This is a genomic window from Paenibacillus sp. Dod16, assembly GCF_049893405.1.
Classification (GTDB): domain Bacteria; phylum Bacillota; class Bacilli; order Paenibacillales; family Paenibacillaceae; genus Paenibacillus_AQ.
The window spans coordinates 1-48,587 of sequence record NZ_JBNDYG010000049.1 but is presented as its reverse complement, the minus strand read 5'-3'; the positions used below and the strand labels follow the sequence as shown (position 1 = coordinate 48,587).

The 48,587-nt window shown below is 40.6% G+C and carries 35 protein-coding genes, 1 tRNA gene and 2 pseudogenes; 25 read left to right on the top strand and 13 right to left on the bottom strand.

Going from position 1 to position 48,587, the window contains the following annotated elements:
* Nucleotides 1-151 precede the first annotated feature (151 nt).
* Together ACPV3A_RS30145 and ACPV3A_RS30140 are read left to right on the top strand one after the other, a co-directional pair.
* A complete protein-coding gene (locus tag ACPV3A_RS30145; RefSeq protein ID WP_194541694.1) occupies nt 152-472 on the top strand; it encodes a DUF3139 domain-containing protein in 321 nt (106 codons plus the stop codon).
* Nucleotides 473-1,236: 764 nt separating this feature from the next.
* A complete protein-coding gene (locus tag ACPV3A_RS30140; RefSeq protein WP_071223022.1) occupies nt 1,237-1,425 on the top strand; it encodes a hypothetical protein in 189 nt (62 codons plus the stop codon).
* Nucleotides 1,426-1,519: 94 nt separating this feature from the next.
* Here the strand turns inward: ACPV3A_RS30140 and ACPV3A_RS30135 are convergent, their stop codons facing one another.
* The 3 genes from ACPV3A_RS30135 to ACPV3A_RS30125 all read right to left on the bottom strand — a co-directional run bounded on the left by ACPV3A_RS30135 (nt 1,520) and on the right by ACPV3A_RS30125 (nt 4,408).
* The gene (locus tag ACPV3A_RS30135) at nt 1,520-2,725 is read right to left on the bottom strand and encodes an MFS transporter (protein ID WP_194541695.1); all 1,206 of its coding nucleotides are present in this window, start codon (nt 2,723-2,725) and stop codon (nt 1,520-1,522) included.
* A gap of 121 nt (nt 2,726-2,846) precedes the next feature.
* On the bottom strand, nt 2,847-3,446 hold the full coding sequence (locus tag ACPV3A_RS30130) for a TetR/AcrR family transcriptional regulator (protein WP_194541696.1): 600 nt from the start codon (nt 3,444-3,446) through the stop codon (nt 2,847-2,849).
* A 197-nt stretch (nt 3,447-3,643) separates the two neighbouring features.
* Complete coding sequence (locus ACPV3A_RS30125; RefSeq protein WP_194541697.1) at nt 3,644-4,408, bottom strand: polysaccharide deacetylase family protein; 765 nt, start codon at nt 4,406-4,408, stop codon at nt 3,644-3,646.
* Between the two features lie 359 nt (nt 4,409-4,767).
* Here ACPV3A_RS30125 and ACPV3A_RS30120 point away from each other — a divergent pair.
* Nucleotides 4,768-4,853 (top strand) — tRNA-Leu (locus ACPV3A_RS30120).
* Nucleotides 4,854-5,022: 169 nt separating this feature from the next.
* Here ACPV3A_RS30120 and ACPV3A_RS30115 read toward each other — a convergent pair.
* The 5 genes from ACPV3A_RS30115 to ACPV3A_RS30095 all read right to left on the bottom strand — a co-directional run bounded on the left by ACPV3A_RS30115 (nt 5,023) and on the right by ACPV3A_RS30095 (nt 9,513).
* Nucleotides 5,023-6,234: a tyrosine-type recombinase/integrase gene (locus tag ACPV3A_RS30115; protein WP_426203325.1), complete on the bottom strand. Its 1,212-nt coding sequence runs from the start codon at nt 6,232-6,234 to the stop codon at nt 5,023-5,025.
* A gap of 77 nt (nt 6,235-6,311) precedes the next feature.
* Nucleotides 6,312-6,581 carry a helix-turn-helix domain-containing protein gene (locus ACPV3A_RS30110; protein WP_426203323.1) on the bottom strand — a complete coding sequence of 90 codons (270 nt, stop codon included), beginning with the start codon at nt 6,579-6,581 and terminating at the stop codon, nt 6,312-6,314.
* A gap of 525 nt (nt 6,582-7,106) precedes the next feature.
* The gene (locus ACPV3A_RS30105; protein WP_301877880.1) at nt 7,107-7,304 is read right to left on the bottom strand and encodes a helix-turn-helix domain-containing protein; all 198 of its coding nucleotides are present in this window, start codon (nt 7,302-7,304) and stop codon (nt 7,107-7,109) included.
* An 87-nt stretch (nt 7,305-7,391) separates the two neighbouring features.
* Nucleotides 7,392-7,784, bottom strand: a complete 393-nt coding sequence (locus ACPV3A_RS30100) for a sigma-70 family RNA polymerase sigma factor (protein ID WP_367620506.1) — start codon at nt 7,782-7,784, stop codon at nt 7,392-7,394.
* 895 nt (nt 7,785-8,679) lie between these two features.
* Nucleotides 8,680-9,513, bottom strand: a complete 834-nt coding sequence (locus ACPV3A_RS30095) for a PocR ligand-binding domain-containing protein (protein WP_375105453.1) — start codon at nt 9,511-9,513, stop codon at nt 8,680-8,682.
* Nucleotides 9,514-9,644: 131 nt separating this feature from the next.
* Between ACPV3A_RS30095 and ACPV3A_RS30090 the strand changes: the two genes are divergently transcribed.
* The 4 genes from ACPV3A_RS30090 (at nt 9,645) to ACPV3A_RS30075 (ending at nt 14,380) form a co-directional block, all read left to right on the top strand.
* Nucleotides 9,645-11,150 carry an FGGY-family carbohydrate kinase gene (locus ACPV3A_RS30090; RefSeq protein ID WP_375105452.1) on the top strand — a complete coding sequence of 502 codons (1,506 nt, stop codon included), beginning with the start codon at nt 9,645-9,647 and terminating at the stop codon, nt 11,148-11,150.
* A 4-nt stretch (nt 11,151-11,154) separates the two neighbouring features.
* A complete protein-coding gene (locus ACPV3A_RS30085) occupies nt 11,155-12,567 on the top strand; it encodes an L-fucose/L-arabinose isomerase family protein (protein WP_375103670.1) in 1,413 nt (470 codons plus the stop codon).
* A gap of 713 nt (nt 12,568-13,280) precedes the next feature.
* Nucleotides 13,281-13,508: a DUF4432 family protein gene (locus ACPV3A_RS30080; protein ID WP_375103669.1), complete on the top strand. Its 228-nt coding sequence runs from the start codon at nt 13,281-13,283 to the stop codon at nt 13,506-13,508.
* A gap of 26 nt (nt 13,509-13,534) precedes the next feature.
* Nucleotides 13,535-14,380, top strand: coding sequence for a class II fructose-bisphosphate aldolase (locus tag ACPV3A_RS30075; protein ID WP_375103668.1), 846 nt, complete (start codon nt 13,535-13,537; stop codon nt 14,378-14,380).
* 960 nt (nt 14,381-15,340) lie between these two features.
* Here ACPV3A_RS30075 and ACPV3A_RS30070 read toward each other — a convergent pair.
* From ACPV3A_RS30070 to ACPV3A_RS30055, 4 genes and pseudogenes are all read right to left on the bottom strand, one after another.
* Nucleotides 15,341-16,126 carry an IclR family transcriptional regulator gene (locus ACPV3A_RS30070; RefSeq protein WP_375103667.1) on the bottom strand — a complete coding sequence of 262 codons (786 nt, stop codon included), beginning with the start codon at nt 16,124-16,126 and terminating at the stop codon, nt 15,341-15,343.
* Nucleotides 16,127-16,491: 365 nt separating this feature from the next.
* The gene (locus ACPV3A_RS30065; RefSeq protein WP_375103666.1) at nt 16,492-16,695 is read right to left on the bottom strand and encodes a hypothetical protein; all 204 of its coding nucleotides are present in this window, start codon (nt 16,693-16,695) and stop codon (nt 16,492-16,494) included.
* Between the two features lie 42 nt (nt 16,696-16,737).
* Complete coding sequence (locus tag ACPV3A_RS30060; RefSeq protein ID WP_375103665.1) at nt 16,738-16,950, bottom strand: transposase; 213 nt, start codon at nt 16,948-16,950, stop codon at nt 16,738-16,740.
* 658 nt (nt 16,951-17,608) lie between these two features.
* Nucleotides 17,609-18,801, bottom strand: a pseudogene (locus ACPV3A_RS30055) (transposase).
* Between the two features lie 366 nt (nt 18,802-19,167).
* Between ACPV3A_RS30055 and ACPV3A_RS30050 the strand changes: the two are divergent.
* Nucleotides 19,168-21,528, top strand: a complete 2,361-nt coding sequence (locus ACPV3A_RS30050; RefSeq protein WP_375103662.1) for a beta-mannosidase — start codon at nt 19,168-19,170, stop codon at nt 21,526-21,528.
* Between the two features lie 115 nt (nt 21,529-21,643).
* Nucleotides 21,644-22,865, top strand: a pseudogene (locus tag ACPV3A_RS30045) (IS256 family transposase).
* Between the two features lie 243 nt (nt 22,866-23,108).
* Here ACPV3A_RS30045 and ACPV3A_RS30040 read toward each other — a convergent pair.
* The gene (locus tag ACPV3A_RS30040) at nt 23,109-23,804 is read right to left on the bottom strand and encodes a GntR family transcriptional regulator (RefSeq protein ID WP_375103661.1); all 696 of its coding nucleotides are present in this window, start codon (nt 23,802-23,804) and stop codon (nt 23,109-23,111) included.
* Between the two features lie 1,216 nt (nt 23,805-25,020).
* Here ACPV3A_RS30040 and ACPV3A_RS30035 point away from each other — a divergent pair.
* From ACPV3A_RS30035 to ACPV3A_RS29960, 16 genes are all read left to right on the top strand, one after another.
* Complete coding sequence (locus tag ACPV3A_RS30035; protein WP_375103660.1) at nt 25,021-25,116, top strand: IS3 family transposase; 96 nt, start codon at nt 25,021-25,023, stop codon at nt 25,114-25,116.
* 287 nt (nt 25,117-25,403) lie between these two features.
* Nucleotides 25,404-26,840: an aldehyde dehydrogenase gene (gene aldA / locus ACPV3A_RS30030; protein WP_426203318.1), complete on the top strand. Its 1,437-nt coding sequence runs from the start codon at nt 25,404-25,406 to the stop codon at nt 26,838-26,840.
* A gap of 142 nt (nt 26,841-26,982) precedes the next feature.
* Nucleotides 26,983-28,077 carry a mandelate racemase/muconate lactonizing enzyme family protein gene (locus tag ACPV3A_RS30025; protein WP_375103658.1) on the top strand — a complete coding sequence of 365 codons (1,095 nt, stop codon included), beginning with the start codon at nt 26,983-26,985 and terminating at the stop codon, nt 28,075-28,077.
* Nucleotides 28,078-28,232: 155 nt separating this feature from the next.
* On the top strand, nt 28,233-29,195 hold the full coding sequence (locus ACPV3A_RS30020; RefSeq protein ID WP_375103657.1) for a C-terminal binding protein: 963 nt from the start codon (nt 28,233-28,235) through the stop codon (nt 29,193-29,195).
* A gap of 25 nt (nt 29,196-29,220) precedes the next feature.
* Nucleotides 29,221-30,222 carry a zinc-dependent alcohol dehydrogenase gene (locus ACPV3A_RS30015; RefSeq protein ID WP_375103656.1) on the top strand — a complete coding sequence of 334 codons (1,002 nt, stop codon included), beginning with the start codon at nt 29,221-29,223 and terminating at the stop codon, nt 30,220-30,222.
* 41 nt (nt 30,223-30,263) lie between these two features.
* Nucleotides 30,264-31,019, top strand: a complete 756-nt coding sequence (kduD, locus tag ACPV3A_RS30010; RefSeq protein WP_375103655.1) for a 2-dehydro-3-deoxy-D-gluconate 5-dehydrogenase KduD — start codon at nt 30,264-30,266, stop codon at nt 31,017-31,019.
* A 124-nt stretch (nt 31,020-31,143) separates the two neighbouring features.
* The gene (locus ACPV3A_RS30005; RefSeq protein WP_375103654.1) at nt 31,144-31,332 is read left to right on the top strand and encodes a hypothetical protein; all 189 of its coding nucleotides are present in this window, start codon (nt 31,144-31,146) and stop codon (nt 31,330-31,332) included.
* 361 nt (nt 31,333-31,693) lie between these two features.
* Complete coding sequence (locus ACPV3A_RS30000) at nt 31,694-32,272, top strand: helix-turn-helix domain-containing protein (RefSeq protein WP_375103652.1); 579 nt, start codon at nt 31,694-31,696, stop codon at nt 32,270-32,272.
* Nucleotides 32,265-32,798: a transposase gene (locus tag ACPV3A_RS29995; RefSeq protein ID WP_426203311.1), complete on the top strand. Its 534-nt coding sequence runs from the start codon at nt 32,265-32,267 to the stop codon at nt 32,796-32,798. Before ACPV3A_RS30000 ends, ACPV3A_RS29995 begins: the two co-directional genes overlap by 8 nt.
* A 1,112-nt stretch (nt 32,799-33,910) precedes the next feature.
* Nucleotides 33,911-39,445 (top strand): S-layer homology domain-containing protein, encoded by a 5,535-nt coding sequence (locus ACPV3A_RS29990; RefSeq protein WP_426203309.1) that lies wholly within the window; start codon nt 33,911-33,913, stop codon nt 39,443-39,445.
* A 1,124-nt stretch (nt 39,446-40,569) separates the two neighbouring features.
* A complete protein-coding gene (locus tag ACPV3A_RS29985) occupies nt 40,570-41,379 on the top strand; it encodes a glycoside hydrolase family 117 protein (RefSeq protein WP_426203307.1) in 810 nt (269 codons plus the stop codon).
* Nucleotides 41,370-41,558 (top strand): hypothetical protein, encoded by a 189-nt coding sequence (locus ACPV3A_RS29980; RefSeq protein ID WP_426203305.1) that lies wholly within the window; start codon nt 41,370-41,372, stop codon nt 41,556-41,558. Before ACPV3A_RS29985 ends, ACPV3A_RS29980 begins: the two co-directional genes overlap by 10 nt.
* Nucleotides 41,559-41,576: 18 nt before the next feature.
* The gene (locus tag ACPV3A_RS29975; RefSeq protein WP_375103648.1) at nt 41,577-44,048 is read left to right on the top strand and encodes a glycoside hydrolase family 2 TIM barrel-domain containing protein; all 2,472 of its coding nucleotides are present in this window, start codon (nt 41,577-41,579) and stop codon (nt 44,046-44,048) included.
* A gap of 654 nt (nt 44,049-44,702) precedes the next feature.
* Nucleotides 44,703-45,632 (top strand): ABC transporter permease, encoded by a 930-nt coding sequence (locus tag ACPV3A_RS29970; protein WP_426203304.1) that lies wholly within the window; start codon nt 44,703-44,705, stop codon nt 45,630-45,632.
* Nucleotides 45,633-45,648: 16 nt separating this feature from the next.
* Nucleotides 45,649-46,521 (top strand): carbohydrate ABC transporter permease, encoded by an 873-nt coding sequence (locus ACPV3A_RS29965; protein ID WP_426203303.1) that lies wholly within the window; start codon nt 45,649-45,651, stop codon nt 46,519-46,521.
* Between the two features lie 148 nt (nt 46,522-46,669).
* Complete coding sequence (locus ACPV3A_RS29960) at nt 46,670-48,208, top strand: hypothetical protein (protein ID WP_375103645.1); 1,539 nt, start codon at nt 46,670-46,672, stop codon at nt 48,206-48,208.
* Nucleotides 48,209-48,587 lie beyond the last annotated feature (379 nt).

Below are 48,587 nucleotides of genomic sequence, written 5' to 3'. Positions count from 1 at the left end.
CTTTCTTGGAGAATATACAAGGTGACTTCCTCCATTCTTGAGGTTTTTGGTTTGGTCACCGAAAAACTTCGCCAAGTTGGGGTGAAGTCCCTTTTTTATGTGTGGAAATCCTTGTGTATCAAGGACTCAGATTAATGCAAAATGCTCATTTATGAAACAGAAAAAGATTTTGATTGTTTTTCTGTTACTTGTGCTGATTATTGTCGGTGTTTTTTATACTTACCTTCAAGTGAAGTACAATTCTCTCGAAAGAAGTTTGAGAAATCATCTGATTAATGTTGAGGGATACTCTGATTCAGATATTATCAGTATTAAAGCAAAACTTAGTAAAATGCCTACATATCCCGTTTATGTTAGGTTTGCAGATGATCCAAATACAGATTATATCTTTACAGATGGAAATGCTGATACACCCATATGGCGCCAACTTGATCCTAAAAAGCCAATAAGATTATCTGGTCAGCGTGACTAGATGAAAATCTTGCTGTTTTGAAAAATGTATAAATCACCATTTAGAGGCTATAGTCAAATTGAGTGATGCTTCTCCCTGTTGAACTTTACTTGTCTCCACTTACTTATGAGAGTTAACGTGGGAAAGAACCCTGCTGGCTTTAGGCAGAGGGGGTTCTTTTTGGCGTTCTGGTTTATAGTGGGGCCGTAAGACCAATATAATCAAAAATATCCTCAATGATTCCGCCCCTTCAATGTATTATTTTCCAGTCTATCAGATTTCTATAAATCTGGGCGCCCGATTGAATTCAAGACTTGCGCTAGGACTAAAGAACAAGCGCCAATTATCAGCAAGATAAGAACCATGATAATAACAAACTTCTTTCCGTTCATCATTTTCACCTCGGAAGGATTATACCAAATATTCAACACCCAATGGAACAAGATCCAGGACTACTACACCCTTATTTCTACCGACGAGTGCAAGATACAGCAAGCAGGAGATTATTCTCTCCACTGTATCGGACAACTGATTTTATTAGTAGCTGACATGCTGTTCCTCCTCTTATTCGTTTGTCTTGACTAATCAAATTACTTTACTATATGGTCGAGATAATTTTGATTTCAACGATTTGCCTCCGGGAGATTGATGATTCGGCCAAGCGAGATTTGTAATCGGGGGCGACTTACGGTACATTTTAATGGAGTCGTAGGGGAACAGACTTATTTATACGGCTGCTGCTGGTTGGATGCAGCTCATTTTAGCATATAGGATGGGGGATGAAGGTGTCAGAGTGGGTATTAAATCAGTCCTGGGGACTTCCGGTGTTGCTCGCCTTCTTGGTGATCGTATTTGTATTTGAATCAAGGAAGGCTTTCAAGGCATATAAAGAAAAAAGACGGTTTGAATTGGGATGGTCTCTATTGTTTGCCCTGGTGGCTTTATTGGCGATGATTGTCCTGGTGGCCTATTAAAAATACATAATCAAAAACAGGACCCCGCCAGAAGCTACCGGCGGGGTCTTGTTCAATGATTAGCTGTAAACGGTCAGGAAGTCGTTACCTTTCGTCACCGTTCATTCATGACGGCCTCTGTAGCGGTCCAGGCTCTGCCTGCACGCATGGCCAGGAAGAAGCAGAGGATGAGAACGATGGACGCGGAGATATAAGGAAAGTTGATGTCCAAATCAAACAGATATCCTGCAACCAGCGGCCCCGCAATATTTCCCAGACTGGTGTACGCCGAGTTCAGGCCGGCCACGTAGCCTTGCTGATCCTTCGCCAGCTTAGACATTTGCGTTCCGATAGCGGGACGCAAGATGTCGATCGACAGGAATACCAAGAAGGTTACAAGGAATATGAGCCAGTATTTATGCACGAACAGGGTTAACAGGATACAGATTCCCGCGGTAAGCAAACTGAGCGTAATGACTCGTTTCTCACCGAAGCGGTTCAGGATCCAACCGAATATCGTTGCTTGGACGACGGCACCCGCAATCGACCCAAACGTGATGATCATGGCAATATCTTTAGGGGTGAACCCGAATTTATGATCCACAAACAGGCCGAACACCGTTTCATAATTGGCAAGCCCGAACGAGAGCACAAATACAATGATCAAACTTAGGAAGTAAGGTTCCTTAAAAGAACGCACCAGCTGAACGGCCAAGCTCTCTTTCTTCCGACCCAGCACGGTAGGTGCTTCCTGCTTGGCGGATGATTCCGGTAGCAGCAGCAGCGTTACCAGCGCGGCAATACCTCCCGCAACAGCCGCGGCGTAGAAAGGAACGCGAATGCCAAACTCGGCGATAAATCCTCCGATACCCGGTCCGATGATGAAGCCTGTCGTAATCGCAGCATTAATGAACCCCATGCCTCTGGCGCGTTCCTCATTCGAGGTCACGTCAGCCGTGTAGGCCATAACAGCGGGCATAATGAGTGCAGCGCCGATACCGCCCAGCATTCTTGAGGCAAACAGGAGCGGCGGTGTGCTGGCAGCTCCGAACAACCATTCCGATACGGCGAACACCATCATGCCGGAGATTATGATTTTTTTACGACCCATGGTGTCTGACAATCTTCCCGCAAGTGGGGAGAATAACAGCTGTGTTAATGAAAAAGCGGCAACGAGCATACCTACCGTGCTGCCGCTGATATGCAGTTCCGTCATATAGGTTGGCATAATAGGTATGACAAGCCCGATCCCGGTGAAGACTAGAAATATATTGAACATGAGGAGCAGAATGGCTCCATTGTTTCGCATGAGTAATGACATGATGATTCCTCCAAAAATAAAAGACGATTTAATAAAGACATATGATGAAATGATTGTAATTCGGTTACTTATATACTGAACGTTCGGTTTGTGATAGTGCATGAAAAAAAGTATTTATTTTTCATGATTTCTTCTCAATGCCGTGCAGAAATACTTTGATGGCGGCATGATAAAGGGCAAGCGCATTTTCAACCTTCGTTATACGCGACATCTGGCTTAAGCCAACAATGAGGCTCTCAAAGATAACGGACAGCTGCTCCACATTATGATTCTCAAACTCCCCGCGATCCATCCCTTGCTGCAGCACTTTCTGATTGAATTCCAAATGGCTCCTAATAATCTGGACGACTCTTTGTTCTACTTCTTCGCTAACATCACCATTGCTGTTTATAAATTCATCAAGCGCCTTAGAGAAGGGGTGGTTCAGATCATCAAACACCAATTGATCGGCTATTCCATACAGCTTGTCAACGGTGGTGGTGTAATGCTGCTCTTTGCTGTTCCATTTCTGTTCCCACTCGAGGTCCCATTCCTCAACCAGATACAGAAACAGCCCTTCCTTGCTCTTGAAATGATAATAGATATTCCCTTTGCTGCTGCCTGTGGCTTCAACGATTTCCTCTATTGACGTTGATTTGTAACCCTTCTGCATAAAAAGAGCCTTGGCGGCTTCCGCTATTCGTCGCTTGGTATCTTCGGTTTGTTGTTGTTTTTTATTCACGCATGCACCCCCTTATAGCCTTGAAAGCTATTCGAAATTTATATACTGAACGTTCGTTCTGTATCTTATCAAATGGAATTGATATATTCAAGAGGAAATTAGACTCTGTGTTTTTCCGATCCAACCGACTTCGAAAAAATAACCGTTACCATCAGAAGGCAGCGGTTATTCTAGAACGTTGTAGGTCATCCATTCCCTTAATGGTTTACTTCAATGAACTTACGCGTTTTCTCGTGATAGGAGAGCAGCTCCGAAACGGTCACAAACTCGTAGCCTCTCTTTTGCAGCTCCGGTAAAATCACTTTGAGAGCCTCTACCGTCTGTGTACTGCTTGGCACAAAGTCGTGCATAAGTACGATGTCTCCATTATGGGCATTATCCAGCACTTTTTTAACGATCCGGTTAACGCCGGGCTTTCGCCAGTCGAGCGTATCTTGATGCCATGACCATAATACGGTCAGCATACCGAAATCCTTGCTCGTGCGGACAATTGCTTCATTATAGCTGCCTCCCGGTGGACGAAACAGGACGGTTCGAATGCCGGTTGCCTGAAAGATCGCATCTTGCGTCTGATTTAACTCGCTTGTTAACTTGCTGACATTAATATTGTGAAAAGGAGGATGGGAGTAAGAGTGATTGCCGATTTCATGGCCTTCCTGCAGCTCCCGCGCTACGATCTCGGGGTGCTTCTCCACCCGGCTGCCAACAACGAAGAAGGTGGCTTTTGCGTCATATTGCTTTAGCAGGTCCAGAATTTGAACGGTGTTCTGCGCGTCCGGACCATCGTCAAAGGTAAGAGCAATTACTTTATTGTGAGTGGGGACTTCCCATACTATCTCGCCTCGTTCCTCATAATAACCCCTGCCCTTGGAAGCGGATGGCGCATGGCTGGCGTTGACAACATGTTGATGGCAAAGGGAGATGGAGAGAGCGATCCATATGACGGTTGAGAGTTTTTTCATGGTGAGCGGTATCCTTTTCTCTGTTGTTCTAGTCTTCGCAAATGACAGTGCAAGCATATTTATCATTTGGTGATTACGGTAAAATTATTCTTTACGGAAGGCGGAAGGATTCGAACGGATGGGTTAGCGCGGAGGCTTGAAGCTATCGAGCATGAGGCTTTGGATAGGGTGATGCGAAAAATTATGAGTTTCATATATTGACATCATATGGTTGGACATGGTATTATCAATTTTGTCGCTAAGACGAAATGTGCACACCTAGATATCGGAATGAGATCGCAAAATATTGCGAATTCCACGCGTACCTTCGGTTATGTAAGTGAACGTGAACGACGCTAGGAACATGCGCGGATAAATATGCCGGGGTGGCGGAATTGGCAGACGCACAGGACTTAAAATCCTGCGGTACGTGAGTACCGTACGGGTTCGACCCCCGTCCTCGGCATCCTTGATTTAGAAGGGTTTTTTCCGGAAAACCTTTGTTTTTGAAACAGCTTGGGAGAGAACTTTTTATCGAGTTCTCTCCTGCAGTTCTCTCCTTTCTCCGAAGGAGAGAACGAGGAGAAGATCGCTTAACTCTCATAAATTATTGAGGGTAGTGCGATCTTTTTTTATTAAAAGACCAAAACACCACTCATTGTTGATGCCGAAGATACTTTGGAACTGTACTCAAGATGAGAATAAATGTTGGCCGTTGTAGAATAGTTGCTGTGTCCCAGCCATTCCTGAATTTCTTTCATACTGACTCCATTAGCGAGTAGGAGGCTTGCACAACTATGACGCAGGTCGTGATAGCGAATATGACGAAGACCTTTCTTTTTAAGAGTTCTAGTGAAGTTCTGTGTGATATAGCCAGGTTTAATTCGTTGTCCCAACTTATCCAGATAGATATACTCCTCGTAATCAGTGCAGTAGGATTTACCACATATGGATTTATTGAGAGCTTGAAGCTCACGAATACGCAGCAGTAATTCCTCAAAGGCAGGTACAAGAGGTAAGGTGCGGCGACTTGGTTTGTTTTTAGCCCGGTCCTTTTCAATGATGTGTTCCTGACCTTCAAAATAAACGGGAGTTACAGTATGCCTAATACTAATCGTTTTGTTTTCAAAATTTATAGCTGTCCATTTCAACCCAACTACTTCACTTCGCCGCAATCCATAAAAAGCGGCAAGAATGACTGCTAGCTCTATCAGTTCGCCTTTAACTTTTTCAAACAGAATATTAGTCTCTTGCTTGTTGTAAAAACTCCCTACAAAATCATTTTTCTTTGGTCTTTCAATCTTATCTGCCGGATTAGTGTTAATTAAATCATTTTTAAGCGCATACTTTAGCGCTTTGCGAATATTAGCGTGATAATGGAGAACCGTATTGGTTGTCATTCCATTTTCCTCTAACTCATACTGATAGTAATCTTGTATGTGACTTGGTAATAATTCTTTGAGAAGTAACCCTTTTTCTTCGAAGTAAGGAACGATATGATTAGTAATGACATTGTGGTACGAAGCATAGGTGATAAATTCAACCTGATGTTTCATCATTGCTAGCCACTGAAGCATGAAGACAGAAAATAGGGGGCCCTGATCGACTGGCTCTTCGGCTGGCATTTCTTTGATAATTTCTTCAACTATCAGTTCTTTCTCGTTAGCATTTAAAAGAAGAGTAAATTCCCTCCTTGTCTCTAATAGCAATGCTTCTGCTCGTTTTTTGTTTCCTTTCACCGTAAGTCCAGTAGGAATCCATTTTGGTTTTCTCTTACCTTCCTCATCTTTGCAATTCAAGACCATATAAAAAAGACCTTTTTTTTCTTGTAGGTGGCCTGCTACCATGAAAAAACCTCCTTCATAGCAGCCCGCATTGATCCTACCATTGACGTATTAATTATAACACGTTTGGAAAAGGTGATTCAATGTGGCAAAGTGGATAAGGGAGTTGTAGTAGTGGTACATGAAAAAAGATTAAGGTATAGAAGGATATTTATTTTTGGGATTTTATAAATTCGCCCAATTTTGAAATGTCTGATTTTATTATCTTGAAGTAACTTATAAGCAGTCTTGGTGCTTATGCCACCAAGCATTTCACACATTTCCGAAACATTTACTACATCTGGATATTTTCGAAATAAGGGATCATACGTCTCAATTTCATCTAAGGTCAAAAGAGTAGTTTGGTTCATAATATTCATCTCCATTCTGACCAACTTACTTTTTTAAGGGATCTAGGGGTAATTCATTAAGTGCATATAAATAAACTGGAAATGAGTTTGGGAATATATATCTCAAGTTGCCGATGGTTATGCGGCACATAGCTCTGATTTTCCGCAGAGACTCCCCCTCATCCGAGCAGGCTGCCCCCACTACAGTAACGTTGGCCGGGCAGAAGTATCATTATCCCTTTTGCAGATTATGGCGAATCAATTTCACCACGAAATAGATTTTAGCCAGAAGAAGTCAGTTCTATTTTGTATAATCAAGAAATCCTTGACTATACTCTTCTGCTATGTCGCTTCTGCTGTAACAGATGCAAAAGGAATGTACTTGAAATAAGTTATATAATTTTCAAGGAGCGATATTCACTTCATCGAAGACAGTTAATGTCTTCTGCAATATAAATAGTACATAAGAGTGGAAAAAGAAACTATCTTCGCTTTTTTTTTTGAGAATAATCCGAGTTATAGATAATTCTAAAACCCAGATTATTTTTATTTGTATCGGTTAAGATCGAATCGTCGAATAGCTAGAATAAACTCTATAATCAATTGTTGTTTACAATCCTCATTTATCTCGCCTTGATCACGGGAATATTTATTAATTAGTGGTTCATACCTTGCGATAAGATCCTCTATAGCTTGATGGTCTCCATTTTGAGCTAATTGAATTAATTCTAGCACTTCACGCATATACTCATCTCCTATTCTCCTTGTCTAAATTGATATTAATTTAAGTAAAGATTAGGAGGAGAGCGGTTTTTTATAGATTCAGGCCCTTTAGTCCATATATCTTCTAAGCCTGACCAATAAAAGTAATTTTGATTTAGTTATAGCTTGTCTAGTTACACCGAAAGTACTAGCGATCTCCTGGTCCGTCATATCTTTATAAAATTTCATATACAATACCTTTTTTTCTGTGGGACTCAATTTTTGTATAGCTTGAAATAGGGAAGCATATTCGACTGCATGTACAAAGGGGCTGTCAAAGATATTTAAAGTGATGTACAAATCAGATGAAGTTTCATCAAATGGTTTTAATGGTGCAGATTCATAATATAGTTTTTTGAAAAAATCACGGCTTGCATGACGAAGACAGGACTTTACATAACTACTGAAGCCCTTTTCAACTGCAATACGAGTTCTATTGTGAGCACTATTAATTTTAAACACCTCCTCTCAGGTATTAAATGGGAAGTATTTTACAAATAGGAAACCATTTCAATTAAAAAATAAAGCTGGATCGCTAAAGTGAATGTTTCTTAGAAAGGAGCCGCGGCTCCTTCACTAATGACAAAAAAGTCGTTGTTCTGTTGCTCGTGGCAACAAAACAACGACTTTTTCAGTGCTCTCCCATCTGGAGATGCCCCTTTGCTGTTCCTAAAATGATAATCCTAATAGCCGAAATAAATATTCTTATTAATGTTTTTATAATTTCGCGTGTTGAGTTCGGCGAACCGCGTTTTAATTAATTTGGCTTACATACGAAATACTATTCAGATTTTTGCATTTTAGAATCAATCGGTCTATTTCTCGTCTGAGACGGCAGATGACGTTCGTGTGCAAATGCAGTGGCTCTGTACGGAATTAAAGCGAGGCTATACCCGAATACAAGATGCCGAAATAGTCCAGAATTTTGATTGATATAGAGCTGGATTTTGGGAAGGTACAGTTGTTGAGGGGTGAGGATCAACTCTCCTTCAATCTTTTGGGGATTTAGCATCAGATTGTAAATAGGGGATGCCTCTTCTACTGCCTTATGGCCGGGCTATGAGCAAGTTCCAATATTTCCACACAATATCCAGTATATGTTGCACATCACATCCAGCAAGACACAGGAAACGATTTAAGTGCTCCCTCCAAGGGGGGCTGCTGTCCGCTTACTTCAAGTGCCGGTACTTTTCTTTTCTTGGAGATTGTGGATCCCGGAGACCACTGTTTTGCGAAGCTTAAGCTATGGTGTATGCCTTCGGCCCGGATCAAGTTGCGAGACCTTCTTTTTGAAAGAGCTCATTTAACGCTTTTATCGGCGATTATTTTCACATGGAGATGCTGTTCATGTAGTTGCTTAATGGAAGGAATATTCCCTTCGGTAGGCAGTTGGAATCATACCAGTCTCGCGTTTGAACACTTTGGTAAAGTAGTTGTAATCCGGGATGCCCACCAGGTCTGCAATTTGGTAAATGGACATATCCGTATCTCCCAGCAGCTTTTTGGAACGTTGAACTCTTACCCTCCGGATGTGCTCTGCGATTCCCATTCCGAAGCTTTGCTCTGATAGCTTGTACAGACGGGATTTGCTAATGCTGAATTTTCCACATAGAGCAGGTACCGACAGGTTACTCCGAATATGATTATTAATGTAATTATCGATTTCTTGTGCCAATGGATCCTTTTTCAAGACCAACTTCCTGGATAGATAGAGGTAGCTGGCGCTCATTTCCATGGTTCTGGCATAGGCCTCTATGACGTCTCTTGAGATGTTCTTCATGCACTGATAGGCAGTGTATATTGCGTCTTGATCCAAGTTATAGTTGCTTAAACCGGAACGGATAGTTTGCCAGAGTTCTTCCCGCGAATCACTATGAAGCACCTGTCCGAACATCATATACCCGATCACCAGATGATCCGCCTTGATGGGTACTAGGGTTTCTGCAAGCCCCGCGTGACAATGGTACGTGTACATACTCTGTTCTTTTTTACAACGTATAATGGCTTGTTGATCACACTGGATACAGGCTGCTTCCGCACGGGGATCGCTACGAATCAGGTGGCAGTACGTGGAATGTCGCGGCGGATAAACGACCAATTCATGAAACGAGTCATCAAAAATGCCTGTACGAATTTTCGTCAATGTATAGAAATCGCTCAGCAGATCTTTAAGATCTGCAAGGTTGAACATCAGACCCAAGGGATCATCTCCTAAAACAAAATTACTATTATTGGGGATAGAAATTACTATTATTGTACACGGAGCAAATGATAAGATCAATATTGAAAAGTCAACTTTTCTATTTTATGGAGGTGGGATAAATAGCGATTGCAGGGATCGATATTGGAACAACTGGATGTAAATGTACCGTGTATGACCAAAAAGGACAACTGCTTAGCGAGGTCTACAAGGAATACTGCAGTGCGCCGTCTAATAAACACTTGTTGGATGCATCATTGATATGGCAGTACACAAAGTCTGTCTTGCAGGAAGCAGCCAAACAAGCGAATGAACTGTTAGATGCAATAGGAGTCACATCATTTGGTGAAGCAGCAATATGGCTAGATCAACAGATGGTGCCCATGGCTCCTTCCATGTTGTATGCTGCTCCTTATGGAAAGGAACAATGCGACCGCTTGATCCGACATTTTGGCAGACAATATTTGAACCAAAGCACCGGATTAGCACCAACCCCGATGTATAGCCTACCGAAGTTAATGTACTTCGCTGAGCATAACCCTGAGTTAGTTAAGGAAGCCAGGGCCATCTGTTTATTCGCAGATTTCATCGTATATATGTTGAGCGGTGTCAGGCAAATTGATTACTCTTTGGCTAGCCGAACAATGGCTCTCGATATTAATTCCCTGGAATGGAACCATGAAATCCTTACATTTGCTGGAATTGAACCCAACTTATTTCCGGTTCCTGTTCCGATCGGAAGCATCGCGGGCAAGATTCTAAGCTCGTTGGCGGAGGAGTTGGGGATTCATCCCGAAGCAATGATTGTATCCGGCTGCCACGACCAGATCGCAGCAGCGATTGGCACGGGGGCCTACCAACCAGGCATGGCTGTTGACGGCACGGGAACCGTAGAGTGCATCACCCCCGTACTGGGACAGGAAATCGTGAAGGAATCTCTGTATAAAGGAGGCTATGCCATTGTTCCCTTCCTGAACAGTCGTTACGTGACCTATGCGTACTCGTTAACGGGAGGAGCCTTACTGAAATGGTACCGCGATAACCTGGCTTATTGCGAAGCAAATGAAGCCCGAAAGCAAGGTGATAACCCCTATGAAGTGTTCAATAGTGAAGTCGATGCTTCGAAGCCTTCAGGACTGCTAGTGTTACCTCACTTCTCGGGAGCAGGGACACCATATACGGATCCGGAATCAAGAGGCGCCATCTTTGGATTGACCACCGAAACAACAAGCCGGGAAATTTATCAAGCGTTGATGGAAGGTGTAACTTTCGAAATGGCCTTAAATTTGGAACGATTATCGGAGGCGGGGATAGAGATCCATACCCTTCTGGCAACAGGCGGGGGAGCCTTGTCGCACATCTGGCTCCAGATGAAGGCTGACATTCTGAACAGGCCGATTGTTTCTTTGGGTGCTGCGCAATCTGGTACTTTGGGTTGCATCATGTTGGCAGGGGTAGCATGTGGAATTTACAGCTCATTGGAAGATGCGGAATCCGTCTATGTCAAGGTAAGGCATACTTATACTCCGGATTCGGGGAAACATGAGCACTACAATAAATGGTACAACAAATACAAAAAATGTTATGAAGCCGTCAAGAGTGTCATGACTGTGGATCAGGAGGTTTAAGTTTATGATAACCAAAAAGAAGACTAAATTTGCACTATTTTTCGGAAACCGAGGCTTTATGCCGGAATCGCTGGCTTTGGAAGCAAGAACGGAAGTGTCCAAGGCAGTGACTGACGCCGGATACGAATTCATCATAATGGATGAGAAAGCAACCCGGTACGGATCCGTTGAAACGAGGGAAGAAGGAAGAATCTATGCCCAGTGGCTGAAAGAACACGAGGGGCAGTATGATGGTGTGATTCTCTCTATGCCTAACTTTAGCAATGAGAACGGGGCCGTTTTGGCCTTGGAGGAATGCGGGAAGCCGATCCTGATCCAAGCCTATCCGGACGAAATAGGCAAGATGGGGTTTGATCAACGGAGAGACGCCTATTGCGGCAAGTTCAGCATTTTGGATGTCTTCCGTCAATACCGGGTACCCTTTACTGCGTTGAAGCCGCATGTCGTCCATCCGTCCACGGAAGCCTTCGCGCAGAATGTTCGGGATTTTGCAGCGGTCTGCAGAGTCGTTAACGGAATGAGGAAGTTTACGATCGGCTGCTTTGGAGCTCGGACCACCGAGTTTAAGACTGTCCGATTTGACGAGATCACCTTACAGAAGTATGGGATTACGGTGGAAACCTTCGACCTGTCGGAGCTGATCCATCGTGTCCAGTGTATGAAGGATGAGCGGCCGGAGGTTGTGGCAAAGCGGTTGATTCTACTCAATTATTCGGACTGCAGCAACGTTCCCGATGACAAGCTCACGATAATCGCAAAAATTAGTGTTGTTTTGGACGACTACATTGCCGAATATCATCTACAAGCCCTTTCGATTCGTTGTTGGACCGAGTTGCAAAGCATCTTGGGTGTCACACCTTGTGTGATCCTAAGTGAACTGAATGAAAGAGGTATTGTGGCTTCTTGTGAAATCGATATTTGTACCGCCATTAACATGTATTCCTTGCAGCTTGCGGCGGAAGAGCCGGCTGCGTGCCTCGACTGGAACAATAACTACGGGGATGATTCGGATAAAGCGATCTTGTTCCACTGCGGCCCCGTAGCCCAGAGCTTAATGAAGGGAAAAGGCACGGTAACGGATCATAAAATGGTCGCGAAAACAGCTCCGGGCTGCGGTTGGGGGAGCAACGAGGGACGAATTAGATCCTTCCCAATGACGTATTCCAACTGTATTACGGAGGATGGAATGCTTACCTTCTATGTGGATGAAGGAGAGTTCACTAACGATATTATTGAAGACAGATTCTTTGGCTGTGCCGGGGTCGCGCAGATTCCAGATTTGCAGAATAAACTGCTGACTATGGGTCGTGGCGGCTTTAGGCATCATACAGCGGTTGGGGTAGGACATTATAAATCGGTCCTGTATGAAGCTTTCAAGTATTATTTGGGCTATGAAATTCTAGAATTGGAGCGATAAGGATGTGGCTGTAACCGTGCCTACATCGGATACCAATCCCAAATAAGCGGAGAAAAGGAATATCGGCTGTTGAGAGGCAAGGTGACGGAATGTGTCTGAAGTACGAAAGCTAGGCCTCCATTTTCCTATCGTTGACAAGAGGCTGATATTTCTTAGTTGTTTTTTAAGCGGATAACTATGCCTATTTCTCACCTAGCGGTTACGTGACGCCCTCTTATTATGACAATAAAAGAGCAGGTTTTGTTAAATCCTTCACAGCGGGATTCTGAAGATCTGTGGATTAACTGTCGGATCTCCTTGTGAAGATGAAGAAGCGGCATTGCCCTTGCATAGAGAACCTTAAGCAATAGGCCTGCGGAGCAGATCTACTGTGTGGCATAGGAAGGAGAGATCATCATCCATGAGACCGTGAATCAGAAGGGATTCATTGCGAAGAAGCTCAGGCTATGCAGGAAGATCGCGTGCTCGAAACTGGTGAACAGAGTCTTAATTGAGGACCGTACTGAAAAAAGCGGTGATTGGGTCTCTCTCTTAATAATTCTGTAATACATGAACATATGTTATTCTTGCTGAGCGAGGAAATGTATATATTTATTTAATCCATAGGCATTACCCCAAGGAACGATCACCCCAACAGGGCATATAGACCTAGAACCCGATTTAGGAGATCAAGGTCCATTACGAATAGCGATGTTGTTACCATAAATTTAATTTTGAATAAAAAACGCTCCCAGAAAGGCTTAGTCGGTATAAGGACATTAAATTATTTTGTTCAGTCGAAAATGTTTGGGGTGAAGGATTACGTTCTGGGATTCGAGCCCCGAAACTGTCATCCGGATGGCAGGGAAGCGATGCGAAGAGAGAATACCCTGAAGTTTATCAGCCCAGGAGAATCTGTCACATATCACATGAAGACTGGTATGATCGATGGCATTCAATAGTGGGATACCTTGAAGGAGGCAAGTACATGTTGGTCTCATTGAAAGATATATTAATATTGGCAGAGGAACAAGATTACGCCGTCGGAGCCGTTAACACCCCTAATCTAGAGTGTATCATGGCTGTTATTGAAATGGCGGAGAAGTTGAATGTGCCGGTGATCATCAGCCATGCCCAAGTACATGAAGCTTTTATGCCCATCGAGAAAATCGGACCGATCATGCTACATTTTGCCAAGATGGCGACGGTCCCCGTATGCGTTCACTTGGATCATGGGGAAGATCTGGACTATGTGGAAAAGGCATTGAAGCTGGGCTTTACATCCGTTATGTATGACGGTTCTCTTCTTTCTTATGAAGAAAACGTTCGAAATACCGTTGAAGCCGTTCGACTGGCAAAGGTATATCAAGCAAGCGTGGAAGCGGAAATCGGGATTATAGGCGGTCGTGAAGCGGGGGGGAGCGATATGGGTGCGTCAATGGAAGATTTGTACACCGATCCCAATTTGGCGGACTGCTTCGTCAAGGAAACTGGGATTGATGCTCTGGCCGCATCTTTCGGTACCGCACATGGGTTCTATAAGACGAAACCAAAGTTGGATTTTGAGCGTATCGAAAAAATTAGAGATTTGGTAAGAATTCCTTTGGTTATGCACGGCGGTTCGGGGGTAAGTCCGGAGGACTACACCAAGGCGATTGGCAAGGGAATCCGGAAGATTAATTATTACTCTTATATGGCCAGATCCGGTGTGCAAAGCGTAGAAGAGCTGTTGAAAAAACAAAAAGTTGATTTTTATCATGATATTACAATTTCTGCCATAAATGGGATGAAGGCTGATATCGGTAAAGCCATGAAGGTGTTCTGCAAGATCTAAAAAATGGGGTGGTGTTGTTCTTTTTTGATTTTTATTGTATATCACATGAGTAATTCTAATGGAGATACTCTCTCGAACTTATTATTGAAAATTGTACGAAAATAAAAAGGATACGCGTATCGACCTGCTCGGGAATTTACCGGACATCCGCTTGTTTTCCAAAAGCGAATTTGTGCGTTCAGTAGATGCTCTTGGACGAAGACACCTATCCCTGACCCTGGCAGGTTCTGAGCGAAGTTCAGGAACTTGCTCAGAGAGAGGTTTTAACTTAATAACAGTGAAATAAAGATTCAGACGACCGGAGTGACCCTGAAGTCCTCCCTGTTAAGTGGATAGTGTAAAAACAAAAATAGTTAGTTTGACACCTCAGCTCGCATTACCAGAGCTGAGGTGTTTTCGTTTTGATGCTCGTCAGTATTCATTAGGTGACTAATTCATTTCACGCTTCCAGCTCTTTAAGCCGTAGCTTAAGATGTTCATGCTCCTCAAGTTCTTATATAGGCTTTTTGCGATCATAATTGCCCTGATGAGGTTCCTCACTGCCAGCTTGATATTTCCGAACCCATGCGTAAATTGCTGATAAGACACCGTACTTTTCAATCGCTTTCTGATAATCAAATCCATTAGCTAAACTTATGTTGACAGACGGATCGGTGAAGAATACGAATCAATATGTTCATGACGGCATTAATTTCGAGATCTAGCCCTGGGCTGTCATCATGAATCCGTCGCTAGAGGCTGCTGAGCCATATCGGAAAGAGGATGCGGAACGCAGTCCGCAGGGGCTAGGTCATAATGTCCATGTAAAGGCGACCTTGTTTTTACATTCAATTAGGGATTTTTAATATTATTATGCAAAAAAAGGTTGGCCGGGATCTCTACAATAGATCCTCTTTTATGAGTGGAAGTAACAAGGACGCTGTCAATAATCTAGTGTGTCGATTCTGGAAATTAAGAGATTTAGATGGAATGCATGGAAGGAACAAAGCCTAGCCGTTTGGAAATTAGAGAGGAGTTCTCCTTGACGAGTGCTTTCAGTTCATCCTGCTTTTCGAGTATTCGAGCGGTTGGCCCCGCCACGCTGATGGCTGCAATCACTTTACCCGTATAATTAAACACAGGTCCAGCAATGGAGCTCAAACCATCGTCGTATTCCTCACGATTGACAGCAATGCCAGTCTGTCTGATTTCGTTGAGTTCCTGCAGGAACTGCTGATGATCCGTAATCGTAGTTGCAGTGTATTGCTGCAACCCCTTCTCGCTGACGATCTTATCGACAGTTTCATTTGAAAAGTAAGCCATTATGGCTTTCCCGAGACCTGTACAATGAACGGGGTTCCTTGAGCCAAGAATGGCTTTCATAATAACTGAGGCGCTTCCATCTACCTTATAGATATAGATGATCTCGCCTTCAGAATATACAGCGAGGAATGAGGTTTGGCCCGTTTGAGCAGCGAGTTCTTGCAGATGGGGTATTGCAGCTTCCACCAGATCAATGTTATGAAGTCCTGCGATACCGACTTCGATGGCTTTTAGTCCCACGAAATATTTCTCTGTAGAAGGCTCCTGCATAACAAATCCCGCTTTCTGCAGTGTTTCTAATATGCGATGTGTCGTACTTTTAGCGAGGTGAGTTGTTTTCGACAATTCGCCGATTCCGACTCCCCCCTTTATTAATGAGAGATGCTCAAGTAGGAATAGTGCACGTTCTAACGTAGAGTTCGTTTTATTCTTTTCAATGCTCAAAGGAAGCCCCTTCTTTCATTATATCTCTATTTCGTCATATTAACTAATGATTTGATATCAGTCAAACTCATTAGGACGTGTATGTAAAACCTAAGCGAGCCACACCAAAATCGAAGCGAGCATTAAAAGTGCCTTAAATGTAAATTTCAACTTATCATAGCGGGTTCCCAATCGGTGATTATGCTTCACTTTATTGAAATAACAACTAATGAGATGGCGTTCGATATATATTTCTTTATCCCTTTCCCGTTGCCTTCAGCAGTTTTCTAGCAGAAATCACCAGCACGGCAGATTGTACCTTTAGGAGTTAAAGGATTCGGTTAGTTTCGTAAGCACGATCGGCCAACACATGCATTTTCATTAATTCATTTGGCTAAGCATCTCGTAGCCGCTACAGAGTTGTGGCACAGACCGCCGAGCAGCACAAAGCGCAGAGGATTGCCCAAGACATCGACATCCGCTTGAATTTGGTCGTTGATCCCGCCTTGGGATCGCCCTACGCCTGATGAAGGCTTATCGTTTGCACCCGCTCCATGCTGATGGACATAGATGATCGTCGCATTAATCATACTAATTTCAAAGTTGGGTTCAATTGAGACATGTTCTTGTATTCAATCCCAAATGCCGGTGATTTGCCAGCGGCGAAAACGGCTGTAAAATGTAGGCCAGGAACTATAGTATTCCGGTAAATTCCGCCATGGTCCCCTGTTCGTAAGACCCAAAGCATTGCGTTTATTTAATACGTTGGTTTTTCGGGGAGACACCCTCCTTGTGGTTTTTGTACCGGGGGGGCAGCGGGCCTTTGATCTGTTTCCGTTGGTCATCACGTATTTCGTATCGTCTCATTATACCTACTCTTACGCATTTTTAAGGTTTATGGTTTGCATACAGGACCAATACCGACAGTTACCTTGTGACTTTGGCGGAGCAAAAGGGGCATAAGAAGTATGGACTTCATTGGCACCGGGATTGATAGCCGTCACTATTGTACTGGAGAACGGCAGTGAGGGTATTGGTAAGATTTATACTGTAGGCATCTGCAGAAGAGCGATCTGCCAAATGATTGAGCATAAAGTAAAATATGAGGCTCTTTCGGCTAGGATAAGATGCCAGCCTGTATTGTGAACCATTAGTATGAGATAAATTTGAAGGTTCAATATTATGTGGGTAGAGGGGAAGTTGCCTCGTTCGCGTGCCATTATCGAATATTGTCATATGAAATCTTCGTGGTAAGAACTGTAGCGAATATTTATGGAAGTTGTTTAGTGACCAGTCCTATCTTAAATGAAACTTCTGCAGGAGAGATTTGTCTCGATTTCACAAAAGATAAGCTTCTTCACAGTATGAATGAATATAATTGGGCATTTTGCATAATTCAATTTTCGATACAAAATCATAGTCAGGCCAACATCCAAAGCTCCATTTTTTGAGTTTTGGGTTGCAAATGGGCAGGCGGACAGAATTTCAATGAATCTGAAATTTTTAAGCGGCGTTCTGTACTCGTTGCCTCGCGATGGCCAGAGCAGAGGCAAGTAACACAATCGCCTTTAAATATTGGTGGGTAGTGACTTTTTGAATCTCCAATACATGGAGTTGGTCTGCGGTTAATTAGGTCTTAATTCGAGAATTGCATCGTTCCACACTGGTTCGTTTATTGAAAAGTTCCTTCCAGCCTCGGCTTTCCCGATGTGGCAGAGCATAACGCCGGAGATCCGTTTGACTGTTGATTTTAACCACCATTCCATAATTGGAGGACGAACAAGCAGCCGTGCCCAAAGGACAATCCACTTGACCTGTCGCATGTGGACAACGGAATTTTAAATGTACCTTTTCCTGTCTCCAATACGTCATGGGAAATCCCATGGAACAACAGGGCGTGCCTTTGCGGGTAATTCCTGCTGGCGCTTCCTTTTCATTCCGCAGATTCAGTAGAATGATAGCTTGGGCCTTGACGTTCCGGGCCGACTCGTAGTTTTTATTTGGTCATAGCCCGTATCCAGCATGAAGAATTTTGCTTTAGATCTTGCATTGGTAAGCATCATGAGCGCAGGCCCTTTGTCTCCATCGTTCACATGGGCAGGCGTCACCTTGAGCGCCATTAGAAGTTCACTTTTGGTATCTACGACCAGATGTAACTTGTAACCAAACCATTTGACTTTGTTGCCAAAGGTATCAAACTTTGACCCCAGTTGGCGTTGCCAGTGAGTTCACTTTTTCGCTTGGGTCCCTTTTTCTCGTAAGCGTGAATAGCTGCGCTATCAATAGCTACATGAGTTCCGTCGATGATTCCAAGCTTCTTGGCACTTGGACCACAAGGTCCTCAAATAACTGCCGGGCAAGCTTTTATGAGTCAGTTCGGCAAAAACTCGGCTTAACGTCGAAATGGAAGGAGCAGAGATGTCCAGCCGAAGTCCACATTGATAACGAAAACGAAGGTCAAGCTCCAGTCTGCGTGCAAGACCGGTGAACGTATCGATGTTCTCCAAGGGAGCCGCAAGTAACGCGCGAAGAATACCTTGTCGACAGTGTCCCTCCGATCATCGGGGCGAAAGATTTCTCAATTCTTTGGCGTAAGGTCGTAAGTCCAATGCACTGAAAAAGATGGGCAGTCGTTCTTCGGATTCGATTTTTTGAAGCTCTTCAAAGGAAAATAGACTTTCTTGGAGAATATACAAAAGGGGCTTCCTCCTCTTGAGTGTTTTGGTTTAGTCACCAAAAAACTTCTCCAAGTTGGGGTGAAGTCCTTTTTTATGCTCAGAACCCCCTTGTGCAACCAGGATGCAAAATGCTCAAATACAAAACGGGAATGAACGATCGCTCAAACTCATGTAGTCCCTAAGCTGATGAACAAGTATCAGCAGAATGAGAAACAACTTGACTTCCAATTCAATCTGAGAGCTGTGTTAGGAAGATTAATAGAGAATACGTTGACGTATAACCCCTCCAATTGTATACTCAAAAAAATGGAACATCGTTCTGAAATCTTGAAAATGACTCTTGTTCTTCTATTATTATAAATTCATAGTACTGGAGGTTATAGAATGTCGAGAGTTGTAAAGGATTTAAGCGGAAAGCTCTGGCAGATGGAGAAAATGAGAGTAGGCGAAGGGGAACGCGAGGGGTTTCATCTCCTTCCAGCAGAGCGTCAAGGCGTTATTTTCAGTTGGAATTACGCATCTGTTCCAGGGGATGTGTACACCGACCTTCAGAGGGCGGGCGAATTAGAGGATCCTTATTTCGGAAGAAATATGCATAAGGCGAAATGGGTGCAGGAATACGAATGGTGGTACATTCGGAGGTTCAACGTTTCAGAAGAGATGAAGGGCAAGAAGGTTCATTTAGACTTTGAAGGCGTCGACTATAGCTGTACTATTTGGCTGAATGGAAATCTGTTAGGCAGTCATGAAGGTATGTTCTCGCCGTTCTCCTTCGAAGTTAGTGAGTATTTGAATTTTGACAAGTGGGCTGGCGGTTCGAATCAGCTTACGATTAAGCTCGATCCTCCTCCGAAAAACTTCCGCAAAGTCGGTGGCAAGAAGGTGAACTTCTCCGGCGATTATTTCACTGGATTAGTACCTTTTGGTATATGGCGACCGGTTCGTCTAGTTGCAACAGAGGCTGTGCGCGTTCTCAATCATCGTATCGAATCGGACCTAAAGGATTCAGGCGCAACTGTACATGTGCAGATAGAGCTTCACAATATGACTCCTGAGAATCAGACTGTTCAGCTTCAAATTGCAATGAACGGTCACAACTTCACCTCGGAGACAATCAATCGTACATTGGAGACTATTATTGAATCCGGCACGAGTAACGCGAAGGTTAGTGTAGAGATTGCGGATGCTAAGCTGTGGTGGCCGTGGGACATGGGGACGCCTCATCTATACAATATTGAAATTACAGTCCTGAAGAATGGTATGGAGCTCGATCGTGTGGAGGACAGAATCGGTATCCGGACGGTTCATATGGAGCAGAATCCGGGCTTCACGCCGGAGGAATCCGAATATCCATGGACATTTGTTATCAATAGCAAACGCCAGTTCCTGCGCTCTGCATGCTGGGGGGGACAGCCATCTTTCTTATATGGAAGGAACAGCACGAAGAAGTATGAGCATCTGCTGACGCTTGTGAAGGATTGCAACATTAACAATTTGCGAATCTTCGGCTGGCATCCGCCAGAAATTCCTACCTTCTATCGCCTATGCGATGAGCTTGGGATTACGGTATGGACGAACTTCACATTCTCTACCCAAGCCTTTTCCGACGATCCTGTATTTGTAGAATCTGCGTCGCGAGAGTGTGTTGAAATCGTGAAACTTCGCCGCAATCATCCATCGAATATTTATTGGATGGGTGGAGAAGAAGTATTCTTTACGGACGCACATGTAGAGAGCGGCAATAAGGGGCTAATGGAAGCGATCGGAGTAGCGATTGAAGGGTATACCTCGGTGCCTTACGGATTAGCATCCCCGCTTAGCAATGAGTTCGGTCAAAGTATGGGCTTTAAGCCCAAGGAGTCCCAACATGCCAATGAGCATTATTACGGTGGCGGTCGAAGCTTCATGGAGGAGTATTACCCATCGCTCGATTGCTCGATTATTCCTGAATTAACAGCTGCCTCAGCGCCTTCAATCGAAAGCCTTAAGAAATTTATTCCGGAGAGCGAACTATGGCCCATGGGACCAAGCTGGGGCTATCACTGGGCGGATATTCATATTCTCCAAGGACTGAATATTGAGGTGTTTGGGGATAAGCGAATGGATTCGCTGGAGCAATTCGTAAAATCGACACAGATTGCACATGGTACGATTCTGCAATTCGCACTGGAAATGTACCGTAGACGGAAGCCGCGTATGAGCGGCGTGTCACTCTGTCATTTCATAACTAATTGGCCGGATATCAAGTGGGGGCTTGTTGATTACTACGGATTGAAGAAGCTGAGCTTCGACTTTGTCAAGACAAGCTATCAGCCGATTCTACCAAGCTTGGCTTTCCCGAAGAGAAGATGGAAACCTGAGGAGATGTTCCAAGGAGAATTGTGGATCGTCAACGACTTCCATGAAGCGTTTGAGAACACGGTGCTGGAGTGGACGCTTCAAAGTCATAAAGGCGAAGTTGTTCAGAGTGGAAAGGTAGCCACACAGGTTGCTCCGAATAGCTCTTCAAAATTAAGCGATATTGCATGGAAGGTTGATGAAAATGTCGTAGGAGAGTTTACGGTCTCACTAATATTGAAGCAAGGCGATAGTTTTCTGGCTAGAAACGAGTATAAATTGCTCATTGGTGATCTGGCTGAGGCGAAGCGTATATGCAATAAGCACCTAGACGAAAGCGAGAAGAAGCGGAATGAATTTGGCAGCAGCTACTATCGCTATAATACGGATCTCTGGGAGCTGGAATAATTTCGGTTAACGGATGGTAAAGTGTCTGTAAAATATATTCGTATTATGAGTTTAGCCAGCTAAGTCTGGTTAACCTCATTTTTGCGTTAAAATGAGCATTAGCCGGGGAGAACACATGGGACTTTGGACAAAACAGCAATTGCGGGAGTTTATCAAGGAGAATAATTTAGTCTCTGCACAAGATGCTCAGAATGCCTTAAAGGATCTGTTTGCCGAAACGATTCAGGAGATGCTAGAAGCAGAAATGGATACCCATTTGGGCTATGGCAAGCATGAAGTAAAGACAAAACTGACTCCAAACAGTCGTAATGGAAAGAGCCGAAAAACGGTGGTCAGCGAGTACGGAGAGCAGAAAATTGGTATTCCACGGGACCGTCTTGGGGAGTTTGAGCCTCTGGTCGTCAAGAAGCATCAATCGAATGTAACGGGCATCGAAGAGCAAATCGTAGCTCTGTATGCCAAAGGCGTCAGCACAAGAGAAATCCAGGATCATCTTCACCAAATGTACGGAATTGACGTCTCACCTACGCTCATTTCTAATGTTACGAACAAGATCGTTCCTCTCTTTAAAGAATGGCAAAATCGCCCTCTGCAAGGCGTCTATGCAGTAGTCTATCTAGATGCGATCCACTTTAAAGTCAAGCAAGACGGGGCCATTTATCAACAAGGCTGCCTACATGGTCATTGGCATCGATCTGGACGGAAACAAGGATGCGCTGGGCATGTGGATTGGTGAGAACGAGTCCTCCAAGTTCTGGCTGAGTGTGCTGAATGAGTTGAGAAATCGCGGGGTTCAAGACATTCTCATCATCTGCGTGGATAAGCTCTCTGGGTTCTCTCAAGCGATTGCGCCCTGCTATCCGCAAACCGAAATTCAGAAGTGTATTATTCACCAAATTCGTAGCTCTATACGCTACGTTTCCTACAAAGATATTAAGAAGGTTACCGCCGATTTAAAGCCCATTTACAAGGCAGCTACGGAAGAAGGTGTCTTGCTTGAACTCGACCGTTTTGAAGAGATGTGGGGAGCCAAGTATCCACTTATTATCCGTTCCTAGCGGAATAATTGGGAGGAACTCGCTACCTTTTTTAAGTACCCGCCTGAGATCCGTAAACTTATCTACACGACGAATATGATTGAGAGTTACCACCGCCAGCTGCGTAAAGTGACAAAGGGAAAAAGTATTTTCCCCACTGACGAGACCTTGCTTAAAATGCTCTATCTAGCCACCGTCGACGTCACTCGCAAATGGACAGGCTGTGTCCAAAATTGGGGACAAATGCTGCTCCAGCTTTCGGTCTTTTTCCCAGCTCGGGTGGGTCACCATCTACGATAGAATTGTTTTCCCCCTCGGGGGAATCTGTGCTTTAAAGAGTTTACACAAAATTATTGACAGACCCGTGGAAAATGAGGAGGTTGCATAAATGTAGGGATGAACATGCACTTTCGTATGTTTATCCCTTTCCCTGTTTGAGATTATTAGGAGGGTTCACTCTTAGAGGCTTTGGACGCCAACTAGTCAGGTTATGACCAAAAAAATATGTCACATATTATTTCTTTAATTATCTCGTACTTTAAGTTACAGACGCATATTCTTCATCTGCTGAGCAATCTTATTCCATTGTTTATTATTTATGATGTCTTCATAATTAATTTTGCTGTTCAATAAATGTGATTTAATTGCATTTATAGCAGCATTCAAATCTAACTTAGTCAATGTATCTATAATTAATTGATGTTCTTCACATGTTTCTGTATAACGTGAAGGAGTAAGCATAGTTATCCAACGTAGTCGTTGGCTCTGAAGATAAATTCGTTTACAAATATCTAAAAACCGCTCATTACCAGAATATTCTGCGATTTTTTCATGAAACCTAGAATCCGCTTCAAAAAATGTATCGAAATCTCCGTTATTTGTATTTTCGCATAATTTTTCTTGGATTTGATTTAATTCTTTTAATTGAGCTTTTGTTAAACCTTTATTATTAACTATAATTTCAATACTCTTTAGTTCAATTGCCTCACGAACTTCTAAAATTTCATTGATATCTTTTAAAGTAATAGCTCTTACAACAACTTTTGTTTTAGTTCTTTCAAGTATGCCATTATCTAATAAAATCATAATTGCTTCTCTCAATGGAGTTCTGCTCATTTCAAATTCTTTAGACAACTCTAAATCTGATACAATATCTCCCGTTACTAATTCATAATTCTCAATTTTACGCAATATTTTTTGTACTGCAATATCTACAGTATTCCCTCTTACTCTAGGCATAATTATTCCTTTCTATTTTTTAATAAATATCATTTTTAGCATACATAAAAATGAGTAAATTAACAAGTATATTAGAACACCACTATTTTAAAGATTCAAAGTATGTGTTTGTACACAACTGCCAGAACTTGCGTAGTCCTCGTCGTGGAGAACACTTAATTCAAGAAAGACAAGACGACAAGAAGGAAGTGATTAATTCCTTAACCAACAGCAGATGGTTTCTTGTCATTGTTGCCGTCAAAACCCTTTGTCGGGTTCGTTCGACAGGAATTAGTCTCCACAGGAATGGGTGAAGAAGTACAAGGCCGGCCAGGCCTACGACACTCGTAAGGGAAGCAGCAGTCCCCTTAAAGGACGTCCACGCACGAAGTTCGCCAGTGTCGAAGAGGAACAAGATTACCTGAAAGCTCAGGTGGATTATCTAAAAAAGCGTTATCCCAATCTGGTCCGGGAGGTTGCCCCAGTCCACAGGACAACTACCGAATAATCGAGGGACTACGCCACCAGCACCGCGTGACACGTCTGTTATCCATTGCCGGAATCCCTAGAGCCAGTACTACAAGTGGCGAGTGAGTGGGTCACTACGAAAAGACGCTCATTTACGAGATCACGAAATCAAAGAGTAGATGTTAGCCATTCACATGGATCATCCCTACTTCGGGGACCCCCGAATGAAACAGCTTTACGGGAGGCGGGTATCTCGTCAATCATTAGAAGGTATAGCGACTTGTGAAAGAACTGGCGATTTCTTCGGTGAACCGGAAAAAGCGAAAATACCCCAGCTATACTCTTTCTATGGTGTAGCCGAATCGGTTGCAGCATTAGTTACATGCACCAGGGTCACAGCAGAAACTGGTGTTACGTATATCTCAGACGGTACGCGCTTTTATTACCTGTCTGCCACTCAGGAACTGTTTAACAATGGGATTGTGGCCTGGCAGATCTCCGAACGAAACAACGTAAAACTCGTCGTAAATAGGCTTGAACAATGGACACGAAAAAGAGACGTATCCAGGGCCGTGCTCCATTCAGTTAGAACTTCCAGTATACGTCTCAGGCGTACAACACACGACTCGAAGAATTCAGCGACAAGGGCAGTCACTTTTGCAAAGTTACCTGCTTGGATAATGTCTGCTTCGAATCCTTCTTTTCACATCTCAAAACGGAGGAGTTGTACCTTAACCAGTGTAAGTCATAAGGAGATATTCATCAAGCGGTGGAGGAGTACATTTACTTCTACAACTACCAGCGCTTACAGGCCAAACTAAAACAAGGCGTACCGGTTGAATACCAGCACGCGTTGGCTGCTTAGCCTTTTTTACTTGTCTACTTGACAGGGGTATGACCAGATTAGATTTTTTGCACTGGAGTTTTGTATGCCTAAAAACCTTTTTTGTCTATCATGTTCATAGGACGGATTCATGCAGAATGCATAAAGAAATAGTTTATGAAGAGAATAGAAAAATAAACATAAAGTGTTGATTTTTCAGTAATGAAAGTATACAATAAAATTGTTATTATTGAAAAAATAAAAAACATAAAGGTTGAATGAGAGGAGGAGTAATGGATTAGTATTCCATTACGAGAATTATGTTATCAATGAAATTATTTATTGACGGAAAATTAGTAGATACAGCATCACAAGAAAAAATAGAAGTAATAAATCCTTATAATAACGCAGTAGTAGGTACTGTTCCTAAGGGTAGTAAAGAGGATGCTACTGCTGCCTTAGAAGCTGCGCGTAAAGCGCAAAAGTCATGGGCACTACTACCAGCACAAACAAGAGCTGAATATGTTTTGGAATTAGCGAAAATTATAGACGATAATGCTGAAGAATTAGCTCAATTATTAACATCAGAACATGGTAAACCTATAACTGAAGCACGAGGTGAAATTCAGGGGGCATCGGGGTTTCTGAAATATGCAGCTGAATCGGCAAGAAGAATAGAAGGAGAAATTATTACCTCTGAGAAAAAAGATGAACAAATCTGGATTCAAAGAGTACCTTATGGAGTTGTAGTTGGGATAGTTGCTTGGAATTTTCCTTTAGCGTTATCAACAAGGAAAATTGGAAATGCATTGGTTTGCGGAAATAGTATGGTTATTAAACCACCCTCAGAAACTCCACTTACAGTTATGAAGTTTGCAGAATTAGTTGAAAAAAGTTCTTTGCCAAAAGGGGTTCTTAATTTCATCACTGGTTCAGGCAGAGTTGTAGGCGATGCATTAGTAAGAAGTGAAATTACTCAATTAGTTACCTTAACTGGAAGTACAAATGCTGGTATAGAAGTGTTTAAAGCTGCATCGGATAACGTTATTGATGTGCATTTAGAACTTGGTGGAAAAGCACCATTTATAGTAATGGAAGATGCTGATATTGATAAAGCTGCAAAATGCGCAGCAATAGCAAGATTTAGCAATTGTGGTCAAATATGCACATGTAACGAACGTATGTACATTCATGAAAAAGTTTATGAAGATTTTAAGAATAAATTCATAGCGCATGTACAAGGGATAGTTGTTGGAGATCCAATGGATCCGAAAACAACTATGGGCCCAAAAGTGAACAAATCAGAAGTATCTAAGTTGATACAAATGAAAGAAGAATCCATACAACAAGGCGGTAAAATATTATTAGACATGACTCCAGATGAGGGAAAGCCTTCTGAAAACGGAAATTGGTTCTACCCGGTAGTGGTTGAAGTATCAGATAATAAGAATGTATTAATGCAAGTTGAAACATTTGGACCTATTGTACCGATGATGAAGGTGTCAAGCTTTGATGAAGCAATTGAATTAGCGAATGATTGTGAGTATGGCTTATCAGCTTACTTATTTACAAACAATGCTAAAAACATAATGAGAGCAGTAAATGAACTGGAGTTTGGTGAAGTATATGTGAATCGTGAAAACGGAGAGTTAATAAATGGATTCCATAATGGATACAAAAAGAGTGGTCTTGGTGGTGAAGATGGTAAATATGGTTTAGAAGGATATCTACAAAAGAAAACTATTTATATGAATTATAATTACTAAAAGATTAATAGAGACTCTTCGTTAAGCTACGTGGTTAAATTTATATCTCATGTATAGCGATTTGCATGCGTATCTATTCATATCAAATCGCTATATATACCTACCTTGTTTAGCGCGGAGGCATGAAAAAAGGTGGAGTGGTATGTCAAGGAATGCAATTAAAAACGTGGGAGTTAAATATTTCAATATTCCATTAGAAGGAAATTTAGTTGATGCACTTCATGGTAAACATGATAGTTTTGAATTAATTACAGCAACTATCTTTATGGAAGATGGAAGAAAAGGTACAGGATACACTTATACAGGTGGAATAGGAGGAACTGCAATAACTAAGTTGCTAGTTAATGACTTAGTTCCAAGACTAATCGGCAGAGAATTTACTACTCCTGATGAAATGAATATTTACATGAATCAAAGTATTCACTATGTTGCAAGAGGAGGAATTGCAGCTTTTGCAATTTCGGCATTAGATATTGCATTTTGGGATATAAAATTAAAAACTGAAAACATGGCAATTTCTGATTTATATGGTACTAGAAACGAAAAAGTCCGTACTTATTATGGCGGTATAGATTTAATGTTAACAGAAAAAGAATTATTGAAAAATATTGAAAAGCAACTAGAAAAAGGACATACAGCCATAAAAATAAAATTAGGGAAAGAAAACGAAGATGAAGATATAGAAAGAGTAAAGGCTGTTCGTAACTTGATTGGTAAAGATGCTATGTTCATGGTAGATGCTAATATGATATGGACAGTACCTCAAGCAATAAGAATGGCGAAGAGAATAGAAGAATTTAATATAGCGTGGTTAGAAGAACCAACAAATCCTGATGATTATGAAGGATATGCAAGAATAGGGCAAGCAACTACTATTCCAATAGCAATGGGGGAAAATTTACACTCTATTTATGAGCATAAATTGGCTTTAGACATAGCTCGTATTAAGTATCCAATACCTGATTGTTCTAATGTTTGTGGAATAACAGGTTTTTTAAAAGTAGGTGAAATGGCAAAAGAAAGAAGTCTCAAAGTAAGTTCACACGGAATGCAAGAATTACATGTGAATGTATTAGGCGCACTTTCCAATGCTGGATTCTTAGAATATCATAGTTTCCCAATATGTGATTTTACTATAGAACCTTTAAAAATCGTTAATGGATATATCGAACCATCCAAAGCCACAGGTGTGGGCATAAACTTTGACTGGGAAAAATTAAAAAAACATATGAAATGATTAAAAAAATAGAGATGGGAGGCGGTGAAATCCACTTCCCATTTTATAATTGAGCATTTTACATTAATCTAAGCTCTTTTAGACAAAAAAGCTTGGGAATAAAAAGGACTTTACAGTGCATAATTAATTAAATTTATAAAAGGAGCAGACGAGAAATGAAAAATTACGTTGTAATGATTACAGATTGCGATCATGACTCAGTAGAAATTGAAGAAAAAATCATTAATAATGTAACCAATAATTTTAAATTATTAGATTGTAAAACAGAAAATGATATTATAGAAAATTGTCGTGAAGCCGACGCTTTAATTACTCAATATGGAAAATTTACTAGAAAAGTGTTAAGTCAACTTTCGAAATGTAAAATCATTGTTAGATATGGAGTGGGTGTGGATAGTATAGATTTGGATGCAGCTACAGAATTTAACATTCAGGTTTGTAACGTACCTGATTATGGATTGAACGAAGTTTCTGATCAAGCAATAGCATTAATGATGGCGCTTACTAGAAAAGTTAATATAATGTCAAATATTGTTAAAAATGGTGTGTGGAAATATGAAATATCTAAACCTATTTTCAGATTGCAAGACCAAGTTGTAGGTGTTATAGGACTAGGAAGAATAGGGAATGCGTTTGCCAAAAAAGCTCATGGACTAGGCCTTAAAGTTATTGGATTTGATCCCAATCATAAAAGACTAAATCCTCCTGATTTCATTGAAGTTGTTGAGTTTGATTCTTTAATAAAAACATCAGATGTTATTTCTATACATTGTCCATTACAACAAAATACTGAAAATTTAATTTCTGAAACTGAATTTATAGCAATGAAGTCTTCAGCATATATTGTTAATACTGCTCGTGGTGGAATTGTTAATGAACAAGCATTAGAGAAGGCATTAACTAACAAGTGGATTGCAGGAGCTGCACTTGACGTATTGGTGAGAGAAGAGGCAGATGTTAATAACCCACTATTTAAACATGAATCTTTTATTTGTACTCCACATATGGCTTGGTATTCTGAACAAGCATTTAATGAATTAAAGAGAAAAGTTGCTGAGCAAGTTGTTAGCGCATTAAAAGGCGAGAAACCTGCTTATCTAGTTAACAAAATTAATTAAAAGAATAAAAAGGAGATAATAAACTATGAAAAGTATTGTTTACAATGGACCTGATAAAATTGACGTAGAAGATAAACCAATTCCTGTTTGTTCTGATGGTGAAGTATTAATTAAAGTAGCATATTCAGGTATATGTGGTACAGATTTAAATATTTATGTTGGAGCACATCCTAGAGCTACTGCACCGTTGATTTTTGGTCATGAGCTTTCTGGGTTAATAGCAGAAGATTATCCTTCGCTACCAAAAGGTACACCGGTTACTGTTAGGCCCTTACTATTTTGTGGTAAATGCACTCCGTGTTTAACAGGAAACAGTCATGTATGTAAATCATTAAAATTAATAGGCATTGATACAGATGGTTCAATGGCTGATTATGTGAAAGTCTCGATTGATAAAATACATGTTCTTCCAGAGACTGTATCCTTAGAATTAGGAGCAATTACAGAACCGTTAGCTGTAGGTGTTCATGCCGTTAAACGCTCAGGAATTTCAATTGGCAACAGCGCTTTAATTTTTGGCGCAGGTACTATCGGTTTGTCTGTAGCAAGTTCATTAAAATTATTATATGAAGCAAACATATTTATTGTTGAAACAAATCCTTTTAGAAGAAAGATAGCCGAAGAATTAGGATTTACTGTAATAGATCCTTCTAAAACCAATTTAGAAGTTGCTGTTTCTGAATTTACAAATACAAATGGAGTAGATTTTGTGTTCGACTGTGCAGGACACCCTATAGTTGCAGAACAATTAGTTGGATTAGTAAAAGTTCACGGGACAGTTATAATTGTGGGAGCATACAAAAAACCTGCCGCACTTGATTTGTTGGGTATGATGTTTAAAGAGGTTAAAGTTATGGGAGTTAGAGTTTACGAGCCAGAAGATTTTGATATTGCCATTCAATTATTAGGAGAATCTTTTGATTTTGGAAAAATAATTACTCATATATTACCTGTTGAGAAAGCCCAAGAAGGGTTTGATGTTTTACTTAGTGGCGGAGATGCTGTAAAAGTAATGTTTAAATTTTAATATAAAAAAGATTATATATAATTCGAGTGGAGGAAAAGCGAATGTTGGAGATGTTTAGTTTAGGGAATAAAACAGCTATTATTACTGGCGGTAATCGTGGTTTGGGAGAGGCTATGTCTTTAGGTTTAGCTGAAGCTGGCGCTAATATAGTAGTTATTGCAAGAAATGAAAATCCTGAATTAGAAGAAAAAATAAAGGGTTTAGGAAGAAAATATAAAATGATCTCAATGGATTTGTCAGATGTTTCTAAATTTGAAGAAGTTGTTGAATCTATAAATGAGGAATTTGGAAGTATTGATATATTAATTAATAATGCAGGAGTACAAAAACGTCATCCTAGCGTAGATTTTCCTAAAGAAGACTGGGATTTTGTATTAAATGTTAATACAAAGGCAGTATTTTTCCTATGTCAAGCAGTAGGAATAAAAATGATTGAGCAAGGAAAAGGAAAGATTGTAAATATTGCATCACTTCTTTCATTCCAAGGCGGTTTTACAGTTCCGGCTTATGCTGCAAGTAAAGGTGCAGTTATGCAATTCACAAAATCACTTTCAAATGAATGGGCAAGATTAGGTGTGAATGTTAATGGCATTGCTCCAGGATACATGGAAACTGAAATGAATACAGTTATAATGGCTGATAAGATTCGGAGTGAACAAATTGCACAAAGAATTCCAGCAGGAAGATGGGGGAAACCAGAAGATCTAGTAGGAGCCGCAATTTTCCTTTCTTCAAATGCTTCAGACTATGTAAATGGTGAAATAATCGTTGTAGATGGCGGCTGGATGGGAAGATAGCTTATTTAGTATTTGAAACTATTAGCGCTTCGTCTATGGAGAGGCGATACGAATTAAGTGAAGATCAATACAATTGAATTAGGTTAAATTCCAAACCTTGGTTACCCCGCTAGGGTGCGACTTGATGGAATTCACCCGTTTTTCAAGATGGCAAATGGCTGGTGTTTGGGAAAAGGTAATTAAATATGTGTTTATTTCCCCTGATCAAGAAAATATTATGATTGATCCCATCATCGTTCGTGTCCTTCAGAACGGCGTGGGGGCAAAAAGGCGCTGCAATATTAGACTTTTGGACGCTTTAAGGATGGAATAACGACCAAAAATTATGGGATTGTGGATGCTTTGACCGAACGGGGCTACGATATGAACATCATTCTGACTTTCATTCAAGAGCAACAAGTAGCGGCCGTCATTCCAAGAGGAGATTATCCAAAGGCCCAGCGTAAGTTTGATTGGTGGTTGTATAAAGAACGGCATCTGCTTGAATGCCTCATTAATAAACTCAAATTGGACACACGCTACGATAACCTCTCTTGTACTTTTTCAGTGTTCTTATCCTAGGACTCTGTATTATTATGGCTGAATTAGGTTTGAAAACACACCCTAGTACCTTGACCCGATGTTAATTGTAGTTTTATGCTTTTCCTATAAGAAAATTATGGGAGGGCTAACAGATGAATGAAAAATACGAGATTCGACTTGAGCCGAAAGAGCGTGAAAGGATTGAACAAGTGCTTCACGCGGATTCCACATCGCACGGCATTAGCCGCCGTTGTCTCGTGCTGTTGCTCTGGGATGAAAGTCAAGGGATGATCCCCAAACAAACTGAAATTGCCAGTCGTTGCGGAGTTAGTAATGTATTGGTCTTTTATACGGTAAGAGACTATTGTACACGTGGGCTAGAAGAGACGCTGAGCTATCGTCGCCGCGCGGAACCGCCGGGCCCTTCCCCCATCACGGGTGAAGTGGAAGCCCATATCCTTGCGTTAGCCTGTTCGGAGCCTCCAAAGGGGTATGCTTGCTGGACAATTCGGTTGTTGACCCGCCGAGTGATCGAACTGAATATTTTGGAGTCGGTTGGACGAGAGACCATTCGAACCACTTTAAAAAAAACAAAACTTAAGCCTCACCTGAAAAAACAATGGTGCATTCCCGCTAAAGCGAGCAGTGAATTCGTCGCTCGGATAGAAGACGTTTTAGAGACCTACGCCCTGCCTTATGACCCTGAGAATCCTGCTCATTTGTATGGATGAACAGCCGATCCAACGGCTTGGCGATTTGCGCCCTCCACAACCCATGAAGCCAGGACAGATTCTGTCCGAGAAGATTATGAATATGTTCGCAAAGGAAGCTGCAGCTTGTTCCTGTTCACGGAGCCACTCGTTGGATGGAGTCACGTACAGGCTTCGGAAAGACGCACGAAAATTAGACTGGGCGCTGCAGATCCAGAAGCTGCTAGAGGCCCACTATCCAGAGGCGAAACGGGTTCGGCTCGTGATGGACAACTTGAATACCCATACGATCTCGTCCTTGTATGAAACTTTACCACCTGAACAGGCATTGGTCTTGGCGAAACGGCTAGAGACCCATTACACCCCTAAGCATGGCAGCTGGCTAAATATCACTGAGATTAAACTAAGTGTAATGACAATTCAATGCCTGAACCGCCGAATCGCCTCCATTGAAGAATTCCAAGCCGAGGTGTCTGCTTGGGAAACGGAACGCAACCGAATCCAGAAATCCGTCGCAATTTCCACGGAGCAAGCACGAGAAAAATAAAAACACTTGTATCCTGTAATTTAAACTGGTCAAGGTACTAGTTATATCAAACTAATTGTAATTATACGACTTGTTGTAAGCGCTTCCTATAAGGATGTATTCGGTAATTAAAGGCTTAATGCAGAAGAATTACTTATTGTGAAAAATATGAATGAAGTCCAGCAAATGGATGATCTCGATATCAGGCGTCTGGGGACTTATACACAAAAGGCCTCAAATATACCCAATAATTACTAACTATACTTGTTTGTGGTTCCTGTTGTGTTGTATTACGTGCTGTTTCATAAAGTTCCTCTTGATGGCATTCAGATGCCATCAAAAAATTCATACCCTTCAAAGTCATAGCGGATAGTCCATGGGCTGGGTTTGAGTATTTCGAATAATTCTTCCCTTCCTGATGCTCAATCAGCTGATGCCAACTGGAACACTTCCCAACGCCACATGAGGTGGTTCAAGCCGGTGACACAACTATCGTAGCTACGTGGATGAAAAACGGTATACAGCGGGCTGTAGGAGTCAAGTGAGTTGCAACGCTGAATCGCACAGTTAGCAAATCCATGCCCTAAAGGAAGGTGTAACATCAAACATGAGCTAGCTATGCCTTGAAACAGCACGCTATTAATCAACGGATGGAACTTGTTAAAACGTTGGCCAAACAGATTCATGGGAGCGAGGCCATGATGAGTAACCACTGTGTGCGGTAGTTGTCAAGATTGTTGTAGCGTTTTTAACAGAAGTGGTAATATCAGGGGCTACAATCATAGCAAACAGGGTGTTACCGTATTTTCACACTTCGCACAATATTATCCGGGTATGCTTCGCTGGTCAAAGTAGATATTGTAAGAACAAGTGAGAAAAACGAAAGAAACATTCAATTATAGAGGGAGGTGAATGCTATGCTTTAACGAACGTTGGGACAGATAGCTTACCGATCTGAGCAAGATGAAGGTTGACGAGCTGATAAGCATTTATCAGACGGCGTATGATCGTTTCGTGAAAACCTAGTAACAATTACTACCACATCTAGAGGAATCCCCCCCCTTACACAACTTTACCTGGGGGAGTTGTTTAGACGAAACACAAACTCAAGTCATAGATGGGATGGTGTATAATTGTTGAAAGCTATTTTGAAGATCAAACAAATGTTGGCTGTTCTATTATGTACGGCTATGCTTGCGGCGTCCTCTCTCACTGCGCCTGCAAATGTCAGCTATGCGGACTCGGAGAGCAACGAGCTCCCTGAAAACATCAGAATCGACAAGGCTGATTTCGATACAATTCCCGACATTGCAGATTATTACAAACAGATCTACAGCGATAATGCGGTATCCTATTTCAACAGCATTAACGGCGAAAGCCGGATTCAGCGTATTAATTTTATTCAATACCCTACTGGCGAATATTTGAAAGTTAACGGAGAAGTAACGATCGATATCCCTGCAAGGGATGCAAGAGCGTGGCGTCTATTCAGCGATGTGCGATTTGAAGGATCCGTTGCGCAGACAATGGAGCTCTATGTTATTGACCCGAAGGGCGTTGAGACGCATTGGACGATGTTCAAGAACGGTGGGTGGAATGACCGTATTACCGGGTTATATACCAATTATACTAAAATGGATTTTCAGGAATCGAATCCAGCAGAAGGTATTACACATCCTTGGCTGATTAAGGAAACTAATGGAAATATTATCTACGAGGGTTATAAAATGAGAATTGTTGGAAACGGAGACCTCCGCAGTGTATATCACTGGGAAGAGGAAGGAGTACCGTTGAACTTCGACACATCGGCATGGACAGTTCTCGGGGGAGACAAGGATATTATGAATGTCTCCGTCAACGTGGATGCGCTTACGAATTTAAGTTTGGACGGCGTAAACAAGCTGCCCGAGGAAATATTCAAGCGATACCATGTGAACAGCGGTCCGGTCGGTTTAGAGCAAGCTGGAGGTGAAATCACTTTGCTGGACGAAGCGTACCATAAAACGACAAATGATTATGGGTTTATTCCCGGTCGTGGTGCGTTTCACTATCCTCTATTGACAAATTGGGCCGGTCTCAAGGAAGATACGCAGCATCCCGGATATGCAGACTTTACAACAACTAAAGAGGTTTACACGAAGAGTCTGCCTGCTATTGAGAAATTTAAAAGCTTGTATCCATCTATCGGCAAAGATTATATGCTGACACTAGATGGTTGGCCGAAGTGGATGTGGGAGAACCCGTTTTCCGGTCAATCGGAGAATTTCGGTACACCGTCATACGCCAACTTCAATGCTGCGGCGGACGCATCGGCCAAGTTGATCAAGAGCATAGATACCCGATTTGACGGACTGGGTCCCAAGTACGTGGAAGTGAAAAACGAATCGACCATTCCTCAGGAGTGGTGGTTCTTTCAGTCAGAGCCGCAGCAAGCTTGGAGCTATCTGTCTGAGTTCCATAACAAGGTAGCTGAGGCGGTGAAGTTGGAAAATCCGGATGTATTAGTCGGAGGACCTTCAAGCGCATTCATGTATTTGGAGAATAATGATTTTGAGGAAGCGCGTGCGCAGTTGAAGTTTATGGATGAAACCAAGGATTCTATGGATTTCTATTCTCACCACTTCTATGAAAACTCGAATCTGTTCATCCATGACAGGGAGAACAATCCGGATGGTTTCCTGAGCGGACGAATGGAAGCTGTTCTTGACTTGATTAATGCTCACATGGTGAATACGGATAATGTAAAGCCGATCTACATTACGGAAGAAGGCACCTACAATACAGCCGGAAGCGAAGCGGACTACTTTCAAAAGTTGGTTGCCTTCAATGGTTATATGTTGCGATTCATGAATTATTCCGATACGATCGGCATGCTTGTTCCGTACCTGTACCCTATTATCAACTGGCGTCCTAATTCCAATGATACATTCTATAAATATAACGAAGCACAGAACGGATTATTGGAAGAAATGACACCAATGGAAGCTTATCTGGATATGTGGAAAGATTACCGCGGTGCGTTCCTGCCTTCCCATGCCGATCATGAGCGTGTGTACACGAATGCGGTTCGTTACAATGAAAAAATATATGTCGCTGTGCACAATCTCAACTCGCAGCGCGTCAACCTTGATCTTAACGTATTGATGGGCGATGCCAACATTGCAGACGTGAAACGCAAACACTTCTTCTTGGAGAAGGGTAACTTGACGTATGAAGAAGAGAATGTAACTGATTTGAACAATGTGTATATGAGAGTGCAGGAGATGAGCGTCTTCGAGATCACGCTTGATTCCAATCCGGCGTTCACAAAAACGTGGGAGAGAGAGTTTGCGTACGCTCCTGAGGAGTTGGTTGCTACAAGCATAAATGCGCCTGCCGTATTTACAATTGACAGCCCAGCGTTGTCTCTCGCTAAAGCAACTCTCCGTATTGGTTTCGGCAAGATGGACAGCGGATTCGCAGCCGATATGGATGTTGTCGTTAATCCTGGTGACCCGACGAAATTACAAATTTTCAGCAAGGATCTGAATTACACGAATAAGCCAGGCAATTTGCTGACCTTTGCCGAATTTGAACTGGATGCCAGCAAGTTACTAACTAAGAACACGATTGAAATTTCGATTCCTGAGATTGGCGGCTACGTAACAAGCGTACAAATTATTCAGTATGATGAGCAGGCGGCTCCTACAGGCGTATCCACCAGTGCGCTTACTGTTCCTATTGAGGATGCCAAGTCGAAACTTGCGTCAACCGTAATATCTTCTACGGGGAATGAGGTCGAGCCAGGCAAAAAGTGGGTGAAAAAATATATCCGCGATACACTTAACATTGAAGTGACGAAAGCGGAAGTCGTTGCACGGGATACATTGGCGACAGATGCCGAGATGGATAAAGCAGTACAACAGCTGAGCAAGGCGATGGGTATTTTTGATCAATATACAAAAATAAAATCGTCTCCTACTGGCAAACGGGGGGCCAAATTCTCCTTCGAAGACGAAGAATCGGCTGCTTATATACACAATGTAGATACTGTGACCACGACGACTGGATCGCAAGGCACAACCGACGGTAGCAAGGCGCTCCAAGTCGAGTTTACATCCTTCACCTCCTACGCTTGGGATACAACAGGCACTTACTCTGGTAACCTGGATTTTGCGGCGCCGGAGGATGGCTGGAGTCTCAACGGTGTACCATTTACGTTCGACGTCACGAATCTGAAAAACTACGCAACACAGCTACGCGTAGAAATCACGGACACATCGGGTGTGAAAGGTACTTATTATTATACGTTGGAAGCTAACGCATCGCGGAGAATCAGTATTGCCGATTTCGGCGTTGCGGGAGGAACTTGGCTCGCGGACGGCAGTTTCCCGAGAAACGCGGTAATCGATACCGATAATGTGAAGTCCATACGATTCTTTGTGTTTTCTCCAACGGCCACTCCTGTTGAGAACGCGGCGCTTGCCTTGGACAATGTAGTAATCGGCAGTGTAACGGATCCAGGTACAGAACTAGGAAATCCGAACGGCGTGTACCTATCCTTCGAGGATCAAGAAGAGGTAGTCTATGCACATAATGAACAAGGAATTACCGCATCGAGGAAAGAGCAGGGCGCGACAGATGGCAGAAAGGCGCTTAATGCAGAGTTTACATCCTTCACCTCATACAGTGGGGATACGAGCGGCACTTATTCGAGCAGCATTGATTTCACAGCACCGGAGGAAGGCTGGAACCTAGGCAATAAGCCCCTTCAAATGGATGTTACCAATCTCTTGAACACAGGAACACAGCTTCGGGTGGAGGTTACAGATGCTGACAATCACAGTGGCATCTATTATTTTGCGGTTGGACCGGAACAATTGAGGACCCTTACCATATCGGAGTTCGACATCTCTGAGGCGAGCTGGCTGACGGATGGCTATTTAGCAAGGGCAACTGCAATTGATACAAACAGACTGAAGACCATACGGTTGTATATTTATGAACCGAAGGATGCCAGTACGGGTTACGCAGCTATGGCTTTTGACAGAATGATCATAGGCAAGATACCTCCGATCGAACCTTCAGAAAATCAGTTGGTAGCCGATGCGGTGAATGCATTGTCAGCAGCCTCCTTGACCTTTGTAGAGGGGGACACGGCGCAAGCTGTAACAAATCACATTTCATTGCCATCAGTTGGGTTGCATGGAGCCAGCATTACTTGGGCAACCAGCCATCCGGCGACGGTGACGAATGACGGAAAGGTTTCGAGACCTCAGCATGGAACCGGGAATCAGGTTGTAACTCTGACAGCTACAGTCACGTTAGGAGCGGCAAAGGCAACCAAGGATATAGCCGTAACAGTGATTCAGCAAGCTGCAACGATCCCTGCTGAACCTGAAGGGAATAGTAATCTGATAATTCCAGCGCCAAGCACTCCGCCATCAGTTAACATAGATATTCTGGTGGATGGTAAGAAGCAGAACAAGATTGCTAGGTCTATTACAACAACTGAGGGAGGTCTTATGATTACGACGATCACTATCGACCGGGAAATAATGGATAATATTTCTGATAATTCCATTATTACGATTCCTGTTGCTAGCAACTCTGATGTTGTGCACGGCAAGTTTAATGGTCAGATGGTGAAGGATCTGGAGCAGAAGAATGCGGCTATTGAGCTAAGAACCTCTACCTTCTCTTATAAGCTTCCTGTTCAGCAAATCAATATCAACGAATTAGTAAAACCACTTGGGTCGGATGTTAAGCTTGCTGAAATATCGATCGATATAAGAATTAGTCCAGCGGATGCCGATTCTAAAAAGGCGCTAGAAAGCACGGCACAGAAGAGTGGATTTACGGTTGTCGCCGCTCCAATGGACTTCCATATCACCTACACTTACAAGGATAAAACACTGGAAGTTAATTCATTCAACATGTTTGTTGAAAGATCAATCGTTATTCCGGAAGGAGTAGACCTGACTCAAATCACTACAGGTGTAGTGGTAGGAAGTGATGGGTCGGTGAGACAGATTCCGACTAGATTCGTCAGACAAGATGGCGGCTATTATGCTGTAATGAACAGTCTGACCAATAGTACCTATGCAGTCATTTGGAATCCTGTTGCCTTTCAGGATGTCTCTGGTCACTGGGCAGAGAGTGCTGTGAATGACTTGGGTTCCAGGTTAATAATTTATGGATTTGAAGGGAATCTATTCAATCCAGATCGTTACATTACCCGTGCCGAGTTTACTGCTATCATGGTAAGAGCTTTGGGCCTTAGGACTGAGACTGGCCACTCGGCCTACAGAGACGTTGCTCATGGCAGTTGGTATGAAGCATATCTGAACACAGCAACAACGTATGGCTTGATTAACGGTTATGCCAATGGTCAAATCGAACCAAATGAATTCATCACACGTGAACAGGTCTTCCACATGCTGGAACGCGCCATGAAAATCACCGGTCTTGAGGTTGCGGTAAACATGAACGAAGTGGAGGAACTTTTGACAAGATTCAATGATGCCTCCGAGGCGGCAACATACGCGAAGAACGGTATTGTAGCCACCATTAAGGCAGGACTAGTGAAAGGCAGAAACGGGGACTTGCTTGCGCCGAAGGCGGCAATCACTAGAGCGGAAGTAGCAGAGGTAGTACGGAGACTACTTGAGAGATCTAATTTGATCTAAGGTGTTCGGAATAAACGTGAGGGGCTTCTATTTGAGGCCTCTTACGTATTATCCAGTTTCGGGCAGAATGAATACTAGAAGTGAGGAGATGAAGAATGAAGCCACATGAGTTGTAAGAACATCACAAGAAAGTTATTTGTTTGTTGAGCTTAGGGATTTGTAGTGAGATGAGTATACTTTGCTTGTACCGAAATTAGATGGGAACTTGATCCGATTCCATTCGTCCGGGTTAGAGGTATTATCAGCTTCAGACTATACTCACGAATTATGATCAGGTAAAAAGGTGCACGCACTCCGATTCTAATCCAGTTGAATCGCTTGTAATACGGAAGCTTTACGTACAATTCATCCTTATCTTTTACAGATTAATAAAAAGCCGCATCTCTGTCTGCGTGGGGAACTGACGGACAGGAGAATGGAACTCGTGAAGTGGTCAAGCACGGAAGTACAAGGCACTTATGTTATCCTCAACGTAGTTATGCGGATATGCTGGCATACTTCTCACCACCGTTTATATTCAACCTGACGATATCAATGCTTGTTGGACGGTAACTATTGTCAATATAGAGGAGGATGAATAGTAGGAATATCCTTTGTTTTTTTGACTTCATACACTAGCTATAGCTAGATAGCGGACTTTTCTTGCTGCACGCTACGGCATTCAGGGAATGGCCGATATCCAGTTGTTCCTTTATAACTAAAACGAGGTAATTATTAAGCTCATTACATTTTTTTCATGTAAACGAGTCTTTCACTGAATAACGCATCGTTTATGCGTACTATCAGAAACGTCTCCTGCCATCTTCATATCAAATAAAGAAGTAACTTTGTCTACTAAATTTCAGTGAAAATGGACTACTCGATGCATTGGGTAATACGAATGAATGACTTCCTCACGTTTATTATTGAAGTTGAAGCATTGCTCCTGTCTGAATATATGCTCTAAGGCATTTGTGTCGACTGGGGGACTGCAGATCAGTAGGATGGAATACATCAGATTTGATTAATTCAAAATGCGCTCATAAATAATACTATTTTGTTTGACAAAAATCCTATAGAAGTATACAATTACTTTAATAAAATAATTATTAATGTATACATAAATAGCAAGGGGGTACAATTATATGAAAATGAGTAGCGCAACTAAAAGAGCCCTAGAAAGAAACTATTATCAAAGTTGTGACTGGTTTTGTGATTTTAAAGAAATTGATGTTGAAGGAATTGGATTAGAAGAAAATGTTCATAGAAGAGATCCTAGCAGCGTTATAAAAGTTAATGATTTATATTATGTGTGGTATACAAAATCTGAAGGTGAGTCCGTAGGATTTAATACTGGCGATGACAATGCAAAGGTTTTTCCATGGGATCAATGTGATATATGGTATGCAACATCAAAAGATGGATACAAATGGGTAGAAAAAGGACCTGCTGTAAAAAGAGGTGGGAAAGGTGAATACGATGATAGAAGTGTTTTCACACCAGAAATATTAGAATATAACGGAATGTACTATTTAGTATATCAAACAGTTCAAGCTCCATATAAAGTGAGAAGTTTTGAAAATATTGCAATAGCAAAAGCTTATAGCCCAGATGGACCTTTTGAAAAATCTAAAACTCCAATTTTAGAGCCCACAAAAGATGGTGAATGGAAAGATGATAAGGATAATAGATTTGAAGTAACTAAAAAAGGTGGTTTTGACAGCCACAAAGTACATGATCCTGTATTATTTGATTACAATGAAAAATTCTATTTATATTATAAAGGCGAAGCTATGGGCGAACAACTTTATATGGGTGGTCGTGAAACAAAATGGGGTGTTGCCATTGCTGATAATATAGAAGGTCCTTATGTAAGAAGTGAATATAATCCTGTAACTAAAAAAACACTTTACAATTTGCTGAAGATGGAATTAATTTTGAAATTATGTCAGTAATAAAAGAGGGCCCTGAAGCATGTGGTCCATTTAGAAGTGAAAAAAATGATATCTATCAATTAGAAGGAATGAGATGGGGTTTATGTCATGATGTAGATGGAAAATGGGGCTTCATTAAGAGATTTGACTTAGATGAATGGCAAAAAAACGTATATGTTAACAAAAAAATGTATGAATAACAAGAAAGGATATAAACAATGCGAGGAATAGATTTTAATAGGGATTGGAAGTTTACATTAGATGAAACTGTTGCTCCTCATATGAATCATATTGATGATTCTACATGGAAAGATGTTGTTTTACCCCATGACTGGAGTGTAGATTTTCCTTTTAATAAAGAAGAAGGTGATGGCTGCACAGGCTTTTTATTAGGCGGAATGGGCTGGTATAGAAAACATTTTATAACAACTGAAGAAATGATAGATAAAGAAGTTTGGATTGTATTTGATGGCATTTATAACCGCTCAGATATATATTGTAATGGTCATTTTATAGATTTTTTTCCATACGGATATGTACCTATAAAGATTAATTTATCTTCATACTTAAATCCAATTGGGCAGGATAATTTAATATCAGTAAAAGTTGATCACACAAGATATGCAGATAGCAGATGGTATACAGGTTCTGGAATATATAGAAAAGTATCCTTGTATATACTCCCTAAGGTGAACATTCCTGTATGGGGAACCTATATCAATACACCTAGAGTATCAAAAGATGTAGCTGTTATAAATGCAGAAACTACAATATGTAATAATTTTTTAGAAGCAAAAGAAATTAAATTAGTTTCTAATTTATATGATCCGGAAGGAAAAAAAATAGATACTCAAGAAACTAAAATATCAATTGATGCAGGTAAAGAGCTTAAAGTAGAACAAACCTTTGTTGTATCAAACCCTAAATTATGGGATATACACAAATCATCACAATATATAATTCAAGAAGAACTTATTGTTGACAATGTTATTGTTCAAACATATGAAACTAAGATCGGTCTTAGGTCGTTTGAATTTGATGTTGATAAAGGATTTATATTTAATGGTGAAAAAACATTAATTAAAGGAGTATGCTTACACCATGATGCAGGTTTAGTTGGAACTGCCGTGCCATTAGATGTGTGGCGTAGAAGATTAGAAAAACTAAAAGAATGTGGCTGTAACGCAATTCGTACTGCACATAATCCAACATCAGAAGATTTCTTGGATTTATGTGATGAAATGGGATTCTTAGTTCAAGAAGAGTTTTATGATGAATGGGATAACCCAAAAGATAAAAGATACAACGGAAATGAAATAAAAGTTGATTACATTACAAGAGGACATGCAGAATTCTTTAAACAATACGCTAAACAAGACTTACAAACTGTAATGTATAGAGATAGAAATCACCCTTGTATAATCCAATGGAGTATTGGAAATGAAATAGAGTGGACATATCCTAAATATAATATCGCTACTGGATACTTTGGAGCTGAAACAAACGGAAATTACTTCTGGACATTACCTCCTTATAGCATTGATAAAATTCGTGAAAATGTAAAATTATTACCTGTTGATAAATATGAAATAGGGGACACTGCTAAAAAATTAGCTAAATGGACTAAGGAAATTGACAGTACAAGACCTGTTATAGCTAACTGCATATTACCATGTGCAAGCTATGAATCTGGATACACAGATGCTTTAGATATGGTTGGATATAGTTATAGACAAGTAGAATATGAATATAATCATATTCATTATCCTGATAAGCCTATTATGGGAACTGAAAACTTAGCACAATGGCATGAATGGAAGCAAATTTTAGAAAAAGAATATATCCCAGGAATATTCTTATGGACAGGAACTGACTATTTAGGTGAAGCTGGGCATGCAACTGTTTGGCCAAGAAAAGCTACAAGATCTGGATTGCTTGATTTAGCAGGCTTTGAAAAACCTTCATATTATATGATGAAAAGTTTATGGTCAAATGAACCATCTATTTATATGACAACACAAACAGTTGATAAGTCATTATATGATTTAGATAAAAAAGGTAATTTGTTTGAAGAAGAAAAGGATGCATGGAAACAAAGATTATGGGAATGGCAGGATGTAAATTGCCATTGGAATTATACTGAAAACCAAATGATCGTTGTTGAAGTATACTCAAATTGTGAAATTGCCACTTTATATCTAAACGACAATATGATAGAAAAAAAATATTTAAAAGATTTTGAAGATCATATATACAAGTGGGTAGTGCCTTTTAAACCGGGTTGTTTAAAAGTAATAGGTGAAAAATCAGGAGAAATTACTGAATATTCGATTACTACTTCATCTAAAATTAGCGGAATTAAATTAATAACGGATAAGACATATCTAAGCAATAATTTGGATGAAGTTGCTCATATAATTGCACAGCTCATAGATGAAAACGGAAATAATGTTATTCACCAAGAAAAAAAAATAGACTTTATTGTAGATGGTGACTGTTCAATTCTTGGAGTAGATAATGGAGATGCTGATAGTGTTCAAGACTATCATTCAAACAGCTGCATAACTAAACATGGCAAGTGCATGTTGATATTGCAAGGAGTAGGGGAGACAAATATAACCATTGAGGCTAAATCAGATAATATTGATAGTATTAATACTATTTCGATAAAAACAACCTCGTGCAATTAATAGGCAAAATAACATTGATATTTATTTGTTTTAAGTATACAATAATATTAACGATACAGATTTTTATGTTGACGAAATTATTAAATTTCTCAAGAAAGGTTTAAATTTGAAAGGAAAATATCTGTATACTGAGAACACTGTTGTAACATATCAAAGACCAAACAAGATGTAACAAACCCAAATTACTAGAGATTTATTTAGAGAATACTGAGTTCTCATAAACCCTCTGAAAAATTTAAAAGCTCTTGGAATCGCTTTCAGTTTTGCTTCGACCCTGTAATAGGCGAAATATCTTAAGAGGTCGAAAGAAGGAATGTTAGAACAATGAATCTCGTGCATGGGATAATCCGCTGTCAGGAGACAGGTGTGGATATTCAAGAGTAACCCAAAACATACCGTTAGGTTAAGAAAAACTATCCCCCTGTCGTTTTCTTTCTTGCCAACGGTCTCATCGGAAACGGTGTCATTCTTGCATGGCTTCTTCATCTCTCATTCTGTCAAATAAGAGGAAATCTTAGATCGAGCGAGCAAACGAAAGCAGTAATTATTTTTATAGTGGGAGATGAATATAACAATATGTCTAAAACACAACTGTAAGTGCTTTTGGATCTACAGTAAATAGTCATGAAATTGAGAGGAGTGGAATGTAGTAATATGATAATGAGAATTGGAGAGAATTTCAATCTAATAAATAAATCATTTAGAAGAAATTATACATTATATTTATTTTTGTTGGTGCCTGTTCTTTACTTTATAATATTCAAGTATATTCCTATGGCGGGAAACATTCTTGCTTTTAGAAAGTATGTGCCTGGACAATCTTATTTTGGAGTGAAGTGGGAAGGCTTTAAATATTTCGAAATGTTTTTACAAGATCCGCAATTTTGGAGTGCGTTTAAAAATACCCTAGTACTTAGTTTTGTGACTTTACTAATTACATTTCCGTTACCTATAATTTTTTCTTTAATGCTTAATGAAATTAATGGGAAGTATTTCAAGAAAGTAGCTCAATCAGTAACTATTATTCCTAAGTTCTTATCTGCAGTTGTAGTAATAATGATATTAAATACAATATTATCACCATCTAACGGGATTGTAAATTTGTTACTAGAGAAAATAGGTATTGGATCTATTTATTTTTTAAATGAAGCATCGTGGTTTAGGCCAGTATATATTGTTTCAGAAATATGGCAGTTTCTAGGATGGAATTCAATAATTTATATGGCAGTTTTAGCTTCAGCTGATCAACAACAATATGAAGCTGCTATGGTTGATGGTGCTAGTAGACTTCAACAAACTTTTCATATTACTATGCCATTGCTTTTGCCAACAATAGCAATAAATCTTATTATAGCCGTTGGTAATATACTCAATCTAGGCTTTGAAAAAATACTTTTAATGTATACTCCTTCAACATATGGTACATCAGATATTATCCAAACTTTTGTATATAGAATAGGTCTTATTGGAAATAACTTTAGTTATGGTACCGCAGTTGGCTTGTTCCAAAGTGTAATTAGCTTGGTATTGTTATGGATGACTAATAAAATCACCAAGAAATATTGGGGAAGTGGATTATGGTAAGGATGGTGGGGTTTAAATGAAAAAAAGTAGAAGTAGAAAAGTATTTGACATCACGAATTTGACTCTAATGGCATGCTTGACCTTAATGACAATATATCCAATTTTCAACCAATTAGCTTTATCTCTAAGTAGTACTGATGCGATTTTAAATGGTAAAGTAACATTATTTCCAATAGATTTCACTTTAACTACCTATAGAGATATTGCAAAAGAATCATTGTTCTGGGGGAATTATATAAATACTATTTGGTATACGATTGCTGGTACAGTTATTAGCCTAATGTTAACAACTACGTGTGCGTATGCTTTATCTAAAAAGATTTTGCTAGGAAGAAAGGTAATATTAAGCCTTATAATATTTACTATGTTTTTTGGAGGTGGATTAATTCCGACCTTCATGCTTGTGAAAGATTTACATTTAACTGATAGCATTTGGGCGATTATTATACCATGGGTAATAGTCCCCTATCATATACTGCTTATGAAAACTTATTTTGAAGGATTACCAGGAGACTTAGAGGAAGCTGCATATGTAGACGGTTTAGGACAATTTAGTTTCTTTATTAAGATAGTACTTCCATTATCTAAACCTATATTGGCTACAATGACTTTATTTTCAGCAGTTTTATATTGGAATGATTGGTTCACTGCTCTAATTTATATTAATGATAGTGCTAAATATCCAGTAACTTTATACCTTAGAAATGTAATGATGGGAGCAACTATGGCATCTCAAACCGGCCAAACTATAGATGCTTCAGTTAAATCAATCCCGCAAGGCATACAAGCCGCTTCAATGATGCTTGTAATAACTCCTATATTATGCATTTATCCATTTGTTCAAAAGCACTTTGTTAAAGGAGTTATGATAGGAGCTATTAAAGGATAAAGACAAAGCTTATAGAACTTGGAACTGCTAGCAAGATATACCTTTCTATATTAAATTCTAGATGAAAGATTCTTGAACATTGTTACAAAATAATATATATATAATTTTGTAAACGTTTAACAAAATATTTTTCAATGGAGGGTAAAAAATGAAAAAAATTATTTCAACAGTATTAATGACAGCTCTAGCAATCTCTATGATTGCAGGATGTTCAGAGTCAAACTCTTCATCAAATTCAGGCCCAGCTAAGGATGGTTCAGATGATTCATTTGAAATATCAATGCTTTATTCAGATAACGCGAGTTATCCATATAAAGCTGACTGGAAAGTATGGGATATTATAAAAGAACATACTGGTGCAGAAATTAGTGTACAGGCAGTACCAGAGTCAGATTTCGAAGCGAAAAAACAAATCGTTTTTAACTCTGGGGACATTCCAGATATAATCACTAAAACATTTGCTTCTGAAGAAGATGGATTATCTGGATTACTTCTTCCTATTAGCCAATATGAAGATGAAATGCCTAACTATAAGAAGTTTTTAGAAGAGAGCGGTATGAAAGAAGAAATTGAAAGAACTAGATTGTCAGATGGAAATTACTATACATTACCAGTAAACGCTCACGAAACAAGGCTTCAAGATCAACAATGGTTAATAAGAAAAGATGTCTTTGAAAAAAATAACATTCCAATTCCTACAACCTTAGAAGAAATGTATGAAGCTGGATTTAAACTTAAGCAAATTTATCCTAATTCCACACCTCTTATAAATCGTTTTGGTTCCGGTAACATTATGGCAGCTATTGCTGCTGGATTTGGAACAGCAGCTGGTTGGTCATTAGAAAATGGAGAATACTATGATGCTAAAACTGATTCATGGACATTTGGACCAAGCACAGATAATTGGAAGAATATGTTGCAATTTACTAACAAGTTATTTCAAGATGGTGTTCTAGATCAAGAATTTGCAACTTTAGATAGTACTGTTTATGAACAAAAAATTGTAAAAGGTAATGCTTTTATATTATATGATTGGACAGGAAATATAAAGAGATATAATCTTCAAGGCAAACAAAATGATGCTGATTTTAACATGACTCCTATTTACCCATTGAAAGGTATAGATGGCAATTATGCAATCTCTTGGAAGAGTCAAGCTGCGCAAGGTTGGGTTTTCCCTGCAACATTGAAAGATGATAAGGACTTTAAAGATATATTAAAATTTATTGACTGGTGTTACACTGATGAAGCTGAAGTTTTATTAACGTTTGGTGTTAAAGATGAAACTTATAAAGAAGAAAATGGAGTATTAAAATATGTTGATGATAACGTTGATTATAATGCTGTATATGGTTTGAATAATAATAGTCTAGCAGTAAGACAACACTCAGATTTTTTATTTAGTTCTTTATCAAAAGAGCAAATAGACTTATTTGACAAAATAGCTAAAGATAATATTGTACCAATGCCTAATCCTAAATCACCGTTGACAGTAGAAAATATTGATAAAAGTAAAATGTATTCTTCAACACTTACAGATTTTGCTAATACTACAATGGAAAAATATATTTTCGGGAAAAGTTCAATTGATGATTGGGATAAAACTGTAAAAGAATTTGAAGCTAAAGGTAGTGAAAAACTTACTGAGATGTATAATGATGCCTGGAAGAACAGAATAAAACAATAATTTTAATTTACTCAACTTTCGAAGCTCAAATCTCCAAAGAAATTCTTAATAGCAAACCAATGAAAAATATGGCATTCCTAGACATCTAAAAAGTGAACATCTGAAAAGACGGCATTCATTCTAAGTTTTCTAGAATGAAATGTCGTCTTTTTGCTGTTTCAATCTTTTTGGTGTTATGCTATACGTCTTGTGGATAATTTCATCCAACGGACTTACTTTAGTGTTACTGTGGGTCTGTCAATAATTTTGTGTAAACTCTTTTAAGCACAGATTCCCCCGAGGGGGAAGTCGCGAATCTAACGCAAGTGTTGACCGACCCGGTCTGGGAAAAATACCGAAAGCTGGAGCAGCATTTGGCCCCAGTTTTGGACACGTCCAG

What these genes read in the sequence shown, in the direction of transcription:
- ACPV3A_RS30145 (WP_194541694.1), top strand. Translation starts at nt 152, where the DNA reads ATGAAACAGAAAAAGATTTTGATTGTTTTTCTGTTACTTGTGCTGATT.
- ACPV3A_RS30135 (WP_194541695.1), bottom strand. Translation starts at nt 2,725, where the DNA reads ATGTCATTACTCATGCGAAACAATGGAGCCATTCTGCTCCTCATGTTC.
- ACPV3A_RS30125 (WP_194541697.1), bottom strand. Translation starts at nt 4,408, where the DNA reads ATGAAAAAACTCTCAACCGTCATATGGATCGCTCTCTCCATCTCCCTT.
- ACPV3A_RS30115 (WP_426203325.1), bottom strand. Translation starts at nt 6,234, where the DNA reads ATGGTAGCAGGCCACCTACAAGAAAAAAAAGGTCTTTTTTATATGGTC.
- ACPV3A_RS30110 (WP_426203323.1), bottom strand. Translation starts at nt 6,581, where the DNA reads ATGAACCAAACTACTCTTTTGACCTTAGATGAAATTGAGACGTATGAT.
- ACPV3A_RS30105 (WP_301877880.1), bottom strand. Translation starts at nt 7,304, where the DNA reads ATGCGTGAAGTGCTAGAATTAATTCAATTAGCTCAAAATGGAGACCAT.
- ACPV3A_RS30095 (WP_375105453.1), bottom strand. Translation starts at nt 9,513, where the DNA reads ATGTTCAACCTTGCAGATCTTAAAGATCTGCTGAGCGATTTCTATACA.
- ACPV3A_RS30085 (WP_375103670.1), top strand. Translation starts at nt 11,155, where the DNA reads ATGATAACCAAAAAGAAGACTAAATTTGCACTATTTTTCGGAAACCGA.
- ACPV3A_RS30075 (WP_375103668.1), top strand. Translation starts at nt 13,535, where the DNA reads ATGTTGGTCTCATTGAAAGATATATTAATATTGGCAGAGGAACAAGAT.
- ACPV3A_RS30065 (WP_375103666.1), bottom strand. Translation starts at nt 16,695, where the DNA reads ATGATTAATGCGACGATCATCTATGTCCATCAGCATGGAGCGGGTGCA.
- ACPV3A_RS30060 (WP_375103665.1), bottom strand. Translation starts at nt 16,950, where the DNA reads ATGACCAACGGAAACAGATCAAAGGCCCGCTGCCCCCCCGGTACAAAA.
- ACPV3A_RS30050 (WP_375103662.1), top strand. Translation starts at nt 19,168, where the DNA reads ATGTCGAGAGTTGTAAAGGATTTAAGCGGAAAGCTCTGGCAGATGGAG.
- ACPV3A_RS30040 (WP_375103661.1), bottom strand. Translation starts at nt 23,804, where the DNA reads ATGCCTAGAGTAAGAGGGAATACTGTAGATATTGCAGTACAAAAAATA.
- aldA (WP_426203318.1), top strand. Translation starts at nt 25,404, where the DNA reads ATGAAATTATTTATTGACGGAAAATTAGTAGATACAGCATCACAAGAA.
- ACPV3A_RS30025 (WP_375103658.1), top strand. Translation starts at nt 26,983, where the DNA reads ATGTCAAGGAATGCAATTAAAAACGTGGGAGTTAAATATTTCAATATT.
- ACPV3A_RS30020 (WP_375103657.1), top strand. Translation starts at nt 28,233, where the DNA reads ATGAAAAATTACGTTGTAATGATTACAGATTGCGATCATGACTCAGTA.
- ACPV3A_RS30015 (WP_375103656.1), top strand. Translation starts at nt 29,221, where the DNA reads ATGAAAAGTATTGTTTACAATGGACCTGATAAAATTGACGTAGAAGAT.
- kduD (WP_375103655.1), top strand. Translation starts at nt 30,264, where the DNA reads ATGTTGGAGATGTTTAGTTTAGGGAATAAAACAGCTATTATTACTGGC.
- ACPV3A_RS30005 (WP_375103654.1), top strand. Translation starts at nt 31,144, where the DNA reads ATGGAATTCACCCGTTTTTCAAGATGGCAAATGGCTGGTGTTTGGGAA.
- ACPV3A_RS30000 (WP_375103652.1), top strand. Translation starts at nt 31,694, where the DNA reads ATGAATGAAAAATACGAGATTCGACTTGAGCCGAAAGAGCGTGAAAGG.
- ACPV3A_RS29995 (WP_426203311.1), top strand. Translation starts at nt 32,265, where the DNA reads ATGGATGAACAGCCGATCCAACGGCTTGGCGATTTGCGCCCTCCACAA.
- ACPV3A_RS29985 (WP_426203307.1), top strand. Translation starts at nt 40,570, where the DNA reads ATGAAAATGAGTAGCGCAACTAAAAGAGCCCTAGAAAGAAACTATTAT.
- ACPV3A_RS29980 (WP_426203305.1), top strand. Translation starts at nt 41,370, where the DNA reads ATGTCAGTAATAAAAGAGGGCCCTGAAGCATGTGGTCCATTTAGAAGT.
- ACPV3A_RS29975 (WP_375103648.1), top strand. Translation starts at nt 41,577, where the DNA reads ATGCGAGGAATAGATTTTAATAGGGATTGGAAGTTTACATTAGATGAA.
- ACPV3A_RS29970 (WP_426203304.1), top strand. Translation starts at nt 44,703, where the DNA reads ATGATAATGAGAATTGGAGAGAATTTCAATCTAATAAATAAATCATTT.
- ACPV3A_RS29965 (WP_426203303.1), top strand. Translation starts at nt 45,649, where the DNA reads ATGAAAAAAAGTAGAAGTAGAAAAGTATTTGACATCACGAATTTGACT.
- ACPV3A_RS29960 (WP_375103645.1), top strand. Translation starts at nt 46,670, where the DNA reads ATGAAAAAAATTATTTCAACAGTATTAATGACAGCTCTAGCAATCTCT.